This window comes from Synechococcus sp. MU1643 (assembly GCF_020514095.1).
Lineage (GTDB): Bacteria > Cyanobacteriota > Cyanobacteriia > PCC-6307 > Cyanobiaceae > Parasynechococcus.
In genome coordinates this window covers 1-52985 of the sequence record NZ_VTKY01000006.1, presented here as the reverse complement: position 1 = coordinate 52985, position 52985 = coordinate 1, and the positions used below count along the sequence as shown (strand labels likewise).

The following is a 52985-nucleotide window of genomic DNA, read 5'->3' as shown; positions in this document are numbered from 1 at the left end:
CGTACTTGCCGATGCGGGGTCCGAGCAGCATGGCCCCGACGAGGCCGGCCCAAGCGCCGACGGAGTGCACGATCGAGGAACCAGCGAAGTCGATGAATTCGACGCTGCCAACACTGTTGAGCCAGCCACCGTTCCATTCCCAGCTGCCAGCAACTGGGTAGATGAAGGCGGTGAGGACCAGGGCGAAGATCACGAATTCGCCGAACTTGATCCGCTCAGCCACAAGACCAGAAACGATCGTGGCGGCGGTTCCGGCGAAGGCCGCCTGGAACAGGAAATCAACGGTGGGAACCAGGCCAGCATCGCTGATGGTCTCAGCGGTGACGGTTGGATCGAAGAAGAAGCCTGCGAAATACAGCCAACCGTCGATGACGGAATCGCCGTACATGAAGGAGTAGCCCACGAACCAGTAGGCGGTCACCGCAAGGGCGAACACAAACAGGTTCTTGGAGAGGATATTGACGGCATTCTTTTGCCGGCACATGCCGGCTTCGACCATGGCGAAGCCGGCATTCATGAAGATCACCAGGATGGTGGCGACCAGAAGCCAGAGGTTGTTGGCCAGGAAAGCTGCGGAGAGCTCAGGCAGCTCTTCGGCTTTGGCCGACAGCGTGAAGATGCCAAGGCCCATAAGCGCCAGGGGCGCACAGGCAAGCCAGGTCATGGCGCGGTTGGAACTGAAGCCCCGGATGCTCTTTAGAAGAAGCATCGGGCCTTCCAGGAGGCTGGCCTCCTGAAGGGTTTTGCGCCGCTTTTGCGGTGGCGCGTGGAATGCAGTTGTCATGAACGAGGGTGCAGAGCTGCGTGACACGCCCAGTTGTAACTAGGCGAACAAGTCCACGCTGCATGTCAATCTCAACTTTCTATGTTCGATCTGCTACAGAAAATCAATCTAGGTTGACTAGGCGCGTCCCCTGCCAGTGCACCGCATCGGCGCTGAAGCTGAAACAGCAAGGCAGAACTTCCACCCCGCTCTTGGTCGCCTGGCGAAACAGCTCCCCGTAGCGCGGATCGGCGCTATCGCCCGGTGCAAAAGCATTCACATCCGAGCGGCTGAGGCATGGCACGAGCAACGCCCGCGCCTCCGGAACCACGCCCATCATCTCAATCAAATGCTTTTGCCCCCGTTCGGTCACCGTGTCGGGGAACAGGGCCGTTTTGCCGTCGGTCCAGGTGGTGTTCTTCACCTCCAGATAGATCGGTCGTTGATCGGGGTTCTGCTCTGCTGGCGTCAGCAGGAGATCGATCCGGCTGCGTTTGTTGGTGCCGTAGGCCACCTCAGCGCGGATCCCCGCAATGGCGCCGAGTTGGGCCTCCAGGCACCCCGCTTCAATCGTTGCGCGAATCAGGAGGTTGGGTAGGGCCGTGTTGATGCCAACCCAGCAAGGCTTGCCATCGGCGCCTGGCACTTCGGCTTGCTCCCAGGTCCAGGCCAGCTTGCGTTTGGGGGAGGGTGCGTGACGCAGACGCACCCGTTGGCCAGGGATCAAGACCCCGGTCATCGGTCCGGTGTTGGCGCAGTGGGCGGTGACGTTCTCGCCGCTGCTCAGCTCCACATCGGCCAGGAAGCGTTTGTAGCGCTTCAGCAGCACGCCCTCCGTTAAAGGTTCAAAGCGCAGCAGGGCATCGCCCGGAGAGGGAAGGCCAGTCATGGCATCAGCCGAGATTGGCCCATGGTCTCGCGTGGTGCCTCCACAATGCGCCCAATGCTGTGGGGCGAATGGCGCGTTCACTGAAGGGGATCGCACTGGTGGTGACCCTCGGAACCCTGCTGAGCAAGGTGGGTGGCCTGATTCGGCAGCTGGTGATTGCGGCGGCCTTCGGGGTTGGCGCGGCCTATGACGCCTACAACTACGCCTATGTGCTGCCTGGATTTCTGCTGATCCTGCTCGGGGGCATTAATGGCCCCTTCCACAGCGCCATGGTCAGTGTGCTGAGTCGTCGCCCACGGGCCGAAGGAGCTCGTATCCTTGCGGCGCTCAACACCAGCGTCAGCGCACTGTTGCTGGTGGTCACCATCGTTTTGGTGCTGGCGGCGGATCCCCTCATCACCTTGGTGGGTCCTGGCCTTGCCCCCGAGCTTCACGCCATCGCTCGGGTCCAGCTGCAGGTGATGGCACCGATGGCCCTGCTGGCCGGGCTGATTGGGCTGGGCTTTGGCTCCCTCAATGCTGCAGACGAATTCTGGATTCCGGCGATTTCCCCGCTGATGTCCAGCGGTGCCTTGATCGTTGGGGTGGGACTGCTCTGGTGGCAGCTCGGCGCTGACATCGCCTTGCCGTCCACGGCCATGAGCGGGGGTGTGGTGCTGGCCTTGGCCACGTTGGTTGGGGCCATGCTCCAGTGGTTGATCCAGCTGCCAGCGTTGATCCGTCAGGGGTTGGCCCGTTTTCAACTGGTCTGGGATTGGCGGCACCCGGGGGTGCGCGAGGTCTGGCGTGTGATGGGCCCGGCGACGCTGTCGTCCGGGATGCTGCAGGTCAATGTGTTCACGGATCTGTTTTTCGCCTCCGGCATCATTGGTGCGGCGGCAGGTTTGGGGTACGCCAATTTGCTGGTGCAAACGCCCCTGGGCTTGATCTCGAATGCATTGCTGGTGCCCTTGCTGCCCACCTTCGCCAGGCTCACGGCGCCGTCGGATCGTGCGCAGCTGATCGAAAGGATTCGGCAGGGGTTGATGCTCTCTGCCGCATCAATGATTCCTCTGGGGGGACTGTTCGTTGCATTGGGCGGTCCCATCGTGGCCCTTGTGTACGAGCGTGGTGCCTTCGATGCGTCCGCCGCCCAGCTGGTGACGGGCCTATTGATGGCCTACGGCCTGGGCATGCCGGCCTACCTCGGACGGGATGTGCTGGTGCGTGTCTTCTATGCCCTCGGTGATGGGACGACGCCATTTCGTCTCTCGTTGGCGGGGATTGGTCTGAACGTTTTTTTTGATTGGCTGCTGGTGGGTGGCCCGACCCCTTGGGGGAATCAGTCGCCATTCAATTTCGGTGCACCTGGGCTGGTGCTCGCGACGGTTGCGATCAACCTGTTTACCTGCCTTGCCTTGTTGTTGGCACTGCAGCAACGGATTTCAGCGCTGCCACTGCGGCGCTGGGGGATGGACCTGTTGCGGCTGGCCATCGCCGGTGTGCTGGCAGCGGGAGGCGCGGGAATTCTGGTAACCGTCGTGCCCTGGTCCGAGGGGCTGGGGGGGCTGCTGCTTCAGGTGTCTGCCCCTGGTCTGCTGGGTTTGGCGCTGTTCGCCTTGATCGGTGCACAACTCCAGGTGCCTGAGGTGCGTGAGATCACGCAGTTGGTTTTGGGTCGATTCAGGGCTCGCTGAGACGAACATCGCGCTCTTCACGAACCTGGATGGGCAGTTCAAGCTGCTCGCGACCGACGAGTTGCGGGCCTTGAACAGACACAATCCGGGCCTCGATGCCGAACTCTTTAAAAGCGGTTTCCAGTTCCTGAATCAGGGCTTTTTCAACTTGAGCCTCTGCATCCACAACCCGTCCGATTAGCCGTTCACCCAGTCGGCCGATGCGTTGGCGCACCACATCTCTCGAGTTGGTGACTTCAATGATCAGCACACCAACCCCGGCGGATGGATTGCAACTTTATCCGCAGTACTGCTCGAGGATCTCTTCAAGATCCCTCAGCTGGGCTGGGGGAATCAGCTTGGAGAGGGGGAGCTGACTGGCGCCTCCTGCAAGCGGCACCTTGACGGCGTCGAGGGCCTGTCGAGCTGCCACATCAGCGCCTTGATTGATGCGGGCACTGCATTCGATCGCCAAGGCTGAAGCCAGGTCAGCATCGCCGAGGTACAGATGCCAGCCGCTGATCTGAACGTAAAGGCGGTCAGCCAAAGCACTCTGAAGGTCCTGTAGGTCGCTGGCGGAGAGGGACATCAGCCCAGGAGGATCGCTGAAAGGATTGCATCCATGCTGGCTTTATTCCTCCGGCTTGGGGCGTTGAAGAATCACCCAAATCAATTGGCCCAGCCAAAGGGTTGCCCAGAGGCTGGTGATCCAGGTCAGGCTCCCGCCGGGGAAGGGGTGGCGCATCTCTTGCAGAAACCAGCTGCCGCTGTTCACGGCGGCGAACACGCCGCCGTGCAGGCATAGGTTCACGATGCGCTCGAAATGCCGATAAGTCGGATCCTCAGGGTTAGCGGGGCCATACCAGCGGATCGGCATTGCTCGGGCTCAGAAACACCTGAATCCTGACGCGGCCCGCCCCCAGTTGACGAGCGGACCCTCTATGGGGTCTGATAGTTCAGCGTAAGCGCTTGTAGCTCAGCGGATTAGAGCATCTGACTACGGATCAGAGGGTCGGGAGTTCGAATCTCTCCAGGCGCGTTTCAACTGCCCCCAAGGGCAGTTTTTTTTTGGGTGATCGGCCGGGCTGATCGCTGCGATTTCTTACGATTGGACAAAGCTTTACTGACATTTCATGGGCCAGGCCTCTGGACGCGCCATCGACGCTGATCTGGCTCAGTCGGATCCGGATATTTCCGCGTTCATCAATCAAGAACGGCAGCGTCAGGAAACCCACCTGGAACTCATCGCATCGGAGAACTTTGCCTCCCGTGCGGTGATGCAGGCCCAGGGTTCCGTACTCACCAACAAGTACGCCGAGGGTCTGCCCAGCAAGCGGTATTACGGCGGTTGTGAGCACGTTGACGCCATTGAGGAGTTGGCCATCGAGCGGGCCAAGCAGTTGTTCGGTGCCGCTTGGGCCAATGTGCAGCCCCACAGCGGTGCCCAGGCCAACTTCGCCGTTTTCCTGGCTCTGCTGCAGCCCGGCGACACGATCATGGGGCTCGATCTGTCCCATGGCGGGCATCTAACTCATGGTTCTCCAGTCAACGTCAGCGGAAAGTGGTTCAACGTCGTCCAGTACGGCGTCGACAAGGAGACCCAACGCTTGGACATGGAGGCGATCCGCCAGCTGGCTTTGGAGCACAAGCCGAAGCTGATTGTTTGTGGCTATTCCGCATATCCACGCACCATCGACTTCGCAGCCTTCCGCGCCATCGCTGATGAAGTGGGTGCCTATCTGCTGGCCGATATGGCCCACATCGCCGGCCTCGTTGCCGCTGGTGTGCACCCCAGCCCGGTGCCCCATTGCGATGTGGTGACCACCACCACCCACAAGACCCTGCGCGGCCCCCGCGGTGGCCTGATTCTCTGCCGCGATGCTGAGTTCGCCAAGAAATTCGACAAGGCGGTGTTCCCTGGCAGTCAGGGTGGCCCCTTGGAGCACGTGATTGCTGCCAAGGCCGTGGCCTTCGGTGAAGCGTTACAGCCTTCGTTCAAGGCCTACAGCCAACAGGTGGTTGCCAATGCGGCAGCCCTCGCCGAACAGCTGATCACCCGCGGCATCGATGTTGTCAGCGGCGGCACCGACAACCACGTGGTGCTGTTGGATCTGCGTGGCATCGGCATGACGGGGAAAGTGGCTGATCTGTTGGTGAGTGATGTGCACATCACTGCGAATAAGAACACCGTCCCCTTCGACCCCGAATCGCCCTTCGTCACCAGTGGCCTGCGGCTGGGAACAGCCGCACTCACCACCCGTGGTTTTGATGCACAGGCCTTCCGGGAGGTTGCTGATGCGATCGCCGATCGTCTTCTTAATCCTGAGGATGATGCGATTCGCCAGCGTTGCCTCGACCGGGTGGCCGCACTCTGTGAGCGCTTCCCTCTCTATGCCGATAGAAAGCAGCCGGTTCTGGCCTGAGGTTCGGCCTTGGCTCTCGAACGGGCCTTGTTGGTGCCTGGTTGAACGGTTGCAGGCTACTTAGGATTGAAACTACCCCTTCTGACCGGGGGATCGTCTCTTTTCTGGAGCCTGCGTGAATCTCTTGGCCAGCCCTATTGCGCTCGCCTCGGTCAGCTTTCTCTTGGCCGCGGTGACCACCATGGTGCTGGTGCCCCAAGTGCGCCGGCTGGGTTTGCGCTTCGGGTTGACCGATCAACCGGATGAGCGCAAGCAGCACATCACCCCAATGGTGAGGCTGGGGGGCATTGCCATGGTCTTGGGTTTTGCCCTGGCTTTGGCGGCAGTGTGGTCCGTGGGGGGGTTTGGCTTGCTGGCCCCGGCCAGGGATCAACTGATCTGGAGCACCCTGGCCGGTTCGCTCTGCTTTTTTCTGATCGGCCTGGCGGACGACCTCTTCGCGCTCTCCCCCTGGCCGCGGTTGGCTGGACAGGTCGCCGTGGCTTGTGCGGTGTGGAGCCAGGGCGTTCGGATTGGAGCGATCGATCTTCCCTGGCTCACCGCTTCAGCCGGTCCGATTGCTCTGCCCGACACCTTCAGCCTGCTGGCCACTGTTGTTTGGCTGGTGGGAATCACCAACGCCATCAACTGGCTGGATGGCCTCGATGGCCTTGCTGCTGGAGTGGCTGGCATTGCCGCTGTCGGGCTGGTGTCCGTCAGCTTTTCGCTGCATCAGGTGGCCGCTGGATTCCTCGCGGCCGCGCTGGCGGGCTGCTGCCTCGGCTTCCTGCGGCACAACTTCAACCCCGCCCGCATCTTCATGGGGGATGGGGGCTCCTACTTCCTGGGATTCACCCTCGCTGCCGTGAGCATCGTTGGACCTGCCAAGGGGCTCACGACGGTGAGCCTGCTGCTGCCGCTGCTGATTCTTTCGCTGCCTCTGGCCGACATGTCGGCTGTGATCATGGGCCGTCTGCGGGAAGGCCGTTCTCCCTTCTATCCCGATCGCCGTCACCTCCATCACCGACTGTTGCGCGCTGGCTTCAGCCATCGGCGCACGGTTCTGTTGATCTACGTCTTCACCCAGTGGCTTGCTGCCCTGGCCCTGGTGGTGGCGAATGCTGAGATGCGCTTCCTCTGGCTGGCTTTGGCTACGGCCATCCTCGTGGCCACGGTGGTGATCAGCCGTCGCCAGTTGCAGCACGAGCGAGCGCTGATGAATACCAACCCTTGCTCCACCCCTGTTGATCCCGCTGCCCTTGGCGAATCGCGTGGCTGAATCGGGTGTTGAAATCCTGTGCGTGGGCACAGAGCTGTTGTTGGGTGACATCCTCAACGGCAATGCCCGATGGATTGCAGAACAGTTGGCAGGTCTGGGGCTGCCGCATTACCGCCAAACCGTTGTTGGCGATAACAAAGACCGCTTGATCTCCGCTGTGCGCGAGGCATCGCAGCGCTGCAGGGTTCTGGTGACGACCGGAGGTTTGGGCCCGACCCCCGATGACCTCACGACAGAGGCCCTTGCCGCTGCTTTCGAGACTCCCTTGGAAGAGCGGCCCGAACTCTGGCTGGAGATTCAGCGGAAGTTATCGGCAGGTGGCCGGCCGGTTGCTCCAAGCAACCGCAGCCAGGCTTATCTGCCCCGTGGAGCGGAGGTTCTACCCAATTCAAAGGGGTCGGCACCGGGAATGATCTGGTCGCCCCGACCTGATTTCACGATCCTCACCTTCCCGGGGGTGCCTGCGGAAATGCGGGCGATGTGGACGGAAACGGCCGCCCCCTGGCTTCAAGCCAATGGTGGGACTTCCGGTGTGTATGTGAGCCGTCAGCTCCGCTTCAGCGGCATTGGTGAATCCGATTTGGCTGAGCGCGTTGACGATTTGTTGGCGTCCGCCAACCCAACGGTGGCTCCCTATGCCTCCCTCGGAGATGTGAAATTGCGCCTCACGGCCTGTGCGCCTACTGCCGATGCCGCCGCTCAGATGTTGGTGCCGTTGGAAGCTGAGCTGCGCCGTCGCACGGGGAACAACTGCTACGGCGTCGATCAGGACAGCCTGGCGTCGGTGGTGATCGACCTGCTCAAGCATCGGCAACAGACGATAGCGGTGGCGGAGTCGTGCACCGGTGGTGGATTGGCGGCAGCTCTCACGGCTGTTCCAGGCTCCTCGTCGGTGTTCCAGGGTGGCGTCGTCGCCTACAGCAATGCGGTGAAGCAGGCTTTGCTTGGGGTGTCGCAGGATCTGCTTACTGCCCATGGTGCTGTTTCCCAGCCTGTGGTTGAGGCGATGGCTCGGGCAGCCCGGGAGCGCCTGAATTGCGACTGGGCGATCGCGGTCAGTGGTATCGCCGGCCCTGGCGGTGGCAGTGCCGAGAAGCCCGTGGGCTTGGTGCATCTTGCCTTGGCTGGTCCCGATGGCTGTGAGGCCTGGGTGCAGCATTTCGGTGAGCGGCGGGGTCGGGAGGCCATTCAGAGGATGAGCGTGATCCGTGGCTTGGACCGTCTGCGTCTTCGCTTGCTCGCTCAGGTTTAGGGTCGACGGTTCTTGCGGCTGAACTGTTGAGTTCCGGCACCCTCTACGACAAGGTGTGGGACCTGCATCGGGTGGCGGACCTCCCCGGCGGATCCACCCAACTGTTTGTCGGTCTGCATCTGATCCATGAGGTCACCAGTCCTCAGGCCTTCTCGGCTTTGAAGGACAAAGGCCTGACGGTGCGCTGTCCTGAGCGCACGGTGGCCACGGTGGACCACATTGTGCCGACCACCTCGCAGCAACGGCCGTTCGCCGATCCGTTGGCGGAGGAGATGCTCAGCACCTTGGAAAGGAACTGCCAGGAGCACAGCATCCCTCTGAACAACATCGGCAGCGGCCGGCAGGGCATCGTTCACGTGATTGCCCCGGAGCTGGGCCTAACCCAGCCGGGCATGACGGTGGCTTGCGGTGATTCCCATACCTCCACCCATGGCGCTTTCGGGGCGATCGCCTTTGGCATCGGCACGAGTCAGGTGCGTGATGTGTTGGCCAGCCAGAGCCTGGCCATGAACAAGCTCAAGGTGCGCCGGATTCAGGTGAATGGCCTTCTTGCAGAGGGCGTGTCGGCGAAGGATCTAATCCTGCATGTGATTCGCCACCTTGGTGTGAAAGGCGGCGTTGGCTACGCCTACGAGTTCGCCGGCTCTGCCATCGAGGCGTTGTCGATGGAAGAGCGGATGACCCTCTGCAACATGGCGATCGAGGGGGGAGCCCGATGCGGTTACGTCAATCCCGATCAGGTCACCTTTGAGTATCTGAAAGGTCGCCCCCATGCTCCAGAGGGTGACGCCTGGAGCCGCGCTGTCGCCTGGTGGAGCTCCCTGGCGACTGATCCCGACGCAACGGTCGACGACGAGGTGGTATTTGATGCCGCTGCGATTCCACCCACGGTGACTTGGGGCATTACCCCCGGGCAGGGACTGGGGATCGATGAAACGGTGCCCAGCCTTGATCAACTGGATCCAGGCGAGCGTCCGATTGCGGAGGAGGCCTACCGCTACATGGATCTCCAGCCGGGAACGGCCATCGCTGGGGTGCCTGTGGATGTTTGTTTCATCGGCAGCTGCACCAATGGCCGTCTCAGCGATCTGCGTGCGGCTGCCGACGTGGCCCGTGGGCGCCAGGTGGCTGAAGGCATCAAGGCGTTTGTGGTTCCCGGCTCGGAGCAGGTGGCGAAGGCTGCTGAAGCTGAAGGGCTGGATGCGGTGTTCCGTGCCGCAGGCTTTGAGTGGCGGGAGCCGGGCTGCTCGATGTGTCTGGCCATGAATCCGGATCGGCTGGAGGGTCGTCAGATCAGCGCCAGCTCCAGCAACCGCAATTTCAAGGGTCGGCAGGGATCGGCCAGTGGCCGGACGTTGTTGATGAGTCCAGCAATGGTGGCCGCAGCTGCCATTAACGGTCGTGTGACCGATGTCCGTACTTTGATTTCTCCGTCCGCATCGTGATGGCTCTCTTCCCGACTGGTCCGGTTCAACAGGTGAGTGGAACGGCCATTGCTGTCCCCGGTGAAGACATCGACACGGATCGGATCATTCCGGCACGATTCCTTAAATGCGTCAGTTTCGAGGCGTTGGGCGACCAGGTGTTTGCCGATGACCGTCTCGAACTCTCCGGTGAGCATCCCTTTGATCAGGCCCGTTATCAGGGGGCCTCGGTCCTGGTGGTGAACGGCAATTTCGGCTGCGGTTCCAGTCGTGAGCATGCACCTCAGGCGTTGATGCGCTGGGGAATTCGCGCGGTGGTTGGGGTCAGTTTTGCCGAGATCTTTTACGGCAATTGCCTCGCCCTTGGCATCCCCTGTGCAACGGCAAGCCCGGAGCAGATCAAGGCGATTCAGGCGCAGGTGGATCGTGAGCCGGAACGCTCCTGGAGCCTGGACCTCGCTGGTTTGCAACTGACCTCAGCGGAGTCCAGCTGGCCTGTGTCGATCGATCCCGGTCCTCTCGACATGCTGCGCAGCGGTCGTTGGGATGCGACGTCCCAGCTTTTGGAGCATGGCCCCCAGGTTGCGGAATTGATGCAAACACTGCCCTACATCAACCAGTTCGCCTCCAAGTAACAGCCAAGTGCGACTCCTGTGTCTATGAAAGAGATAGGAGGTTGCATTCGGAGGTTGGATCTCAATGGCCCATTCGCTGTCGCGGTTGTTATTGCCCCTGTTGCCGCTTTTTGTTGTTGCCGGTGTGGTTCCTGCTGGGGCCGTTCCGCTTCAGGTGCAGCCCCATGATCCGTTGGATCGCAGCTGTCCTGGCTGTGATCTCCGCCAGGCGGATTTCCGTCAGGCCCATCTCATCGGTGCAGATTTTCGCGGCAGTGATCTGCGAGGCGCCGATCTGAGGGAGGCGAATCTGGAAGGTGCTGACCTAACGGGAGCGTTGCTGGAAGGTGCTGACCTGCGGGGAGCCAACCTCACCAATGCTGAGCTGTCTGGCGTGGACCTGCGCAATGCCGATCTGCGGGAGGCTCAGGTGATCAATGCCTATGCACCGAACGTGCGGACCTCCGGCATGCGCTACGCCGGAGCTTCACTGTTTGGCAGCGATCTGATCATCGGGGGTGCTGATTGATCAGAAGGGTCGATCAGTGTTGGTGGTTTCCATCCAGTTCGTTGGGGTGTAAGGCACAAACGGCACGCCTGTGCCCTTGAAGTCAAAGTCGTGGAGTCTGAATCGGAAACCGGCGATACCTTCGTAGGGATTGAGGTAGAGCCCGATGTCGTAGCTACGTCGTTGCCAGCTCAGTTCGATGTTGGAGTGAATTACGTCGCCGTAGTACTCGGAAGCTGGATCTACATTGACTCCGAAGCCTGCATTAAGGATTAAGGGACCAGCGATCTGTTGGGTGACGCCGATGCCAAGAGTGCCCAAGTCGATGGCCTGGTCGAAATCAAAGGGGCTGCTGCCCTGTTTGATGGTGATACCGCCGCTGATCGAAAGCTTGGTGTAGTCAAGAAAGGGTTTGCTGAAGGTTCCCAGAGTGAGAGAAGAGCCCCCCGACAAGCTGATTGTGCTTTGACTGGTGCCATTGCCGTAGGCCGAAAGGAGGGTGTTGACATTGGTGTTGAGACTGAGGCCTGGAACGATCGCTACCGGTGAGTAGCGGTATGCCTTCTCCGGGGTTAGAGGAGCAGTCTCTCCGCGCCAGATCGGATAGCTGCTGGTGAGGGAGCCATAGAAGTTGGAACGCAGGGTTTCAGTGAGATTGGTGCTGGTGAAGCTGTCCGCCTGGTAGTTACCTGCACCGATTCGCCATATATAGGAGTTGCTCAACTTGCCCAATTCGAAGGCCTGTCTCTGCTCGATGAAACCACCCAGTGCTGAGTACACATTGGTTTCTCCCAAGGAGCCATTCCAGGTCCGGTAGCGATAAGCGCCAAACAAACGGGCGGTGACGTCCCCGACCCAGGGCAGCTCGAAATCGTTTTCGATAGTGCCCCAGTAGCGGGTGCCGTTGGCAAAATTCTGCGGTTTGAAACTGCTTATGTCGCTCTTCAGGTTGATGTCCCAATCCCAGAGCTGTCCCCTGAGTTTGGCTTCAAGGCCGAACAGGTCAGCAGTCGTGGTGGGCTGGTCGACATGTTCACTGTCGGCTGATTTGCCCGGTGCTGGATAGCTACTGGTTTCGCCATTGTTGGCTCGTTGCACCATGAACTGGGGCTCTAGAGTCAGTGTGAAATCGCGATTTAGCTGAATCGGCTTGAGATTGCGTCCAACGTAGAAGCCGTCACGATCCCTGTCGTCGAACCCAAAGACCCAACGGTTTTCCACATCTTCCTCTCCTTTTATGCGTTGTCGACGCGTAACTGGGATGGGCAATCGCTCTTCGAAGATCAGGCGGTTGCGCCGCGCCGAAATCAGCACGTCGCCATTGGCTTGTTCCCTGGCGACAACACCCTCTGCATCAATCCTTGTTTGCGCCGGTGTGAAGGGGTCGTTGCTGAAACCCATTCGATCAGCTTTCCAGCCATCCTTTGTGATTAAGACCTTTGAGGCTTGAACTCTCCAGCGACTAATCGTTCCGGTAAGAAGCTGAGTTTTTCCGCGAATCTTCAGTTGAGTAGGTCGGATTGCTCCAAAGCGGTTTTCATCCTGAATTGAAGAATTTGAGCGCTTGGTTCTGATTCCTCCGCGTTGCTCGATGCTGAAGCTGCCCTTTGAAGCAATGTTCGAAATCCGCTGGTCGATCTGGGCGATCGCCTCATTGCGCATGGACTGCTGCTTTGCCGGGGGAATCGATTGTTGCTTGGTGGTCTTGTTGATCGAGACGTGGCGCTGCGGAAGACCTCCATCGCCGAAAGCAATCGAGTCGAGGCGGTCAGAGAGGGACGAGGGTTTGATGCGTTGGGCGCGATCGGGTCCTTCACATGCCGGTAGCGGGGGCATGACAGCGCTCTCACGTTTGGGCATGTCCCTTCCCCAGCGGTAGCGGAGGCCAAGCAAGTAACCATTGCTGCCCCCCGAGACTCCGTTGTAAAGACCAAAAACTCCGGAGCGGTGGTGAATCCTGCCGACTAGTGATAAGTCGGGGGATAGTGCAGCTTCAACTTCGAAGCCCAAATAGTTCAGGAGTTGGCTGTTGTTCTCGCGGAAGGTTTTTTCGTACAGGCTGACATCGGTGTTGTAGCTGACGCCTTCAATGACGCTGAAACTCAGCCAGGGCTGAACCCATAAACGTGCTCCGATTCCCAGAATCACTTCGTTAAAGCTTTGGGAAGTGAGTTCGGCGTAGGGCTGGCTTTGGTTGAATTCACCAGCCTGCTGCTGATTGGCAATGTGGTGGAAAAAGTCAGCCTCAAGTTCAATGGCAAATGGGCCTGCTTTCTTGATTCGTTTCTGTAAGCCGATGCCCAGCAGGACTTCTGGACGCATTCGACCGTCGAAAAGGAAAGCGGGGCCGAAATCTGCATCAATCATCTGACCGCCCCATGCCGTTACTGCCCAGGGCTGAGGATGCCAGTCAGGAACCGGAGCGAGCAGTGGTGGACAGGCCACGGGAGGCAAGTCTGCTCGACTTGCTGGCGTGGCTGACTCAGCAACCGCTGTGTTCGTTTGGAGGTTGTTTAGGGGATTGGAGAGGGGCTCCTCGAGGTCGATGACCCCATAAACATCATTGAGCAGACCTTCCTGTTGAACGAGGTTGTAACGGAAGCTTGACGCTTGAAAGTATTGACTGCCGCGCCTGAAGCGGACAGCGCCGCGAGCGTAGAGCGTGCGATAGGCCGCATCAAATTCGATGCGATCGGCGTGCAGTTCAGCGTTCCCGAGGAAAACAGAAACGTCGCCTTCAGCGACGTTGACTTTCGACTTGGTGTCGGAATATTGGCGGTCAGCGCGAACTTTAAGGTTCGCAGGAGCTTGAAAAATTGTCTCGGACCGTGATTCAGCGGAACGGGCCGTTGCTGGCAAGGCGGAAGCTAGCCCTGTGATCAGGGTTCCGGTCAATACAAAAAGAAGGCGGTGCGCCGCCAAGGCAATCCTGCTGGAGCCCTTGAGCTTGCCAGCTCATTTGGGAAATCACGGTCTGATCAGACCAGTGTGTGGCGCGGCCTGATTGGAAGAGTGAATCAATCTTCCAGGTCTTTGCGGCTGGGGGTGCGGCTTGGATCGCTCGCAAGAAACCCGAACACAAAGATGCCGAGGAAGAAGAAGACAACCGAGTAGACGGAGATCTTGAGGGCGAGCATGGAGACCGACCGGCGTCTGTGACAAGGGCATCATCTTATGGGGCATGACAGCGTCAGAAGGGGAATGAACCCTGATCAGGTCGGTCGATCGGAGTGGATTGAAACGTTTCGCAGTCGCTCGCGTCGTGATTTGCGCGCCGGGTGGCGCCGCTCAGGCGCCACCCAGGCTGGGTTTTTCCTCGATGACAGCTGGGGATCAACGCACCGTCCTGACTGGGCCAAACGTGGTCTGCTGATCTGGCCAAGGGGGCGACAGTGGCTGCGGCTTGAGCAGCGGTTGAGCTGGCCTGATGGATGGTGTGCCAGTGATTCCTGCCGTGCCCGGCTGGTGCTGAGCTGGTGGGCCGAGCAGATGCGGCTCTGGGTGGATGGTGTGCTGGTTCATGAGGGAGATCTGTTCGATACCGCCTGTCGTTGGCCGTTGCCTGAGGGTTGTCGTGAGGGGGCGGCGCTGGATCTTGTCCTGGAGCTCTGCAGCCCTTTGCATGACGACGGAGCTCTGATTAGCAGTCATCTCGACCTGGAGCCGCAGGCCGCTGGCCCTGATCCCGAGGGCACCTTGTTGCCTGCTGCCTTGGAACTGTATTTGGCGGCGGATGGAGACCTGCCATCGCATTGGGCGGATCTGAATCCCAGCGGTGTTGAGGCGCAGGCCGCTGTTGCAACGCACCTGGATCAGGTGGACCCTCCACGAGGGTCGTTGCATTGGCTGGGTCATGCCCATCTCGATCTGGCTTGGCTCTGGCCGGTCGCCGACACCTGGCAGGCCGCTGAACGCACCTTCCGATCAGCGTTGGCTCTGATGCGTCGCTGGCCTGAGCTGCGCTTTGCCCATTCCACGCCGGCTCTCTACGCCTGGATGGAGCAACATCGCCCGGCTCTGTTTGCGGAGATCCAGGTGGCCAGCCGCGCCGGCCGCTGGGAACCGATCAATGGCCCTTGGGTGGAGACGGACTGTGTGCTGGTCAGCACGGCGTCGTTGTGGAATCAGTTTGTGCTCGGTCAGGACGACAGCCGGCGCCGCTTCCCGGAATGGACCCATGAGCTGGCCTGGTTGCCGGACAGCTTTGGCTTCGCTGCTGGCCTGCCTGCGGTGGCGGCAGCCACTGGTGTGCGCTGGTTCTGCACCCACAAGCTGGCCTGGAATGCTGAGAACCCTTTCCCCCATCGTTTGTTCCGCTGGCGCGGACGGGGACGGTCTGAATTGCGCAGCCTGATGCTGCCGCCGATCGGGCGTCGAGCCGATCCTGTGGTGATGCTGGGAGAGCAGCGGGCATGGCATCAGGCCACGGGGCTGGAGGCGGCGCTCTGGATTCCTGGTGTTGGTGATCACGGTGGTGGTCCCACCGAGGAGTTGCTGGAGGAGATCGAGCTCTGGGAGGGCCAAGCGGCCGCCTTGCCCACCCGTGCCGGCACTGTGCGGGAGTTCCTGACAAACCTGCAGCAGGACGATCAGGCCTGGCCGGTGTGGCGCGATGAGCTCTTCCTGGAGTTGCACCGCGGTTGCGCCACCAGCCGTCCCGATCAGAAGCGCCACAACCGAACACTTGAGCGGCTTTTGCGGGAAGCCGACACTGCTTCGGCCCTGTTGGCCATGGCCGGCCGCGAAGGCGGTGTCAGCGATTGGCGCCCGCTGTTGTTTCAGCAGTTTCACGACATTCTTCCAGGAACTTCGATCCCGGAGGTTTTTGAACAGGCGGAACCGGTTTGGCGCTCGGCCCGGCGCCAGGCCCGCTGCGAGCGCGACCGGCGGCTGGCAAGGCTGCCTCGGCTGAAGGGCACAGCGGCGGAATGGAGTTGGTGGGGTCTGCAGCCCTTGGCCTCCTGGTCTCCTCTGGTTCGTCTTCCGGTGGGGTCGTGGTCAGCCAACGCAGTTTCACTGCCGCAGCAAGCGGCTGCCGGTGGTGGCACCTGGGTGCAGTTACCGCGTCAGCACGGGATTTGTTCTGTGCCGCTCCGGCGTGAACCAGGCTTGGCGTTCGGCGCTGCTCAACCCCGTCAGCCTGTGGTCATCGCGTCGCTTGGGGCGGGAGTTTGGCGCGTGGGCAATGGTCTGATCGACATTGATGTCTCCGCGGCAGGACTGCTGGCTCTGCGGGATCGCGATGGACGAAGTCAGTTGTCTTCCCCCCTGCAGTTGGAGCGATATCGGGACCGGGGCGAATTCTGGGATGCCTGGGATCTGGCGGCGGACTACCGATCCCAGCCCTTGGGTGTCCTTTCATTAGATGTCGTGGAATGGCTCGACCAGGGCCCCCTGGTGTCTCATCTGGTGCTGCGGCGCCAGCTCGGCGCCAGTTGTATGCGTCTGGACCTGCGGCTGAAGGCCGACACGCCCTGGTTGGAGCTGATCTGCAGTGTCGACTGGTGTCAGACCCATGAGCTGCTGCGCCTGGACCTGCCATTGGCGACCCCTGCTGTCCGTATCGCTGCCGACACCAGCGGAGGGGTGATCGAACGGCCCTCTGAACCGATGACGGCTCGGGAACAAGCCCGCTGGGAAGTCCCTGTGATCTCATGGCTCGCTTCGCAGTCGCCAGCTCCCGGAGGCGGGATGGCTGTGTTGATGGACGGCCCCCAGGGTGTTGATTGGTCTTCAGACCGACTCGGCATTTCGCTGCTGCGCGGTCCGACCTGGCCTGACCCAAGCGCCGATCAGGGATGGCATCGCCAGCGTTTGGCCCTTATGCCGTTCTCCGGCTCCTGGAGTGATGCCGGTGTGCCGCAGGCGGCCATTGCGTTTCGCGAGCCCGGGTGGTGTGCGGCTTTGCCTGCGGAGCTGCGTCAGTGGTTCCCATCGATGCCGCTTCAACTCGTGCCGGTGGCCTTGGAGCGCTATGTCGACGCTTGCCTGCTGAAGCTGCTCAATGCGGGGTCAGCACGCTGCTGTTGGACCCCCGGTGCGGGGTGGAGTGTCCGCAGGCAAGCAGATTCCGATGCTTCTGATGCAGTGGTGATCGCCCCGGGGGAACTCGTCTCCCTGGTGGTTGATCAGTCCTCGTGATCGTCGAACGGGTCGTCGAGTGCTTTTGATGGAGGTCCAAAGGCCTGGTACACACCAAATCCGGTGAGTCCGAACAAAACAGCGAGTACGCCAATGGCGACGGACAGGGCTGGGGACGACGTTTCCATCACATCTCTCGACAGGATCAACCCCGAACCGGAGTCGGCCCCTACAGTATCGAGACTTCAAACCACCCGAGACCCGGCGTCCCCATGGCACAACGCACCCGTCTGGGAGACCTTCTCCGCCCCCTGAACTCTGAGTACGGCAAGGTGGTTCCCGGTTGGGGCACCACTCCGGTGATGGGCATCTTCATGGTGCTGTTCCTGGTGTTTCTGCTCGTAATTCTTCAGCTGTACAACAAGTCCCTCATCCTCGACGGCATCAACGTGAACTGGAACGGCCTCGGCTGATCAGCACCCATGAACATCTTTGGCGTCGGTCTCCCCGAAATGGCGGTTATCGGCGCCGTTGCTCTTTTGGTCTTCGGGCCGAAACGCTTGCCAGAACTTGGCCGGACCCTCGGAAAAACCCTGAAGGGCTTCCAATCTGCGTCCAAAGAATTCGAGCGCGAGATCAACAAAGCCATGGCTGAACCTGAGGTGTCCGGTGACGTTGCGAAGCCGGCCGAAGAACTTCCCCCCAGCGACTGAGTTGTTCCAGCGGTATGACCACTGATTTAAAGCTGGTGGTGGGACTGGGCAATCCGGGGGCGAAATATGCAGGCACTCGCCACAACATCGGCTTCATGGCCTTAGAGCTTTTGGGTGAGCGCTCTGGATTCAGTTTTCGTCAGCAAGCCAAGTTGCATGGTCTTGCAGCAGATACAGGGGTCGGTGAGCAGAGGCTGCGCTTGCTGATGCCTCAGACCTACATGAATGACAGCGGTCGTGCAATTCGTGCTGCCCTTGATTGGCTCGGCCTGGAACCCCACCAACTGCTGGTGCTGGTGGACGACATGGATCTTCCGCTCGGTCGTTTGCGATTGCGGGCCCAGGGCAGCGCCGGTGGCCACAACGGCTTGCGCAGCACCATTCAGCATCTAGGGACTCAGGCGTTTCCCAGGCTGCGGATCGGTATTGGTGCGCCGGCTGAGAATCCTGCTGAGCGTCGCGCTCGAACGGTGTCCCATGTTCTAGGACCGTTTAGCAAGGTGGAACAACCTTGTGTAGGCGCTGTTCTTGATGCTGTTCTGGAAGGGATTCAACGTCTTCAGCGCCAGAGCTTTGATTGTGCTGGAACCTGGATCAACGGCTTTCGCTATGACCTGGAGCCGGTCGACTGATGCCGGCTCTCCCGGCGACAACGGCCCATTTGCGGGTGCTCCGCCAGTGTTTTCAGGCCAAGTGCGTGGAGGGTGAAGTCTCAGCTGGAGGCTTCGAGTGGCAGTTCTCCTGGGCCTTTGACCGCGGCGAATTGATGGTGGAGCCGTCCTTGGGACGAGCCCTTATCGAGGATGCCCTTCGGCGCTTTTTGGTGCGTTCTGATTACAGGCTGGAACCGGGGGGTGACTACACCTTCATGGTTAGGGCCAGGTTCTGAGTGAGAAAGTGGGAGCAGGCTCCGGCCATTTCAGGCGGCACTGCAGGTGCTCCTCGAGCATGACCAAAGCGGCCACAGCATCCAGATCCACCGGCGGAATGCGCAGCCCTCCCGGCAGCATCCGTCGCCAACCTCGAGCCGGCCATAAGGTCCAGTAACGCTGTCTTGCCCTCAGCGTTGTTCCATGTTCAGAAATCACGGTGAGATGGCCCAGCCGTTCCAGTCGCTTGATCCAGGCTCGGCTGCCTGTGCCGTCACCGATCAGGATGCGGTCGAGAGCTTGGTCGTGATTCCACTGCTCCAGCCAGGGTTCCACAGCGTCCGGGGCCAGCACATGCCCTTCGCGTACAAGGCCGAGCTGAAGATCAGCCAGCACGAGACCACATTTGCAGCGGCCTGGATCGAGAACGGCCACCCGTTTCATGGGGATGCCTGAATTGTGACGACGACAGGATCGGCGCTGTTGCTGACCCCTGCAGAAATCACTTCCAAGCCCATGGATTGGCTGGGTCCTTCCATAAGGTTCTGGGCCAGTCGGGAGAGGGCTGATCCATCGAACCGAAGGCCCTCGCTCAGCGATCCCCGTCGCTGCACCTCGGCATAGGCCGAGGCCAAGAGAAGGTTCAGCCGTGTGCGAATGACCTCTGGTGTGCGTTCATTCGGTTGCAGTGTGGTGGTGGCCAGCACGTCTCCGCGTTGGGCCACTGGCCGGTTGGGACGCACCTCGGGGAAGGCGTAAACCGCTGTTTCACCCCGCAGCACATTGGTGGCGGAGCGCAGCGAGATCACCCAGGTTTCCGGTTTGCGGATGATGCTTTGTAGGCGTTCCACATCGCTGCGCGGAACGCGGATCAACTGGCGTTCGGGGGCTTCGCCAGGTCGCACTTTCCCGTAGGCGTTGAGATTGGCCTCCTGCAAAAGCCTGTCTACAGCCTGTTTTGCCTGGTCCGGGGCATCGAGTCGAACCGTTGCTCTCGCCAAGGTCTGTCCGCTGCTGATCACCACCGATCCACGCCTCAGGGCGACCAGATTGCGTTCCAGTTCCTTGAGTTCCTGCTCACCGGCACGGATGCGGCTGCGAACGCTGTTGAGTTCGGCTTCTGTGCGCTGGATGTCCGCATCGCGGGTGGCGATGTCTTGGCTGAGGCGTTCACGTTCAGCTTCGAGTTGGGCCCGCTCTTTCTGGAGAGGAGCCAGTTCAAGGCGCAGGGTGTTGGCCCGTTGCTGCGCTTGCTTGAGTTCTGCGGCGATTCGCTTGGTTTCCGTTTGGGTCTTGTCCCGTTCCCGCTCGGCTGCCTCCAGCTGTTGCCGGCTGTCCTGGAGTTTCTCCTGCAGGGCATCCAGTTCAAAAAGGCCCACCCGCAACTGCCGGCTCACCAGCAGCATCAGGCCAAGCGAGAGTGCGCTGATCAGGCTGCCAGTCAGCACCGTAATTAAAACTGCGGTGCGCCTTGGGCGCATCTTGAACAAACTCAGTCGCGCTCTGCCGACGCGGCTGCCCAACCGGTCGCCCAGTGTCGACAGCACGCCCCCGAGCACAAGCAGAACCAGGATCAGTGCCCAACCGCTCATGGCTGCAACCGTCGGGCGATGGCCGGACTAGCTGAAACGTTTTGCCAGTGCGATTGGATCCAGAACGGTGATTTTCTTGCGGTCAATCTGAACCAGACCGGATTGACGCAAGTCTCCCAGCAGACGTGTGATTGTGACGCGTGTTGAGCCAATTGCTTCGGCAATGGCTTGATGAGATAGACGCAGGTCGATGGTGATGCCCAGCTCATCCGCTACTCCGAAATCCCTGCATAGCACAAGCAAGAAGCTCACCAGCCGGGACGACATGTCCCTGTGGGTCAGGGTTTCAATCATCGTTTCGGTCTGCAGAATTCGGCTGGAAAGACCCTGCAGCAAGCGCAGCCCAACGCTGGTGTCGGCTTCAATGGCGGCCTTCACGGAGGTCGCCGGCGCCGTCACCATTTCAACCCGAGTGAAGGCCACAGCATGGTAAAAACGATCGGATCTTTGTCCGGTCAGCAGCGACAGCACTCCGAATAGGCTGTTTTCGCGAAGCAAGGCCACGGTGATTTCTTCCCCCGATTCGTAGACGCGGGATAGACGCACGGCTCCCCGGCGGATCAGATACACCCGTTCTGCGGGATCTCCGGGGAAGAAGATAGTCTTGTTGCGGTCCACTAGTTCACTGCTGGCGCCATCGAGATCCCGGATGATCTCCAGGAGAGAACGGTTGGCAGGTTCTGCCCTGGTAGTTGGAGCCACCATCTGTGGGGCGTATCGGCTGAAACCTCGGCTACCTGTCATGACAACCACCTGATGAAGCGAAGCTACGAAGCTGGCGGTGGCCGCCATGTAGCGGTTATTACGTAACGCTGCTGTGATCGTTGAAGGCCTGACGTTGCGCCTGCATCAGGGACGATAATCCCGGCTCGGCTAAATCCAGCAGCTCATTGAGTTGGCTGCGGCTGAAGGGCGCTCCCTCAGCAGTTCCTTGGATTTCCAACAGACGTCCATCGCCGGCCTGCACAACATTCAGGTCCACCTCAGCTCGGCTGTCTTCGCTGTAGTCCAGATCCAGTAAGGACTGGCCACCCACCAAGCCGACGGACACGGCCGCCACCTGGTCGACCAGGGGTGATTGCTCCAGGACTCCTTGTTCCACCAGTGATCGGCAGGCCTGCTCCAGGGCGAGCCAAGCCCCGGTGATCGAGGCCGTCCGGGTGCCGGCGTCCGCTTGGATTACGTCGCAGTCGATCAGCAAGGTGCGTTCACCAAGGCGCTCCATATCGATCACGGCGCGCAGGCTCCGGCCGATCAATCGCTGAATCTCCTGGGTGCGACCCGAGAGTTTCATCAGCTCCCGTGATTGCCGTTGTGGGGTGGATCCGGGCAGCAGCCGGTATTCGGCGCTGAGCCATCCCAACCCTTCTCCCTTGCGCCAGCGGGGAACCTTGTCCTCCAAGCAGACGCTGCAGAGCACAGCGGTTCGGCCGGTGTGAACCACAAGGGAGCTCAAGGCAAACCCCATGGGATTCCAGGTCACCGAGAACGGTCGCAACTGCTGCGGGCGACGGCCATCAGCGCGGTGTTCAGGGGAGTGGCTCATCGGTGGTGTGCAGTTCGTCAAGCCTCGCAGGCGGTTGGTTCTCGTCCTGTCCAAACACCATGGGTGGTGTTAATCCTCTTGTTGAATGTGATCTCGCCGCTAGATTCAAGGTCTCGCCGGGGTCGCCCGGACAGATGCTGACGTGATGACCACAAGCCTCGCTGACCCCCAAGCCTTCCAGAACTCCCTGGAGCGGGATCAGCAGGCTTTGCAGCGGGCGGGCCTAAGGCCCTTGCCTCCTCTCTCTGATCCGCCACCCCTACATCTGGTGGCTCCAGAAGGGCAGCTGCAAGTGCATACAGCGCCCTACCGAGGCAGCTTCGCCAATGTTCTGAGTCAAGCCATGCGAGCTGCCGGCTTGGGTAGTCGTGTTCTGATCAGTCAGTTCCTCAAAGGGGGCGTTCATCAGGGACCGGCCGGACGAGTTAAGCTCTGTGGAAGGCTTGTCTGGCTGCGGCCTGAAGTGCCTCTCTGCCTTTCCTCGCCTGGCTATCCCGGTGGCGCGGAGGCTGTGGCTAACGTTTGGTGCATCTGCCGCCAGCATCTGATCCAGGGAGATCTCGACCAGCTGGTCTTGGATGAAATTGGCCTTGCAGTGGCCTTCGGATACCTTGATGAAGCGGACGTCATTTCAGCCCTTGAGCAGCGGCCCGCTTCGATGGATGTGATCATCACTGGACCTGCAATCCCCTCCGCTGTGGTGGAGATGGCAGATCAAGTCACGGAGTTGCGCCGAGGTTTCTGATGCTCAAGTGCGATCGCTGGATCACTGAACAGGCCGGGCAGGGAATGATCGAGCCATTCCAGAGTGGTTTGGTCCGTCACCTTGAGCCGGAGCAGAAGCTGCGACCGGTACTCAGTTTCGGTTGCTCGTCCTACGGCTACGACCTGCGCCTGTCTCCTCAGGAATTTCTGATCTTCCGGCATGTTCCTGGCACGGTGATGAACCCCAAGCGGTTCAACCCTGCCAACCTCGAGCCCACCCCTCTTCATGAGGATGAAGACGGGCGCTACTTCATCCTTCCGGCACATTCTTACGGCCTCGGTGTGGCGTTGGAGAAGCTGCGTGTTCCTCCCAACATCACCGTGATCTGTTTGGGCAAGAGCACCTATGCCCGCCTTGGAATCATCGTGAACACCACCCCAGCTGAAGCGAGCTGGGAGGGTCACCTCACCCTTGAATTCAGCAACAGTTCCGGCGCTGACTGCCGGATCTATGCCGATGAAGGTATCTGTCAGCTGCTGTTTTTCGAGGGTGATCCCTGCTCGACCACCTACAGCGATCGACAAGGCAAGTACCAGTATCAGCCCGAGAGAGTGACGCTAGCCAAGGTCTAGATCTCTCTTGGTTAAGGAGCTAAACGCGCCCGGTGCAGCCTGCTTTTTTCGTACCAGGCTGCGAATTCAGGGGCCCACTCCACCATGTGGGGCCACATCAGATCGCAAAGCTGGCGGATCTCCAACTGGGCATCAAGCTTGGCCCGCAGATCCATGAAGTGCAGGAACGCCCGCAGGCTGAAGCTCACCACAAAGTGCTGGCGGTAGTCGAAGGGAAGGATGCCGCGGGCATGCTCTTCGGAGAAGCCCGCCTTGAGCAGATCCCTGTAGCGAACGGCAGCGCTTCGGCACAGATCGAGGTCCTGTTGACGTAGCGCTTTGGTGTAGGCGTATTTCTTGCCCTGCCGATCGCTGTACTCGCCGGCAGGCCGCAGATAAAACACTTCTTCTAAGTCTAGGACTCCATCCGCTGCACGGCAGATGCGTTCACCGGTGTAACGCATCGATTGCACATCGAAGCTCACCCCAACCCGATGGGTGCGGGCCTGCTGCATCACCGAGTGCGGGAACCAGCCCACGTTCAGCACGATCTGCGCATGCTCCATCGGGCCGTAGTGGCCGCGCTCTCCAGACAGCAGACGTTTCACACAGATCTCTCCAGCCCGCTGCTCATCGGGCCAGTTGGCACGATCTCCTGCCACGAACCCTTCGCTGTAGTCCTGATGCATGGCGGCGTACACGCATTGCTGCGGGTTCGGCGTAGCTGCGATCAGATCGACCCGAAAGCGGTCCATGGGAGCGTCAGAGTGACGAGTTGTGGTGATCATGGCGAGGCGTGTCAACCATGGCTGCGGGGGCCGGCCGTGGATTGGCTCGACGCTCCAGCCAATGTGTTGTCAGCGGAGCTGGAGGTTTGCAGCTGACTGACGTTGCCGACGCCTGGCAGAGCCGGAAGCGGCTGATCCTCAAGCAGTGCTGTGGTGATCAGCTGGAGTTCCTCAGGGCTGCGCAAACCAAGGGATCGCCCCTTCGGCTCTCCTTCAGCGTTAAATAGATTCAGCTGAGGGATGCCGTTGACGTTGTAGCGATCAACGAGATCTTGCCAACGTGGGTTGTCGACGTTCACCAGAACAACATCAAGTCGATCCCGCGATTTCTTCTCCAACTCCAGCATCGAGGGAGCCATCTCCCTGCAGACCTGGCACCAATCGGCGTAGAACTCGATCAGCGTTGGGCGTCCATTGGTTAACGCCGTTTGCGGGTCGAGGGACCGTCTCGCCAGCTGCTCCATCGGGCTTTCGCTCTGAATGCCGCCGCGCAGAATGACCAAGCCAAATGCCAGAGCCACCGCGATCAGCACCAGCACCCATCGCTGTGCCGTGCCAAGGGGCGAAGACTCCGGGGTGCCTGTCATCGCACTTCAACCGCTGCGATCACTCTGGCAGCTCCTTCGAAAGGCCGCCGCTAACTTGAATTCATGCCAATTCTGCGACTGCTGAGCCTTCCGGTTCGGGCGCCGTTGCTGACGGTGCTGTTTTTCGTTGCGGTTTTGCTCGGCAACCATTGGCAGATTGTTCAGCCCACCTTCACGTCTCTCTACGGCGTGAGTGCGGTCTGGTTCTGGTGTTTCGTGCTGCTGCAGACCCAGGTGGTTGTCGTTTTCTGCACGATGCCGAATCTGCTGTTGCGACAGGTGTCGTTGCTCATGGCATCAAGCCGGGTGATGACGTTGGTGGTGACGCTGCTAGTGGTGATCACCGGTGGCATCTACCTGTTAAAGCTCAATGTGCTCACCGACGTGCTCATCCTGGCTTCAGCCTTGTTGTTGGCCCGGCTTGATCTCATTCGCATCGGGGTTCTTCCCGCTGCTGGACTCTGCCTGGTTTTGATGAGTTTGATCGTGATGGCTGGCATCGTCGCCGGCACGCTGCTGCCGCACCCCAGCGTCAGCATCTCCGCAGAAGGATTGATTGCCGCCTAGGTAACCAAGCAGATTATCGAGCACTTTCTTGGCGTAAAAGCGCGTTTCCGGGTAGGGGATACGTTCCACCCAAAGCGCGGCGTCGTTCGCATCCGTGGGTTGCGTCCAAGCCGCCACAGCACCTGGCCCGGCGTTGTAGCTGGCAATGCTGCGAAAGGGGTCGTTCTCCCATTGCTTCAGCAATTGGTTGACGTAGCGCGCGCCCAGTTTGAAGTTGTTGGCGGGATCCTTCAGCATCGGCGGGCTGGTGGGTGCGCCAGCCATCTCTGTGGCCGTGGAAGGCAGCAATTGCATCACGCCAACGGCCCCGGCAGGGGAGACGACTCCGGGTGCGAAGCGAGACTCCTGTTTGGCGATCGCTCGCAGCAGATTGGCTTGAAGGTTTTCTTGCTTGGCCGCTGTCTGTATCTCGGCTTCGAAGAGGCGAGGGAATTGGCTGCGATGGAGAAGACTGCGTTGGTGGCAGCTCGGATCACGCCAGCGGAGGCTGAGCCACCAGAGCTGATTCAGTCCCATCCAGGTGTCCCCGACGGCCAGGCGCAGCCTGCCCTCGACGAGACGTTCCTCGGGTGGCGGCGGGATTGCAGGATCTCCAAGGGCCTGCCAGGCCTCCCAGGCGGCGTGCACTTGGCTCAGTCGCCAGAGCTCGTTCACCAGGCTGTGATGGCTGTTGAGCGGTTGCCAGGTTGGTGACTCTTGTTGCGGGTCTGGGGATCGCAAATCCAGGGGTTTGGCTATGCCCAGCTGCTCCATGGCGCGCCATCGGTAGTAGCCCCCTGGGAAGGCCCTGATAAGGCGGCGCCAGGTGCGTCCCGCCTCTGCCACATCACCGAGTTCCTTATGGCTGCGCCCCAGCCAGAACAGCCGCCGCGCCTCCATCGGAGGAGGCAGAGGCCCAACCTCGTGGCGGCGTTCCAGCAGGTCGCGGGCACGATTCCAATCCCCAGCGAGAAACGCCTCACGGGCTAGGTCCCATTGGAGTTGCCAGATGTCGGGGTCGTTGGGCCAGCGTCTCAGGGCGGTATCCGCCCCATCGCCGCCGGCGAGTCTTACGCGGGCCGCGGCAACAGCGGCTGAGCGCTCCTCAAGGGCAGCCGGTAGACGATCGATAACACCAGGGTCGGGATCGAGCGGTTCGCTCAAGATCCGAGCCGCTTCAAGGCTGGCGGGGTGGTTTGGATGGGTCTGCGCCAGCGTCAGCAGTTGAGCAGTGCCCGCGTCAGGGTCGCCATTCAGCAGCCGTGAACGACCGATGGCCAACTGGGTCTCGGGGGCAGCATTGAGCTCTTGAAGGCAGGTCAGTGCAATTTCGGCATGGCCTCGTTTTGCCAGTGCCTGCGCCAAGGTTTGGCGTTGTTCGGGCTGCGGTGCCTGCGACCCTTTCGCTTGGCAGGCGTCAAGCATCAGCTCAAGTGCGCCGGCTCGGCGTGGATTCCAACGGGCCAGGTGCAGGGCGCCTTGATGGCTTGCCAGCGCTTCGGAGCCATCCCGAGCCGCCAAGGTCAGGGCTGCTGGGTGGGCGGGTTGCTGCTGGAGCAGCTGCTGATGAAGCACTGGGTTGTTGTTGCCAAGCGCCAAACGAGCCCAGGCGGAGCCGGGTGCTTTGGGAAAGCGATCCAACAGGAGCTGCCAGGTCTGGGTGGCTTCCGATGTCTTCCCCTGGGCGTCTGCGGTGAGGGCTGCCCGTTCGAGCACCACGGCTGCCATCGGATCGCGCCCCCAGCCCTGGCCATGGAGCAGTTCCTGTGCCCCATCCCTGGCCACCATCAACAAGGCGGCTTCGCGACGGGTCTGAGGATCGATGGCCCAGCGGTAGTGCTGCCACAGCTTTGTCTGTGAGAGCTCAGGTGTGAGGCGCTGCTGCTGCCCCTTCAGCAGTTGCTGCCCGCCCCATGCAGCCAAGCCACTCAGGCCAGCAACCGACAGCAGAAGCAGCGTTCCGATTCGCGGCCCTGCCTGCACACCCAACCTGGAGCTGGTCGCATTCTGATGCTCTAAAGACAGTTGGCGAGCCTTTGATCAGCTGAGGGCCGTGGAGGGCAGAGTTGCACCTGTCACGTCCCTGGGAATCAGCGTCAGAGGTGCTTCCTATGGTGCTGTCCACGATTGAGACCCATGATTCAAAAGGCGTGTTCTCCGATCGGCCCCGCTCTCGGTGACGCTGCGCCAGGTTTTGGAACCGATGGGATCCGTGGGCTCGCCGGCACCGTTCTCACCCCTGCCTTGTGTCTTCAGGTGGGCTATTGGGTTGGCCGGGTTCTGCAGGCGGATGGCCCTGTTCTGATCGGGATGGACTCCCGGACCAGTGGCAGCATGGCGGTGTCTGCCCTGACGGCCGGTTTGACGGCGGCCGGTCGCGATGTGTGGACCCTTGGTCTTTGTCCGACACCCGCGGTTCCGTTGTTGATCCGTCAGCTGGGGGCTGCTGGTGGCCTGATGGTGTCTGCGAGCCACAACCCTCCTGCCGACAACGGCATCAAAGTCTTTGGGGCCGACGGAGCCAAACTCAGCGCCCCACGTCAGGCCCAAGTGGAAGCCGGTCTGAAGGGGCAGACGTCCATGGTTGAGCAAGGAGCCTTCCGCTGCGGTGTGGCGCGCTCCAGCGCCGATCTTCTTGATGGCTACAGGGAGGTGTTGCAGCAGTCGGTGGCTGAACGGCGACTGGATGGCGTCCCCATCGTTTTGGACCTCTGCTGGGGATCAGCGACAGCCTGTGGTGCGGATGCCTTCCGTGCCTTGGGGGCTGATCTCATCGTGCTCCATGGGGAACCCGATGGCTCCCGCATCAACGTGGCTTGCGGGTCAACCCATCTGGAACCGCTGCAGCGGGCTGTGATCGAGCGCGGCGCGGCGATGGGCTTTGCCTTTGACGGTGATGCTGACCGGATGCTGGCGGTGGATGGCCGCGGTCGCATCATCGATGGGGACCATGTGCTTTTCCTGTGGGGATCCGTGCTGCAGGAGCAGCAGGCCCTCCCCGAGCAGCGTCTCGTGGCCACCGTGATGTCGAATCTCGGCTTTGAGCGGGCTTGGCAGCAGAGGGACGGCATCCTTGATCGCACCCCGGTGGGAGATCAGCATGTTCATGCCGCGATGGTGGCCAGTGGCGCGGCCCTCGGTGGAGAACAATCCGGCCACATCCTTGCGGCCTCCCATGGGCTATGCGGCGATGGTGTTCTGACCGCCCTCCAGTTGGCCACCTTGTGCCATGCCCAAGGCATCAGCCTCAGCGATTGGTTGGACCGCAGTTTTCAGGCTTACCCGCAGAAATTGGTCAATGTTCGGGTGATGGACCGTTCGCGTCGCAAGAACTGGACCGCGTGCACTGCTCTCACCGACGCCATTGCTTCAGCAGAGCAGTTGATGGGCGAGACCGGTCGCATTTTGGTGCGAGCCAGTGGTACGGAGCCCGTGCTGCGGGTGATGGTGGAAGCAGAGCAGTCGGCAGCTGTGGAGCATTGGACGGGGCACTTAGCTGCCGTTGCCAAGGAACATCTCAACGTGGCCTGACGGTTAAGGCCTCGGCCATCAGGAGCGCTCCATCACAGGCATCTCCCTTGGCCTTGCCCCATCGGGCCTCAGGTATCGACTGACGGATGGCCTGTTGCACGGCTGTTCGGAACCCCGGGAGATGGGTAACAGTTCCCCCATGGCAGACCACTACGGGGGAAAGCATTGATAGCTGCTGGGCCACGGTGCTGATGCAGTTGGAGAGGGCTGCTGCTGATCGCTGAACGATTTCCTCTGCGCCCGAGCAGCCCTGGGCTGCTGCCTCCACCACCAGCGGAGCCAAGGCTGCGAAGTTTGCCGTGCCGAAGTTGTGCTGCACCACCCGGGCTTTCACCGCTGCGTAGCTGTCGCATCCCATCTGATGCCAGATCTGCAGGCGCAGAGGATGGTCGGCCATGCGCCCATCGGCCATGCGCAGGGTCATTTGCAATCCCTGGTGGCCGAGGTCAAAGGCCGAGCCGGCTCCATCGAGCAGCCATCCCCAGCCGCCACAGCGGTGTTCATGGCCGTTCTCGTCTCGGCCCAGCACGATCATTCCTGTACCGCTGATTGCCAGGATTCCTGCACCTTCAGGGATCGCACCTCGCAAGGCCGTGCGTTCGTCTCCGGTGACCATCACCTTGGTCAACTTTGTGTCATCACCGATGGCCAGGGCTTGACCCACCAAACGTTCAGCACGCTCTTGCAACGCTGTCCCGTGTTCGATGCCGCTGGCTCCGACAACGACTGCCTGGAGCACGCCAGCGGGGTGATCTTTGAGGGCGTGCTGTGCACTGGTGCGGATCGCCTCGATGAAACTTCGTTCACCCTGGGGGGCATCCAGGTGACTGACGCCGGGTCCCTCACCTTCGCCAACAGTCTGGTGCAAGCCCTTTTGGACCACGCTGAGGCGGCAGCGGGTGTGCGTCTGTCCAGCATCGAATCCAGCGAGCAGCCTCATGATTGCCTGGGTCGACTCACCAGGCTGGCCAGGGCAAACCAGCCGATCAGTTGAACTTCGGGGCGGAAGAAGATCGTGTCGGTGCTGCCCTGCATCAGCAGGCCAGCGATGGCAGCAAGGCTGGCGATGGCTGGTAAGGCGCTTGGACCATCGGCATGGAGCTGCGACAGGCCCTGCCTCAGGCTGCTGGCCAGTAATCCCAGGCAGGCCAGTAGCCCAGGAATGCCGGTTTCCACCAGGATTTCCAAGGGAACGGAGTAGGAACTGAGGGCGTTGAACTTCGGTTGCTGATACAGGGGATAGATGCTGTTGAACGCCGCATTGCCTGGGCCGATGCCCAGCCAGGGACGGTCTTGCACCATCTGAATGGCCGCTATCCAGACGTTGATGCGGAAATTGTTGGAACTATCCCCCCGTCCCGCCAGCAGGCTGGTGATGCGCGTGCGGATGGGATCGATCTGGGTGGCCGCCACCACCAGGCAAGCGGCTCCAAACAGCAGCACGGCGAGGGGTACCAGACGTCTCCAGAGCGGGGGCCAGCTGCGTGTCCAGCGCAGCAGTAGCAACAGCAGGAGTACGGCGCCGGCAGCAACCATCCCCAGCCAGCCGCCACGGCTGTAGGTGAACAGCGTGGCTGTTCCAGCCAACACCAGTGTGGTGCCGGCAAACAGCTGGGCTCCCACGCCTCTCCAGCGCACCAGTGCAATAGCTGCAATGGGAATCAGCGGCAGCAAGTAACCCGCCAGAAGGTTGGGGTTCCCCAGAGGGCCATAGATCCGAATGGTGCCGGCGCTGATGGAATTCGGATCAGCCCAGCCGGCCAGTTCCTCGCCGGAGGCATAGAGCTGTCGCAAAGCCAGAACACTGCTGAGCAGGCCGCCACTCAGCAGTCCGGCGACCAGCCGGTCCCACCATCGTTCGTTGCTCAGCAGCAGCTTGCAGAGCAAGGCATAAACGCCCAGGTAGCTGAGCAGTTTGATGAGGCCTTTGCTGGCGGAGATTGGAACTGGAGAACATCCCGTGGCCACAATCGAGATGGCCAGAAAAAGCATCAGCCAGCGCGAGACGCTTCCGATGCGCTGTGGTGGTGGACTGCAGAGGCACCAAAGCAGCCAAAGGGCCCCGCAGGCTGCAATCACCAGAGCCAGGCCTGTGCGTGTGAACAGGGGAAGCCCCGTGAGCAAGACCAGTAGGAGCAGTCCCGCCAGCCTTTCAAGGCGTTTCAGCACTGCCTGATCCGGAGCTATCAGCCCCTGCCAGCGTGCCAATAGTGGACCACCGCGTGCCGTCTGGGTTGCATCCGCAGAGGCCATCTTGGGGCTTCAGGTGGTAAGTGCTTCCGCCGGATTATCGATCTCCTGCAAGCGCTGTTCCAGATCTGACACGGAAGGAAGTGGATTCTGGTTCCGGCGGTAGAGCACCCGGTAGACGGGGAGGTTTTGCTCGAGCACGTAGCGCTCCCGTTCCGTGGGAACTGAAAGCGGGTTGCTGGCGCGCCAGGGCCGTTGATCCTCTGCGGGGCGGTCAAAACAGGCGCTGAGTTCGGTGAGAGCCACCATCGGCTCAATCACGTCGAGAACATCGCTCTGCAGAAACAGCTCGCGGCCGGGCTGGAGGGCCGTTGCGATGGCCAAGAGCAACGCGGGTTGCAGGACCCTGCGCTTGCGGTGCCTTCGTTTGAACCAGGGATCGGGAAACTGGATGGAGACCCGTTGCAGCCGGTCTTGCTCTAGGGCCTTCATCCAGCCTTCCAGGCTGATATTGGCGTTGCAGAACAGGATCCGAACATTGCCGTACTCCGAGCCGAGCGCCTCTCGATCGGCGGAGGTCACCAAGGGCCGGCGGATTTCTACGCCGAGATGGTTCCAGTAGGGATCACGCTCGGCCAGGCCCAGCAGGCAACGTCCACGGGCACAGCCGATATCCAAGTGGATCGGATGATCAGGAACGCGAAACAGCTCCTTGGGTGGAGGGAGTTCCAGCGGCAACTGGAAGAAGCTGCTGAGGGGATTGACGTGCTGACGCAAGGTTCCGAGGCAGTGAGATGCGGTTCAACCGAGATTGTCAGAGCCACTGTCAGAGGAGCTGTTGGGGTCCTGGCGCAGCAAGCCCCAGCAGGCGGTGTAGCCATGCAGATGCGTCGTCCCGCCGACGGGTCCGATCTCACCGTTGCAGAACGCTCCCGCTACAGGCAGGTCAGGCATCAGTTGGCGCGCCAGGCTGATGTCACCATCGGCACGACCGAAAAGCCCCTGGCCCCGTCCCAGGCAGGCCATTAGCAGGCCGAAATGGACCATCTCTCCTGAATCAGCCGTCGCTGCTTTGAGCAGGGCAGAGGCTTCGTCCTGGGAGGCGGCGGCTTCGCGCAGGTGAAATTGCACGTTTTGGCCGGCACGCACCCGCTCAGCTACGGCCACAGCGCCATTGTTGGGATCGACTCCGATCAGGTTGCGGATCAGGAAGGCACTCGCTTCTGATGCTGCTCCGTTGGCGTTCAGCCGCAGACTGCTGCGTTCGACGCCGAGGAACAACGAGTGACGCACCAGCTTTCGCTCCCGTTCGCTGAGGTCGGCCAGAACCCGTTGCAGGCAATTGATGGGATTGGCCTTGCTGCTGCCATCACTCAGTTCCAGCAGCACGTTGCGCTGCACCTGCTCGATCGAGAAGACCGGGCCGATGGGGCGACAGCCCTGTGCCACCACCGTTTCGAGTCGCCAGCTTCCCCCGATGGAACAGATCACCGCGCCGGTGACGACGTGGTCATCCAGCAGCAGCGATCCGTGCGGACTGTTATGGGGTGCTGCGATGCCCCCAATTTTTTCTGCACCCGGATAGGCGTAGTCCAGCCCGCTAATGAGGTCATTGATTCCACTGCTGGTGGGGTCGATCAGCAGGATTTGGCTGCGGGCAGTCTCGGGGGTGATGCCAACCCAATCTTGCCATTGCTGGGCGGCTCCATCCAGATCAGGCAGCTCCTCTGTGCTCAGGTGTTGGGTGGCGATCGAGGCTCCCGGCAGGGAGAGCACCGTCACGCTCAATGCAGGCGTCTGCTCAAGTTCCGAGGCGGTGCCGTCGCCGCGGGTGCCCACCACACCTCCCCCGGTGCATCCGATCCAATGCTGCGCGTTGATCTGGGCGCGCAGCATCGGCAGCAGCCGTGGTAGGTCGGTGGCGTAACCCGTTGAGGTGAAGACGAGGGCGAGATCGGCTTCGCCCCTAGATCGGGATAGTTGCTCGACCACATCCCGAACGGCTTCGTCCAGGGACGCTTTCGTGGATAGTCCTGTACGGCACCTGGCCTCAGCGCCCCCGGAACGGAACCAGCTGAACGGTGAGAACGATGCCATGATGCGGACCCTATCAACCCTGGAGGTCAGCTCGGGACGTTGATAATGGCTGCACTGTGACAGTCCCCAGTGAACGAGCTCACGTACCGCGCTCTGGTGTGGCTGACCTATCGCTTGGCCGCCACCTTTGCCGTTGGTGTGCCTTTGGTCCTATTGATCTGGTCGGCCTGGCGTCGCGAGCCGTTGGTGCTGCGGCTCCTCGGCATCTACTGGAAGGTGGCCAGCCTGATGGCGATCAGCCTCCTGCTGCTGATGGACCAGCGCCCCCTGGGCTATGCCATGGCGTTTGTCGCACCGGTGTTGATGGTGATCAGCCTGTGGTTCTGGGTCGACATCAATGAAGAGCTGGCCGACCAGCCATCTTGGCGTCCGCTGCCCCTAGCGGTGAAGGTTTGGCGTTGGGCGTTTAGTGGTTTTGGTCTCCTCAGCCTTGGCATGAGCGTTAGTGGTTTGGGCTGCATGCAACAGCTGGAGTCCCCGGCCTGCCTCACCTGGCTGGAGGCCCCTCAGGGCATTCATGGTCTGGCGGCAACGGTGTTCAATTTTCTCTTCGGTGGTCTGTGGACCGAAGCCGTTGCCGCCTTTGTGGGCTATGTCGTCCTGGTGGCTTATCTGGCCGGCCTGTTGCAGTGGCTGTTGGTGCGTCTGCCCCGTTATGGACGCGTGGCCGGCGATTTCTGATGAACGATCAGGCGGTGGTTCAGGCACTGGAGGAGCGAACGCGTGTTCAGCCTCAGCGGGTTGTTCGTCTGCGGGGACAGGTGGGTGATGTGCCGTTTGAACTGCTGATCTTCCGCGGGTTCAGCAGCAGTACCACCCATCCAACCGCGTTTGACCCCGATGCCTCTGTTCTCCCGGAGGGAACGACTCTGTATCAGGCTGAGCTGCTGCAGGGGCCCTTGTTGCCCGCCCAGGAGGTTGTGCTGGCTGGACCGATGCCACCGAACGACCTCCTGGCTCAGGCCAACTGGTGAGTCCGGCGTTCCAGAACGCCAACACAGCGTCCGCAGATGTGGGGATGCTCCGGGTGCTGACCCACATCCCCCTCGTAGTGCCAGCAGCGCTCGCATTTAGTTCCCCGCGCTCGGCTCACCTCGATCGATGCGAGTTCGTCGTCCTGGCTGGCCAGCACTTCGGCCCAGGGCTCGCCGCCAATCTGCAGTTGTGAGACCAGCAGCCAGTCCCGCAGACCGTCCACCTCGACATTCCCCCTCTCACTCAGGAAAGAGAGAGCGGTCTGGAGTTCCGGACGGCGGGCGTCAATTCGCACGGCTGCCTCCAGCGATGCGCCAAGTTCCTGACGGCCGCGGCAGTCTTCCAGCACTTTGTTGACGGCGGCGCGGAGCTCCCGCAGCTCTTGAACCGGAGCGCTGAGAGCAGCATCACGCCACTCGGCTGGAACCGTCGGCCAGCCGCGTTGGAAGACAGAGGTCTCCTCCACGGGGTAGGGGAGGTTCTGCCAGATGTCTTCGGCCATGTGGCACAACACCGGAGCGATCAGTCCGGCCAGGCGTTGGATGATCAGGGCCATCACGGTCTGGCAGCTGCGCCGGCGCTGGTCCTGGGGGGCGCTCACGTAGAGCCTGTCCTTGGCTATGTCGAGGTAGAAGTTCGACAGATCTGTGACGCAGAAGTTTTGCAGCAGCTGGAAGAAGCGGAAGAACTCGAAGCTTTCGAAGGCTTCTGTGATGTCGTCCATCACCTCGGCAGTGCGCTGCAGCATCCAGCGGTCCAGCAATGGCAGTTCCGCAACGGGGATCGCGTCGGTTGCCGGATTGAAGTCGTGCAGGTTGCCCAGCAGATAGCGGCTGGTGTTGCGCACCTTGCGGTACACATCAGCCAGCTGGCGCAGAATCCCGGCTCCGATCGGCACATCGGCGGAGTAATCCACCGAGCTCACCCAGAGCCGCAGCACATCGGCGCCGTAGGGCGGTTCCTGTTTCTGGTTCTTGCCCCCCTCGATAATCACCATCGGGTCGACCACATTGCCGAGGGATTTGCTCATCTTTCGGCCCTTCTCATCCAAGGCGAAGCCATGGGTGAGCACCCGCTTATAGGGGGCTTGGCCATTCACGGCGACCGAGGTGAGCAGTGAACTCTGGAACCAGCCGCGGTGTTGGTCAGACCCTTCCAAGTACAGGTCGGCGGGATAGCTCAGGTTGTCCCGCTGACTGGCGACGGCAGCCCAGCTTGAGCCGGAGTCGAACCACACATCCATGGTGTCGGTGCCCTTGCGCCACTGGTCGGCCTGGTCGGCGTATGCGGGCGGCAGTAGATCCGCTTCGTCTTTCTCCCACCAGACGTCGGCACCGTGCTCGGTGATCAACGCTTGGATGTGATCGAGGGTGTCGGCGTTCAGCAGCACCTCGCCGTTGCTGCGGTGATAAAAGACGGGGATCGGCACCCCCCAGGTGCGCTGACGGGAGATGCACCAGTCGCCCCGCTCCTTGACCATCGATTCGATCCTGTTACGACCGGAGGCAGGGGTCCACTCCACTGCGGCGATCGCATCAAGGGCCTGTTGACGGAACCCTTCCACGGAGGCGAACCACTGTTCAGTGGCCCGGAAGATGGTGGGTTTCTTGGTGCGCCAGTCGTAGGGGTAGCGGTGGCCGTAGGTTTCTTGCTTGAGCAGGGCCCCGGCGGACTCCAGCGCCTCGATGATCTTGGGGTTGGCATCCTTGAGCACATTCAGGCCCGCGAACGGCCCGGCTTCGTTGGTGAGGTTGCCGGCTTCGTCCACAGGGCAGAGCACCGGCAGCCCGTTCTTCTGGCCGGTGTGGAAGTCGTCGACACCGTGACCAGGCGCGGTGTGCACAAGGCCTGTGCCCGATTCGGTGGTGATGTAATCGCCACCGATCACCATCGGACTGGTGCGGTCCAGGAGCGGGTGGCGGTACGTCAGACCGGCGAGCAGGGCGCCTTTCACCGTGGCGCGACGGCTCAGCGGGAGCTCCAGGGTGCCGCTCAGCGTCTCGATCAGATCGGCAGCAACAAGCAGCAGTCGGCCTTCGCCGTCGTCGACCAGGGAGTAGTCGAGCCGTTCATTGACCGACACCGCCAGGTTGGCTGGCAACGTCCAGGGGGTGGTTGTCCAGATCGCCACCTGCAGGGCCTGCCCCAGGGCGTCCGTCTCGGTGGGTAGGTCCAGGCCTTCTGCCTTGAGTGCATCCTGCAGTGCTGCCGGCAGCTTCACGGCTGGGAAGGCGGCGTAGACGCTGGGACTGGTGTGGCCGTCGGGGTACTCCAGTTCGGCTTCGGCCAAAGCTGTGCGTGAGCTCGGGCTCCAGTGCACCGGTTTCAGACCCCGGTAGATGTGCCCCTTGAGCACCATCTGGCCAAACACCCGAATCTGAGCCGATTCGTACTCCTTTTGCAGGGTCAGATAGGGCTGCTCCCAGTCCGCCCAGATGCCCCAGCGCTGAAAGCCTTTCATCTGGCCATCCATCTGTTTGCGGGCGTAGGCGGCAGCTTTTTTACGCAGCTTGATTGGTGTCAGCGCCTTGCGCTGCTCCTGATCCATCGACTGCAGCACCTTGAGCTCGATCGGCAGGCCGTGGCAGTCCCAGCCCGGCACGTAGTGCACCCGCCGCCCGTTCAATACCTGATATTTGTTGATGACGTCCTTCAACACCTTGTTGAGGGCGTGCCCCATGTGAAGAGCGCCGTTGGCATAAGGCGGGCCGTCATGGAGGGTGAAGGTTGGTCCGCTGTTGTTCAGGCCCAGCTCGCCGTCGATGCCATGGTTCTTCCAGAAGGCCTGCAATTCAGGTTCCCGTTGGACGGCATTGGCGCGCATGCCGAATCCCGTCTGCAGCAGGTTGAGCGTGGGTTTGTAGGAGGGACGTTCCTCAGCGGCGGCGTCGCGCGTCTCCTTGCTCACGGGGTCCCTTCTCTGGCCTCGGGATTATCAGTCTTCGCCCTCTGGAGATGTGACCTCATCTGCTTTGGCTGATGCGGTGTCGCTTGCGTCAGTGGTTTCAGGGGACTCGGGACGCACCCATTTTTTGCCCGTAACCCCTGATTTCCCAGCCGGTTTGAGTTGTTTGGCGATGCCGCCAATGCCCTCGCCTACCCGGCCTGTGGTGATCAAAAGTTGTTGAAGGCTTGTGCGCCAATGATCGAGTGAGGTGAACCGCTGCTGCTCGGTTTCGCTGAGGCTGTTCCAGCGGGCCTGTCCGACCTCGGAGCCCAAGCGTGCAATCAACAGACCGGCGCAGAGAACAGCAAGCATCGGCGCTCCCCGCAGCCGGTCCGTGCTGGTGACCAGAACGAGGCCCAGCAGCAACACCACCGCGCCCCAGACGCCATCGCGGGGGCGGCTGAGTTCAACGGCTAGAAGGGGAAGCAGCAGGAGTGCCAGGCCGAGCAGGAGGCACAGATCGCCGCTGAGGGTTGCAAGCATCCGTGGTGTGGCGGTCTGCTTCCATTCTGGTGCGATCTATAAAGTCGGTGTGTTGCCCACCTGGCGGAATTGGTAGACGCGCTGGTTTTAGGTACCAGTGGCTTTGGTCGTGGGGGTTCAAGTCCCCCGGTGGGCATTCATTTCTCTACCGTGGTTCGGGATCCTTACAGACTTGTTGCCTGACCTCCGGATGCACCAGAGCACTGCTCAACAACAGCAGCCTCGTCCGGTTGGAGTGGGCTACCGATCGGTTCCGCGCGAATTCGTTGATCCACCGGCCGTCTGGAACCCCACTGTTGGGCTCTTTCTTGGGGGTTATGCCCTGGCGGCTCTGACCATCTGGGGCTGGTTTGTGGCGGCTTTGCCCCTGCCTGTGCTGCTGTGCACAGGCTTTTTGGCGCTGCACTTGGAAGGGACGGTGATTCATGACGCCTGCCACAACGCGGCCCATCCCAATCGATGGATCAATCAGGCCATGGGCCATGGCTCTGCGCTGTTGCTTGGGTTTAGCTTTCCCGTCTTCACGCGGGTGCATCTTGAGCATCACGCCCATGTGAATGACCCGAAGAACGACCCGGATCACATCGTCAGCACGTTCGGGCCGCTCTGGCTGATCGCTCCGAGATTTTTTTATCACGAGTGGTTTTTCTTTCAGCGTCGTCTCTGGCGCCGCTGGGAGTTGATGCAGTGGGGGCTGGAGCGCAGCATTTTTGTGGTGATCGTTCTGGCGGCGGCACGCTTTGACTTCCTGCCGTTCATTTTCAATTGCTGGTTTGCACCTGCCCTGATGGTCGGCGTGACGCTGGGTTTGTTCTTCGACTACCTCCCGCATCGGCCGTTCACCTCCCGCAATCGCTGGACGAATGCCCGGATCTACCCCGGCAGGTTGATGAACTGGCTGATCATGGGTCAGAACTACCACCTAGTTCATCACCTCTGGCCATCCATTCCTTGGTTCGAATACAAACCGGCCTACGAGGCCACCAAGCCTCTGCTTGATTCCAAGGGATCTCCCCAGCGGTTGGGCATTTTTGAGACCCGCCGGGATGGGTACAACTTCCTCTACGACATCCTTGTTGGTGTGCGCAGCCACAAGCGCCGCAGCGGAAAGATGAGGCGAGCAGCCCGTTTCGTGCCAGGACGGGGGCTGCGCCGCCACTGGCTCGGTTTTGTTGACCGCATCGCGATTAAAACCGAGCCCAAGCGTTGGGTGTCCCGTTGAGTCGCGTTTAGTCAGCCAGGATTTTCGGAACCCGGAAGAAGTCACCCTCCCTTTGCGGTGCCTGATTGAGGATGTCCTCCCGAACGGGGGTCGGTTGCACTCCATCGGCCCGGGTGACGTTGGTCACCTCAACGGCTCGGGTGGTTTCCGGAACGCCTTCGGTGTCCACCTCCTGGAGCTGACCCACGTATTCGAGGATGGACTCGAGCTGACCGGTGTAGGTCGCGATCTTGTCATCGGGCAGATCGAGACGGGCGAGATGGGCCACTTTGCGGACGTCGTCGCTGGAAATCTGGCTCATGACTCGCCGAGGAACGTGCGCAGATCCTCGCTCAACGCGGTGGCGGCTGTCTCCAGCAAGGCGTCACCATGCTGGGCGGTGGCCAAGGAGGGGTGGGACCCCATGCGTCCATCGGGATGACGACGACGGAAGTCGTCCGGTCCATGAATGGGACCTGCCGGTGCGGGGTCGGGCAGCGGTCGTTGCTTGCTCTGCAGGCTCGGCTCCACTGCGAGAGTCACAGCGATTTCGCTAGGCGTAGCGTGATGACCTTCTTTGTCGCCATACAGATCGCGCGCCTGGCGCATCACGGGGCCGGCCATGAACCAGTTGGCCAGCCGACAACGCAGCTGCGGAGCAACCGGGAGATTGCGGGTGGTGGCGGTGCCGTGGGCCTGGGCAAAGGCGGCTTTGGCCGTCGCAATGTTGCCGCCGTGGCCATTGATCACGAACACCCGTTCGAAGCCATGCCGGCCCAGGGACAACACCAGGTCGTGCAGAACGGCCAAAAGAGTTGCCGGCTGCAGGCTCATCGTTCCCGCGAAACCAAGGTGGTGTTCCGCCATGCCGAAGGCCTGGGCTGGGGTGACCAAAACGCCGGTGCGACGTCCCACCTCAAGGGCCACCGCTTCGGCGGTGAGGGCGTCGGTGCCGATGGCGCCAGTGGGGCCATGCTGCTCGGTGGATCCCAAGGGAATGATCACTCCCTTGCACCCTTGGAGGTAGCTCTCCACCTCAGGCCAACTGCGCAGGGCGAGGCGAATGGCGTCCGTGCTGTCGACAGGGCCGGGCGTTGCAGCGGTCATTCAGGCTGAACCAATGCCCTGATGATCGCTCAACTTCAGCCGATCAGTGGGCGGTGCCGTTGCCGTCGTACTGATCGGTGTTGTAGTAGCCGCCGCGGGTTCCGAAGAATAGGCAGGCCAAGGGGAACAGCACAACGCTGGCGAGAAGCACCGTGCCGAGGTTGAAGCTGGAGGTGGTTGCGTCCATCACCTGGCCTGAACTGGACATAGCTTGGCGTCTATGCACCGCTAATGCATCGGTGATGTGGGTTCTGTTGTGAGTTCGCGTCCTTCTCCGGGAATCTCCAGCCACTCCCTCAGCCATCTTGTGAGCCAGATGAAGGGAAGTGTGTCGGTCAGCGCTGCCAGCACTTTGAATAGGTAGCCGCTGCCGATGAAGCTGAGCAGCTGCGGCAGCACGGACCGTTCCGGCTGTAAAGGAAGCACATGGGCGCCGTAATGGCTGATTAGCACCACTGCACTGGTGTCCACCAGCTGGCTCACCAGGGTGGAGCCGTTGTTGCGCAGCCAGAGCGCTTTCCCTTTCGTGAGCCGTTTCCAGAAATGAAACAGCCGCACATCCACAAATTGCGCTGTGAGATAGGCCACCATCGAGGCGCCAATCGAACCGAAGCTGAGCTGTTGAATCGTGCGAAAGGTGCTGTCGTCACTGCCGTCCATTGCGGGCAGCACGCCCCCAAGCCAAAGGATCAGCAGCACCCAGCCGTTGAGCAGCAGCCCGACCCACACCACTTGATTGGCTTTCTGTTCTCCCCAGATCTCACTGATCAAGTCAGTGCAGAGAAATGTGATTGGGTAGGGCAGTGCGCCAACAGCCACCACGATCGGCCAGCCGCCAATGCTGCCCAATTGAAGGAAGCGCGTCAGGCCCAGGATGTTGAGCATGCCCAGGGTCCCGAGGAAGAGGCCCGCCAGCACCAGAAACACCCCATCACGCCGTGCCTGGAGGTTGCTGTCCACAGCCTGCAAAGTTCAAGCTGGAACAAGCGTGGCCGCCAGTCGGCAGCCTGTCATCGGTTCGTTTCGCTTCCGCTCAATTTTTTTGCTCGTCCGGCTCAGATCGTGGGTCCTGATCTGGTGGGTTGCAGGTTGGTGAAACGCCAAGACAACGGCAGCCTGCTTTGGGGCGTGATCGTGGAAACCGAGGCCTATTCCCAGGACGACCCCGCCTGCCACGGTTATCGGCGCAGGACACCCCAGAACGAAACCCTGTTTGGTGAGCCAGGGCGGTTTTATGTGTATGTGAGTTATGGCATCCACCACTGCGTGAACGTGGTCACCGATCGGGGCGATTGGGCCAATGGTGTGTTGCTGCGTGCCGTGGCTTTGCCCGATGAACCCGAGAGGATTGCGGCAGGGCCCGGCTTGCTGGCTCGTCGTTTCGGGCTTGATCGCTTTGATGACAGCCGTCCGGTGACGGGCGAACATGAGGTGTGGATGGCCCCAAGGTCAGACACGTTTGCGAGCCAGGATCTTGTGACAACCACGCGGATCGGCATCACCCAGGGCGCTGCAACCCCATGGCGCTGGTATCTGCGGAGCAGTCGCAGTGTCAGCAGGCGAGCTTGTGGTGATCGCATGCCGCCCAAGTCACAGTGCTGGACGCCATCGCAGGAGCCGTCGTCATGAGTGGCTGGCCGCATCGCCACGTTCTTGATCTCGCGTCGTTTTCGCGAGAAGACTTTGCGGCGGTGCTTGATCTGGCCCAGCGGTTCCGCTCGCTTCCGATCACAGGTGCCCGGAAACTTCCCGCCTTGCAGGGACGTTTGGTGGCAACGCTGTTCTTTGAGCCCAGCACCCGAACCCGCAGCAGTTTTGAGTTGGCGGCAAAGCGTCTGTCGGCAGACGTGATGAGCTTTTCACCCTCCAGCAGCTCACTCAGCAAAGGGGAAAGCGTTCTAGACACGGCGCGCACTTACGTGGCCATGGGGGCCGACGTGTTGGTGGTGCGGCACCGTTCCACCGGTGTGCCACAGCAGCTGGCGCTGGATCTGCAGCAGATGGGTGAGCGCACCGTAGTGCTCAATGGGGGCGATGGACTTCATAGCCATCCCAGTCAGGGACTGCTGGATCTGCTCACCCTTGCCCGCTTTTTCTCTCCTCAGCACCCCATGCCGGAGGCCCTGCAAGGACGCCGGATTGTGATTGTTGGAGACATCCTTCACTCTCGGGTGGCCCGTTCAAATCTCTGGGCTTTGACGGCCTGTGGAGCGGATGTGGTGTTGTGCGGTCCTCCCAGCCTGGTTCCGGAGGATTTTGCGGCCTTCGTGGATGCGCCGCCCCCAGGTCTGCTGAAGGACCCGGTCCCGCAACGGGGCAAGGTCAGCGTGGTGCGACGCCTGGAGCATGCACTGCCGGGCGCCGATGCCGTGATGACCCTGCGGCTTCAGAAGGAACGGATGGGCCAGCAGTTGCTGACCAGCCTGGAGCGCTACCACCGCGATTTCGGATTAAGCCATGAGCGCATGCAGCTCTGCGGTGAGGAGGTTCCCGTTCTGCATCCCGGCCCGGTCAATCGCGGCGTCGAATTGAGTGGGTCGCTCTTGGATGACCCGCGCGTCAGCCTGGTGGAAGAGCAGGTCAGGAATGGTGTTCCCACTCGGATGGCTTTGCTCTATTTGATGGCAGCTTCTGAATCCGCGACTGAGGCCTCCTTGGTGTCGAGCAGCTCCTGAGTTTGAGGGAGGCCACTGAGTTGATGGGCGTAGTAATCCATCGCTGCCTTGAGGGCGGCATCGGGTTCGGCGATGGAGGGACATATGCCGCTGGCCATCGGGAAGTTGGCATCCTCAGCATCAAAGGCCAGATGCTGGCTTGCCATCTGCACCCCACCAGATTCTTTCCGAAGGGTATGAATGGCATTCTTGGCTGTCTGTTTTGGACGGTTCTGCTTCAGATCAGCTTGAACCCTTCGAGAAAGAGGCCGTAGAGAAAGCCGATGCGGCCGAGATCCAACAGTTGTTGGGGCAATTTCAGGGATGGTTCGGAACTGCGTCGTCGCCGAATCGTGAATTCAGTGCCAAGCACCACCAGCAGTGCAGCGACGGGGTCCATCTGCCCGAGTACGCCTGCAACCGAGGTGATGGCGCTGCCGACCAAAAAGCCAATCAACCCGGCAAGGGCCAGTAAGGACAATCGCCGCCAGGGATTGCGCGCCCAGTGATCCAGCCTCTCAAGTGCTGCACCAACGTTGGTTTGCAGCCGGGTTGATTGAAGCCGTCGCACGGCACAGGTTTCAGAGGGGAAGAGGCAGGGTCGAAACCAGTGATCCCCATCACCCGGCCATACCCCTGCCATCACCTGTTTACACCACCCCTGGACAATCTGCAGGCATCAGACACTACGGATAGGAGATTTCAATAAAAAACCCGGGGCAAGCCCGGGCCAGGTGATGGGGATTGGCGCAGCAAAGCCAGAGTTGCGGGCTTTGACAACGGCTTGCGCCGAAAGTTATTTGGACTCAGCTTTCGCTTTTCTGGACGCTTTGCCTTCGAGGAGCTCGAGCAGCGCTTCCATTTGTGCCATTACACCTCGAACTTCGCCTGCCTCGGGAAGCAGGCCGTCTTCCATCACTCCCTGGTGCATCTCACGCAGCTCTTGGCGGATGTAGCGCAGGTGGCTCACGACCTGCTCGCGCTTCGATTGCGACATCGGCTACGGGGGAGTTCAATAATCCTCTTTTACCTCATGGTGGGTCAGGTGCGGCGTGATGGTGCGCGACTTATCGCACCGGCTGCAGCGAGCAACGTGAAGGTGAGCAGGGCTGATGGTCGCGCCACGGTGCTGAACACCACAAGGGCAAATAAGCCAATCAGTGGCAGGCGACCACGCAAAAGCGCAATGGAGAATAGGGGATTCGAACCCCTGACCTCTGCGGTGCGATCGCAGCGCTCTACCAACTGAGCTAATTCCCCGGGAAGCCAACGCTAGCCGGCACGGCCTGCGTCAAACTGCAAGCAATGGCGTCTGAGGACGGCTCGATGCTCACGCAGGAACGGCTTGAGGCTTTTGACGAAGCGTCGACGGCTGAGCTCGCCCGCCGGCTGGAAGAGGACGACTACCCCTCTCCCTTCGACAGCCTTTCGGATTGGCACCTGCTTCGGGCGCTGGCCATCCACAGACCCGAACTGATCCTTCCGTACCACCATTTGGTGGACCAAGAACCTTTTGATGAAGACTGAGCAGGCGTCGCCACTCCGAGGGCGGCGTGTGCTGGTGGCCGTCAGCGGCAGCATTGCTGCTGTTAAGACTCCTTTGCTCGTCAGTGCGCTGATCAAGGCCGGCGCTGAGGTGCGCTGTCTTGTGACCACAAGTGGTGCTGCCTTGGTGAGTTCCGTCGCGCTTGCCAGCCTTAGTCGTCATCGCTGTTACCTCGAAGCAGACCAGTGGAACCCGGTTGCGTCGAGGCCGCTGCACATCGAGTTGGCGGAGTGGGCGCAGTTGACCATCGTCGCGCCCCTCAGTGCCAGCAGCCTGTCCCGCTGGAGCCATGGTTCAGCGGACGGGCTGCTCGCCAGCGTTCTGTTGGCAACGGAAGCTCCGGTCATTGCGGCTCCGGCGATGAACACGGCCATGTGGCGCCACCCTGCGGTGCAACACAACTGGCTGCAGATCCAATCCTTCCCTGGGGTGGTCCCCCTGTTGCCGGCGTCCGGTCTGTTGGCCTGCGATCGCGTCGGCGATGGGCGCATGGCCGACCCGCTGTTGATTGAGTTGGCGGCAGCGTCCGTGTTCAGCCGCGGCTTGGGCACTCTCGATGTGACCCTTGATTGGTCGGGGATGTCTGTTCTTGTTTCGGCTGGACCGACCCAAGAGTCCATTGATCCGGCCCGTTTCCTGAGCAACCGAAGCAGCGGTCGAATGGGGGTGCTTCTGGCACAAGCGGCACGCTTCCGGGGTGCCGCCGTTCATTTGGTGCATGGCCCATTGGATCTCCCCGACGCCTGGCTTGAGGGCCTGCAGTGCACTGCGGTGGAGAGTGCTGCTGAACTGGGTACAGCTCTGCAGTTGGCTCAGCCCCGATCGGATGTGCTCGTGATGGCTGCTGCCGTCGCTGACCTGCGGCGGGATGCTGCTCCTCCAAGCAAACTGGCCAAGCTGGAGCTTCAGCAGGCACTGACCTCCGGTTGGGCCGAGGTGCCTGACCTGCTGTCGAACTTGACCCGCCAACGGCGTCCTGGACAGTTGGTTCTAGGCTTTTCAGCGCTCACAGGTAGTGACGCCGATTTGCTGGAGCGGGCTGAAAGCAAGCGGCTAGCGAAGGGCTGCGATCTAATGATGGTGAATCCCGTGGACCGTGACGGTCAGGGTTTTGGGGATCAACCCAATGGGGGCTGGTTACTGGGAGACGGCTGGATACGGGAGCTGCCTGTGACTGCCAAGCTCTCTCTGGCCCATCAGTTGCTTGATGCTTTGGTGAAGGCTCGGGATCAGGCCGCGGCGTCGATGGAGTCCTGACCGAGCAGGTCGATGAAGGTGCGCAGCTGAAGCCTGGGGATGTACGGCCAACCGCCGTTTTTCTCCATCCCCTGCAGAAGTGTGAACAATTTCTGGCGGTTTTCAGGAAGGCTTTGGCGGAACGGACCGTCTTGAACGTCCCGATGCAGGGCTTCAAGCTCACGCAGCAGGGTTAGGAGTGCTTCTGGATTTCCCCTCAACTCCTCTGCTATCTCGCCCAGGGCGGCCAGTGCAGGAGCCATCCGCGCCTGGGTCGAATCGGGATCGTTGGGTATCAAGCGCTTTCGAAAAGTTGTTGAGAGCTGCAAAAGGCTAGCCCTGACGTCATTTTTCGCCCTGTAGGATCCGAATCTGACGGCATTCCGTCACCATTAGCGTTCAGCCGATTGGCTCCTTCCATGCGCATTCGTCCTCTGCTGGCCGTCGTGCTGGCGCTCTGCCTCGCGTTCTTCACCACGGCCTGTAGTGGCGACAGTGAAGCCGTTCAGCGTGGTGGATCCAATGTCACCTACGACGACATCCACAACACCGGCAAAGCCAACGATTGCCCCACGATTGGGGACTCAGCTCGTGGCTCGATTCCTTTGACAACCGGTGGCAGCTACGAGCTGCGTGAGATCTGCATGCACCCTGTGCAGGTTTATGCGAAGGAAGAGCCCAAGAACATTCGTCAGCAGGCGGAGTTTGTTGAGGGCAAGATCCTGACCCGTTACACCTCCAGCCTCGATTCAGTCTTTGGGGATCTGAAGGTGACGGAATCTGGACTGCAATTCCAAGAGAAAGGCGGCATCGACTTCCAGCCGATCACCGTTTTGGTGCCCGGTGGCGAGGAGTTCCCCTTCACCTTCTCCAGCAAGTCTCTTAATGCAACTGCTGATGGCTCGGCGTTGACCACCAGCACCGACTTTGAAGGCACTTATCGCACCCCCAGCTACCGCACCAGCAACTTCATCGATCCCAAGGGTCGGGCTCTGACCACCGGTGTTCAGTACGCCCAAGGCCTTGTGGCACTTGGCGGTGATGACGAGCAACTCGAGAAGGACAACAACAAGCGCTACATCGATGGCGTGGGAACCATGAGTCTCTCCATCACCAAGGTGGATCCTGAAACCGGTGAATTCGCTGGTGTGTTCAGCGCTATCCAACCTTCCGACTCCGACATGGGTGGTCGTGAAGTGGTCGACATCAAGATCACTGGTGATCTCTACGGCCGCCTTGAAGAGGCCTGATCAGGCTCACCACAACAGGTTGAAAGGGGGCTCAGGCCCCCTTTTTTGTGGTCCATTGCAATCTTTCGGCGATCTGGGAGAATCTCCCGATCTTTCCCCGAAGTCATGACCGCCAGTGCTTCCGCTCCCGCCGAGCGATCCGGTGTGATTGCTCCCTATGGCGGAACGCTGGTCGATCTGATGGTGGCCGATGCGGATCGTGCCGCTGTGAAAGCCACCGCGACCAAAACGATCGAGTGTTCCGATCGCAACGCCTGTGATGTGGAGCTGCTGTGCGTTGGTGGCTTCTCTCCTCTGCGTGGCTTCATGCACCAGGAGGACTACGACGCTGTGGTCAGTGGTCATCGTCTGGCTGCGGGGCAGCTGTTCGGTCTGCCGATCGTGATGGACACCGACCGCGATGACGTGGTGGTGGGTGACAAGCTGCTGCTGACTTACAAGGGCCAGGATCTGGCGGTCCTCGAGGTGGAGGACAAGTGGGAACCCAACAAAGTGGCTGAAGCCAAGGGCTGCTATGGCACCACCTCCATCGAGCACCCTGCGGTTCGGATGATCACGATGGAGCGCAAGTGCTTCTACTTGGGTGGAAGTCTCAAGGGTCTTGCTCTGCCCGAGCGGGTGTTCCCTTGCAAGACCCCGGCTGAGGTGCGTGCAGGCCTGCCCGAAGGCGAGGACGTGGTGGCGTTCCAGTGCCGCAACCCCATTCACCGTGCTCACTACGAACTGTTCACCCGTGCCCTGCATGCACAGAATGTGAGTGATAACGCCGTGGTGCTCGTTCATCCCACCTGTGGTCCCACCCAGCAGGACGACATTCCTGGTGCTGTTCGCTTCCAGACCTATGAGCGTCTGGCGGCTGAAGTGAACAACGACAGCATTCGCTGGGCCTACCTGCCCTACGCCATGCACATGGCTGGTCCGCGTGAAGCGCTCCAGCACATGATCATCCGCCGCAACTACGGATGCACCCACTTCATCATCGGACGCGATATGGCCGGCTGCAAATCGTCTCTGACTGGTGACGACTTCTACGGCCCTTACGACGCGCAGAACTTCGCTAAGGAGTGCGCTCCCGAGCTCACGATGGAAACGGTTCCTTCCTTGAACCTTGTCTACACCCAGGAAGAGGGCTACGTGACGGCGGAGCATGCCGAAGCCCGCGGCCTGCACGTGAAGAAGCTCAGCGGCACTCAGTTCCGCAAGATGCTTCGTGGTGGTGAGGAAATTCCCGAATGGTTCGCCTTCAAGAGCGTGGTTGAGGTGCTCCGCGCCTCCTGAAGGCAGAGAACCGGTTTAACATTCCTTCATCTGCTAGGCGACCTGTGAACAAGCGTTGGCGAAATATCGGGCTCGGGGCCCTTTTGGTTTTGGCGATCGTCGTGCTTGCACCAGCGTTCGTTGGTGGCGGCGGTGGTAGCCAGCCCCAGGTGAACACCATCCGCTACAGCGAGTTCGTTGAGGCGGTGAAGGATGACCAAATCAGTCGTGTGCTGATTTCTCCTGATCAGGGCACCGCTCAGGTGGTTGAAAACGACGGGCGTCGTGCCCAGGTCAACCTTGCTCCCGATCGTGAGCTGCTTGGTTTGCTGACCGAACACAGCGTCGATATCGCTGTGCAGCCCTCCCGTCAGACCCCTGGCTGGCAGCAGGCCGCTGGAAGTCTGATCTTCCCGATCCTTCTGTTGGGCGGACTGTTCTTCCTGTTCCGGCGTGCCCAAGGCGGCGGCGGTGGTAATCCCGCGATGCAGTTCGGCAAAAGCAAGGCACGGGTTCAGATGGAGCCTTCCACTCAGGTGACTTTCACCGATGTGGCCGGCATTGAAGGAGCAAAGCTTGAGCTGACCGAGGTGGTCGACTTCCTAAAGAACCCTGATCGCTTCACGGCCGTCGGCGCCAAGATCCCCAAAGGGGTTCTGCTTGTGGGGCCTCCCGGCACCGGCAAGACCCTGCTCGCTAAGGCCGTGGCTGGTGAAGCAGGTGTTCCCTTCTTCTCCATCTCTGGCTCAGAATTCGTCGAGATGTTTGTTGGCGTTGGTGCCAGCCGTGTTCGCGACCTGTTCGAGCAAGCCAAGAAAAATGCTCCCTGCATCGTCTTCATCGATGAGATTGACGCCGTTGGTCGTCAGCGTGGTGCAGGCCTTGGCGGTGGCAACGACGAGCGCGAGCAAACGCTGAACCAGCTCCTGACGGAGATGGATGGTTTCGAGGGCAACACTGGAATCATCATCGTGGCGGCCACCAACCGCCCGGACGTGCTGGACGCAGCCCTAATGCGCCCCGGTCGTTTTGATCGTCAGGTCACCGTTGATCGCCCTGACTATTCCGGACGCCTACAGATCCTCGGAGTTCACGCTCGCGGCAAGACCCTCGCTAAAGACGTCGATCTCGACAAGGTTGCCCGTCGGACACCGGGTTACACCGGCGCTGATTTGGCCAACCTTCTCAACGAAGCCGCCATCCTTGCGGCCCGTCGCGAACTCACCGAAGTGAGTAACGACGAGATCAGTGATGCCATTGAACGGGTGATGGCGGGTCCTGAGAAGAAGGACCGAGTGATGAGCGAGCGTCGCGCCCGCTTGGTTGCTTTTCACGAGGCTGGTCATGCCCTCGTGGGAGCTCTGATGCCGGATTACGACCCTGTTCAGAAGATCTCCATCATTCCCCGCGGTAACGCTGGCGGTCTGACCTTCTTCACCCCCAGTGAAGAGCGGATGGAATCGGGCCTGTATTCACGGGCCTACCTTCAGAACCAGATGGCCGTTGCTCTTGGCGGCCGGGTGGCTGAAGAGATTGTTTATGGCGAAGACGAGGTCACCACAGGTGCCTCCAACGACCTTCAGCAGGTTGCTTCAACGGCGCGTCAGATGATCACCCGCTTCGGAATGAGCGACGAACTGGGTCCTGTTGCCCTTGGGCGTGCGCAAGGTGGGATGTTCCTTGGACGCGACATCGCTGCGGAGCGTGACTTTTCTGAGGAAACCGCCGCGATGATCGACAAAGAGGTGTCTGAGCTGGTGGATGTTGCCTACAAGCGCGCCACCAAGGTTCTTGTCGACAACCGAGCCGTTCTGGATGAATTGGCTGAAATGCTCGTTGAGCAAGAGACTGTTGATGCTGAAGAGCTTCAGGAGCTGCTGATCAAACGTGACGTCCGGGTCGCCGAATACGTCTGATTTCGATTCGTCTTCCAACCCTTGGCTGGTGCGGCAGGAGCTCTTCGTGGCATCCCTGCAGCATCAGCCTCTTTTGTTGGTGATTCGTCCTGAGCCAGACGACCTCGAGGCTTCAGGCTCGGGGTCTGGCTTGTTGGAGCAAGTGCAGCAGCTTCATGCTGCAGGACTGCGACATCTCGAGGTGGCCTGGCTTGACCAGCCAGGCTGGATGGGGTTTATGCAACGGGTGCAGGACCATTGCCCTGAATTGAATCTGGGAGCGGCCTCTGTGACGGTTGCCAAGGCGCTCAGCGATCTATCGCGGCTTGATCTCAGCTATGCGATGGCGCCTTGTTGGTGCCCGGAGCTTGTTGAGCGGGCCCGAGGGCTTGGGGTCTTGCTGGTGCCTGGTGTCTTCAGCCCCACGGAGGTCCATCAAGCCATGCGGTTCGGCTGTCGTGTTGTCAAGCTGTTTCCTGCCGTCAACCTCGGGCCGGGGTATTGGGGCCGCTTGCAGGCACCCCTCGGCCCCCTGCCCTTTGTGATTGCAGCTGGTGGTCTTGAGGTGGGCGATCTCCCTGTATGGCTGGAGGCTGGGCATGGCGCTGTGGCTTTGGGCCGCAGGGTGGTGGGTTCGCCGCCCGCCTTCCAGGCACTTCTCGACTGGTTGCATCAATCGACAAGCCAGTGTTGATGCCAACGACTGGTCGACGTGCGTCCAAGATGCTACAGATGAGATAGCTATCTAACTGCGTCATGTCGCAGCTCACGATCAAGCTCAGCGACAAGGCCGATGCCCTGATCGCTCAGCTTCAGAAAGAGATTTTCAATCGCCGGCGCAAGAAGGTTTCGGCCGCAGGGGTTGTGGAGACTCTGGTGGAAAGCGGTGCGAAATCGCAGTCCGACAAGCGTTTTGCCACGTCCTGGACCAATCTGATCAAGGACATCGAGAAGGCGGCCAAGCTGTCCTATGCCCACGGCAGCAAACCATCCACCCTCAGTGACGAGGAGTGGGCCTTGGTGTTGAGTCATCGCAGCCGTGGGGCGACCGGTCGTGCTCGCCGGACGGTGAAGAAAACGATGGCTGCCAAGAAACCAGCCTCAGCAAAGGCTCAGGCCAGCAAAAAGCCCGCTCGACGCACCCGGACCCGCAGCGCGGCAAAGACGAAAGCGGCCGCAGCGGCGATGAGCTCAAACGCCAGCACAGCGGTGGGTTCCGTTTGATCTGACTTGAGGGTGGTGCTCACCAAAGGCTGCATTGCCCCTGCTGCCTCAGCAGGTGATCAGCCAGAACGAGTGCCACCATCGCTTCAACCATCGGCACGGCCCGAGGCAGAACGCATGGGTCGTGCCGTCCTTTCCCTGCGAGTGTGGTGGCCTTGCCATCGGAATCGATGGTCTGCTGCTCTTTGCGGATCGTGGCCGTTGGCTTGAAGGCCACCCGGATCACAATCGGCTCACCATTGCTGATCCCCCCCTGGATGCCACCGGAGTTGTTGGTGGCGGTCTTCAGCCGGCCATCGTCGCTCGGCATAAAGGCATCGTTGTGTTCGCTGCCCCTTAACAGCGTTCCATCGAAACCGGAACCAATTTCAAATCCCTTGGTGGCCGGCAGCGACATCACAGCTTTGGCGAGGTCGGCTTCGAGTTTGTCGAACACCGGCATGCCCAGACCAATCGAGGGATGGCGCACCACGCACTCGATCACCCCGCCGCAGGAATCACCCTCGCGGCCAATGGCTTCGATGCGCTCAATCATCCGCTCAGCGATCGCTTGCTCCGGACACCGAACGATGTTGGCCTCCACATCGCCCAGCTGAACCTGCTGCGGGTCGATGCCTGAGGCTTCGATTGTGTGGATCCGCCTCACCCAGGCCAGGATTTCAGTTCCTGCTGCTTGTTTCAGCAGCTGCTTGGCAATCGCACCAGCAGCGACACGGCCGATGGTTTCCCGCGCTGACGCACGTCCTCCACCGCTGCGTGCCTGGATCCCATACTTCGCCTGGTAAGTGGCATCGGCATGGGATGGGCGGAAAGCGACCGCCATGTCCTTGTAATCCCCTGGTCGTTGGTCCTTGTTCCGAACGACCATGGCGATCGGGGTGCCAAGTGTGGTTTCGCCATCCAGCAGGCCACTGAGAATCTCCACCTGGTCCGCTTCCTTGCGCGGCGTGGTGATGTGGCTTTGGCCTGGCTTGCGTCGATCCAGTTCGGCCTGAATCGACTCGACGCTGAGGTTGAGCCGTGGTGGACAGCCCTCAACAATCACACCCACCCCTCCCCCGTGGGATTCACCGAAGGTGCTGATCCGGAAGAGGTCGCCGAAGCTGCTGCCCATGGCCATTGATCGATGTGGTGAGGCTACGAAGCCATTGGTTCAGATCAACTCCGGATGGGGCAATTTCGGGCGTTCTGTCGTGGGTTGCTGCCGCGCCATCTCGAAATCACAGAAGTCAAACCCCGGCCCCACACAACAGCTCACCAGGGAGTAGTCACCCAGACTCCTTGCCGCCTGCCAGGCGTTGGCGGGAACCACTTTGACGGGGTTGGATGCATGCAAAGCATCACGTTGCAGCCCTGTGCCGTCGGCCTGGCACTGAAAGAGCTCCAGCATTGCCCCATCAATATGTGTCCAGACTTCGTCTCCACCGATCACCCGATGCCAGCAACTGATGGCATCGCCGGGCAGCAAAAACAGAATGGCCGTCAGGGCAGATCGCTCGGCACCGTCCTGTCGTTGAACTTGGTCTGGGCTGCGATGTAACTCCCGGTACCAGCCCCCCTCCGGATGGGGCATCAAGCCGAGGTGCTGGATCAGTGTTTGCGTCTGATTCATTGAAGCCCTGCACGCCCGCGCATGTTCTGCACGTGTTGCCAGATCTGGGCCACCCAAAGAAAGATCGAGCTCATGCCCATCAGCCAAAACGGTTGGTCTTTGCGAAAGACGTCGAACAGCAACACCACCCTTGGCTGGCTGGAGCGATTGATGGCGGAGTGCATGAAGGTGTCCTCCCAGAGAAATCCTTCACCTTCCTGCAGGTGATAGCTCTGGCCATCAATCGTCAGTTCGCAGGAACTGCGATCGTCGCCAAAATCCTCTACGTACAACGGCAGCTGAAACAACGTCAGGGTGATGCTTGAGAAAGCTACGCAGGGACGGGCTCCGCGCCTGATTGGCGGGGTAGTTGTAGCCATAGCCCCGTAAGGGCAGCATCCCCCAGATCTTGCGGTCGAATTCATACAGCGTGAGCTGTTGCTGCATGATGTCGTGGTCGGCGGGCAAGCGTCCCGAGAGGGCTACTTCCAGAGTTTCCTTACGGATCTGCTGGTACGACTCCAACAGTTGCCGATGGGCTGGGAAGCCGACGTTCGCTGGAACGACAGCAGGGTTGTGCAGCGATTGCTCGTAGCACCAGCGTGCGACCTCACGCCAGAAGCGGTAGTGCCATGGCCCCCAGCGGACCACGCGTTGGATGGGGGTGCGTTGTTTCCGCTTCGCCTTTGGGCTGCTCACGCTGTGCCGGCTTTCTTGATCGAGGAGCTTTGCATGCTGATCTCGATACGGAGGGGTTGGGTGGACCTGTGTGGCGGTGATTGGAATAGTCGTTCCAGGCAGTGTTGGCGATACCTGATCGCGGTTGATCGGACTCAACAAATTGCATGCCCAACAAAAAGCCCCCTCCGAGGAGGGGGCTTTCCGATTCAGTTGATCTGAATCGTTTGTTGATTCCAGATCAACCGATGGCGGGAGCCTGCAGAGCCACAGGAGTGGACTCAGCAGCAGCCAGGTC

61 protein-coding genes, 3 tRNA genes and 1 pseudogene (1 of these 65 running past the window's edge) are annotated in these 52985 nt (G+C 60.8%); 30 read left to right on the top strand and 35 right to left on the bottom strand.

Features of this window, described 5'->3' with window-relative positions:
• Both FZX09_RS09730 and sfsA read right to left on the bottom strand, forming a co-directional pair.
• Positions 1-784 carry the 5' portion of an ammonium transporter gene (locus tag FZX09_RS09730; RefSeq protein ID WP_226402334.1) on the bottom strand. Its footprint begins 689 nt before the window's first position, so 784 of the gene's 1473 nt are visible here — the first part of the coding sequence; its start codon is at positions 782-784; its stop codon lies off the left edge, out of view.
• Between the two features lie 103 nt (positions 785-887).
• Entirely contained in the window at positions 888-1652 is a 765-nt protein-coding gene (sfsA, locus tag FZX09_RS09725) for a DNA/RNA nuclease SfsA (RefSeq protein ID WP_226402332.1), read from the bottom strand.
• A gap of 68 nt (positions 1653-1720) precedes the next feature.
• Between sfsA and murJ the strand changes: the two genes are divergently transcribed.
• Positions 1721-3328 carry a murein biosynthesis integral membrane protein MurJ gene (gene murJ / locus FZX09_RS09720; protein WP_226402330.1) on the top strand — a complete coding sequence of 536 codons (1608 nt, stop codon included), beginning with the start codon at positions 1721-1723 and terminating at the stop codon, positions 3326-3328.
• Here murJ and FZX09_RS09715 read toward each other — a convergent pair.
• From FZX09_RS09715 to FZX09_RS09705, 3 genes are read right to left on the bottom strand one after another with little or no spacing between them, the layout of a single operon-like run.
• The gene (locus FZX09_RS09715) at positions 3315-3578 is read right to left on the bottom strand and encodes a cytochrome-c oxidase (RefSeq protein WP_226402328.1); all 264 of its coding nucleotides are present in this window, start codon (positions 3576-3578) and stop codon (positions 3315-3317) included. The genes murJ and FZX09_RS09715 overlap by 14 nt on opposite strands.
• A gap of 27 nt (positions 3579-3605) precedes the next feature.
• Positions 3606-3896, bottom strand: coding sequence for a DUF3181 family protein (locus FZX09_RS09710; RefSeq protein WP_226402326.1), 291 nt, complete (start codon positions 3894-3896; stop codon positions 3606-3608).
• Between the two features lie 42 nt (positions 3897-3938).
• Positions 3939-4184, bottom strand: a complete 246-nt coding sequence (locus FZX09_RS09705; RefSeq protein WP_226402324.1) for a hypothetical protein — start codon at positions 4182-4184, stop codon at positions 3939-3941.
• An 88-nt stretch (positions 4185-4272) separates the two neighbouring features.
• Here FZX09_RS09705 and FZX09_RS09700 point away from each other — a divergent pair.
• The 7 genes from FZX09_RS09700 to FZX09_RS09670 all read left to right on the top strand — a co-directional run bounded on the left by FZX09_RS09700 (position 4273) and on the right by FZX09_RS09670 (position 10807).
• Positions 4273-4346, top strand: a tRNA-Arg gene (locus FZX09_RS09700).
• Positions 4347-4440: 94 nt separating this feature from the next.
• Positions 4441-5730 carry a serine hydroxymethyltransferase gene (gene glyA / locus FZX09_RS09695; protein WP_226402322.1) on the top strand — a complete coding sequence of 430 codons (1290 nt, stop codon included), beginning with the start codon at positions 4441-4443 and terminating at the stop codon, positions 5728-5730.
• 115 nt (positions 5731-5845) lie between these two features.
• Positions 5846-6988 (top strand): MraY family glycosyltransferase, encoded by a 1143-nt coding sequence (locus FZX09_RS09690; protein WP_226402320.1) that lies wholly within the window; start codon positions 5846-5848, stop codon positions 6986-6988.
• The gene (locus FZX09_RS09685; RefSeq protein WP_226402447.1) at positions 6981-8240 is read left to right on the top strand and encodes a competence/damage-inducible protein A; all 1260 of its coding nucleotides are present in this window, start codon (positions 6981-6983) and stop codon (positions 8238-8240) included. The genes FZX09_RS09690 and FZX09_RS09685 overlap by 8 nt, the downstream gene beginning before the upstream one ends.
• Before the next feature lie 26 nt (positions 8241-8266).
• Positions 8267-9685 (top strand): 3-isopropylmalate dehydratase large subunit, encoded by a 1419-nt coding sequence (gene leuC / locus FZX09_RS09680; RefSeq protein ID WP_226402318.1) that lies wholly within the window; start codon positions 8267-8269, stop codon positions 9683-9685.
• Complete coding sequence (leuD, locus tag FZX09_RS09675) at positions 9685-10299, top strand: 3-isopropylmalate dehydratase small subunit (RefSeq protein WP_226402316.1); 615 nt, start codon at positions 9685-9687, stop codon at positions 10297-10299. The genes leuC and leuD overlap by 1 nt, the downstream gene beginning before the upstream one ends.
• Before the next feature lie 64 nt (positions 10300-10363).
• Positions 10364-10807, top strand: a complete 444-nt coding sequence (locus tag FZX09_RS09670; protein ID WP_226402314.1) for a pentapeptide repeat-containing protein — start codon at positions 10364-10366, stop codon at positions 10805-10807.
• On the opposite strand, the gene FZX09_RS09665 is transcribed toward FZX09_RS09670, so the two are convergent.
• Both FZX09_RS09665 and FZX09_RS09660 read right to left on the bottom strand, forming a co-directional pair.
• Positions 10808-13708 carry a DUF3769 domain-containing protein gene (locus FZX09_RS09665; RefSeq protein WP_226402312.1) on the bottom strand — a complete coding sequence of 967 codons (2901 nt, stop codon included), beginning with the start codon at positions 13706-13708 and terminating at the stop codon, positions 10808-10810.
• A gap of 95 nt (positions 13709-13803) precedes the next feature.
• Positions 13804-13923 carry a photosystem II reaction center protein I gene (locus tag FZX09_RS09660; protein WP_006042333.1) on the bottom strand — a complete coding sequence of 40 codons (120 nt, stop codon included), beginning with the start codon at positions 13921-13923 and terminating at the stop codon, positions 13804-13806.
• A 64-nt stretch (positions 13924-13987) separates the two neighbouring features.
• On the opposite strand from FZX09_RS09660, the gene FZX09_RS09655 reads away from it, so the two are divergent.
• Positions 13988-16927, top strand: a complete 2940-nt coding sequence (locus tag FZX09_RS09655) for a glycoside hydrolase family 38 C-terminal domain-containing protein (protein WP_226402310.1) — start codon at positions 13988-13990, stop codon at positions 16925-16927.
• Here the strand turns inward: FZX09_RS09655 and psbN are convergent.
• The gene (gene psbN, locus FZX09_RS09650) at positions 16915-17055 is read right to left on the bottom strand and encodes a photosystem II reaction center protein PsbN (RefSeq protein WP_011363291.1); all 141 of its coding nucleotides are present in this window, start codon (positions 17053-17055) and stop codon (positions 16915-16917) included. The genes FZX09_RS09655 and psbN overlap by 13 nt on opposite strands.
• 84 nt (positions 17056-17139) lie before the next feature.
• Between psbN and psbH the strand changes: the two genes are divergently transcribed.
• Genes psbH through FZX09_RS09630 form a run of 4 tightly spaced genes read left to right on the top strand, consistent with a single transcriptional unit; the run spans position 17140 to position 18469 of the window.
• Positions 17140-17340, top strand: coding sequence for a photosystem II reaction center phosphoprotein PsbH (gene psbH / locus FZX09_RS09645; RefSeq protein WP_226402308.1), 201 nt, complete (start codon positions 17140-17142; stop codon positions 17338-17340).
• Between the two features lie 9 nt (positions 17341-17349).
• Positions 17350-17580: a TatA/E family twin arginine-targeting protein translocase gene (locus FZX09_RS09640; protein ID WP_226402306.1), complete on the top strand. Its 231-nt coding sequence runs from the start codon at positions 17350-17352 to the stop codon at positions 17578-17580.
• Positions 17581-17594: 14 nt separating this feature from the next.
• Positions 17595-18212 carry an aminoacyl-tRNA hydrolase gene (pth, locus tag FZX09_RS09635; RefSeq protein WP_226402304.1) on the top strand — a complete coding sequence of 206 codons (618 nt, stop codon included), beginning with the start codon at positions 17595-17597 and terminating at the stop codon, positions 18210-18212.
• Positions 18212-18469 carry a DUF3146 family protein gene (locus FZX09_RS09630; protein WP_226402302.1) on the top strand — a complete coding sequence of 86 codons (258 nt, stop codon included), beginning with the start codon at positions 18212-18214 and terminating at the stop codon, positions 18467-18469. Before pth ends, FZX09_RS09630 begins: the two co-directional genes overlap by 1 nt.
• Here the strand turns inward: FZX09_RS09630 and FZX09_RS09625 are convergent.
• From FZX09_RS09625 to rph, 4 genes are read right to left on the bottom strand one after another with little or no spacing between them, the layout of a single operon-like run.
• A complete protein-coding gene (locus tag FZX09_RS09625; RefSeq protein ID WP_226402299.1) occupies positions 18453-18893 on the bottom strand; it encodes a resolvase in 441 nt (146 codons plus the stop codon). The two genes, FZX09_RS09630 and FZX09_RS09625, sit on opposite strands and share 17 nt — an antisense overlap.
• The gene (locus tag FZX09_RS09620) at positions 18890-20041 is read right to left on the bottom strand and encodes a DUF3084 domain-containing protein (RefSeq protein ID WP_226402297.1); all 1152 of its coding nucleotides are present in this window, start codon (positions 20039-20041) and stop codon (positions 18890-18892) included. Before FZX09_RS09620 ends, FZX09_RS09625 begins: the two co-directional genes overlap by 4 nt.
• Positions 20042-20068: 27 nt before the next feature.
• On the bottom strand, positions 20069-20785 hold the full coding sequence (ntcA, locus tag FZX09_RS09615; protein ID WP_226402295.1) for a global nitrogen regulator NtcA: 717 nt from the start codon (positions 20783-20785) through the stop codon (positions 20069-20071).
• Between the two features lie 58 nt (positions 20786-20843).
• A complete protein-coding gene (rph, locus tag FZX09_RS09610; protein WP_226402293.1) occupies positions 20844-21587 on the bottom strand; it encodes a ribonuclease PH in 744 nt (247 codons plus the stop codon).
• A 145-nt stretch (positions 21588-21732) separates the two neighbouring features.
• Between rph and FZX09_RS09605 the strand changes: the two genes are divergently transcribed.
• Both FZX09_RS09605 and dcd read left to right on the top strand, forming a co-directional pair.
• Complete coding sequence (locus tag FZX09_RS09605; protein ID WP_226402291.1) at positions 21733-22332, top strand: cob(I)yrinic acid a,c-diamide adenosyltransferase; 600 nt, start codon at positions 21733-21735, stop codon at positions 22330-22332.
• On the top strand, positions 22332-22925 hold the full coding sequence (gene dcd / locus FZX09_RS09600; RefSeq protein WP_226402289.1) for a dCTP deaminase: 594 nt from the start codon (positions 22332-22334) through the stop codon (positions 22923-22925). The genes FZX09_RS09605 and dcd overlap by 1 nt, the downstream gene beginning before the upstream one ends.
• A gap of 11 nt (positions 22926-22936) precedes the next feature.
• Here the strand turns inward: dcd and thyX are convergent, their stop codons facing one another.
• Together thyX and FZX09_RS09590 are read right to left on the bottom strand one after the other, a co-directional pair.
• Positions 22937-23659: an FAD-dependent thymidylate synthase gene (thyX, locus tag FZX09_RS09595; RefSeq protein ID WP_226402287.1), complete on the bottom strand. Its 723-nt coding sequence runs from the start codon at positions 23657-23659 to the stop codon at positions 22937-22939.
• A 44-nt stretch (positions 23660-23703) separates the two neighbouring features.
• Positions 23704-24279: a thioredoxin domain-containing protein gene (locus tag FZX09_RS09590; RefSeq protein WP_226402285.1), complete on the bottom strand. Its 576-nt coding sequence runs from the start codon at positions 24277-24279 to the stop codon at positions 23704-23706.
• A 63-nt stretch (positions 24280-24342) separates the two neighbouring features.
• Here FZX09_RS09590 and FZX09_RS09585 point away from each other — a divergent pair, with 63 nt between their 5' ends.
• Positions 24343-24846, top strand: coding sequence for a hypothetical protein (locus tag FZX09_RS09585; RefSeq protein WP_226402283.1), 504 nt, complete (start codon positions 24343-24345; stop codon positions 24844-24846).
• Between the two features lie 87 nt (positions 24847-24933).
• Here the strand turns inward: FZX09_RS09585 and FZX09_RS09580 are convergent.
• Positions 24934-25725 (bottom strand): annotated as a pseudogene (locus tag FZX09_RS09580) (transglycosylase SLT domain-containing protein); the annotation flags it as partial.
• 1236 nt (positions 25726-26961) lie between these two features.
• Here FZX09_RS09580 and glmM point away from each other — a divergent pair.
• The gene (gene glmM / locus FZX09_RS09575) at positions 26962-28356 is read left to right on the top strand and encodes a phosphoglucosamine mutase (RefSeq protein ID WP_226402281.1); all 1395 of its coding nucleotides are present in this window, start codon (positions 26962-26964) and stop codon (positions 28354-28356) included.
• Here glmM and FZX09_RS09570 read toward each other — a convergent pair.
• From FZX09_RS09570 to FZX09_RS09555, 4 genes are read right to left on the bottom strand one after another with little or no spacing between them, the layout of a single operon-like run.
• Positions 28343-29296 carry a BadF/BadG/BcrA/BcrD ATPase family protein gene (locus FZX09_RS09570; protein ID WP_226402279.1) on the bottom strand — a complete coding sequence of 318 codons (954 nt, stop codon included), beginning with the start codon at positions 29294-29296 and terminating at the stop codon, positions 28343-28345. The genes glmM and FZX09_RS09570 overlap by 14 nt on opposite strands.
• Complete coding sequence (locus tag FZX09_RS09565; protein ID WP_226402277.1) at positions 29293-30609, bottom strand: IctB family putative bicarbonate transporter; 1317 nt, start codon at positions 30607-30609, stop codon at positions 29293-29295. Before FZX09_RS09565 ends, FZX09_RS09570 begins: the two co-directional genes overlap by 4 nt.
• A 9-nt stretch (positions 30610-30618) precedes the next feature.
• Complete coding sequence (gene trmB / locus FZX09_RS09560) at positions 30619-31323, bottom strand: tRNA (guanosine(46)-N7)-methyltransferase TrmB (protein WP_226402275.1); 705 nt, start codon at positions 31321-31323, stop codon at positions 30619-30621.
• A gap of 24 nt (positions 31324-31347) precedes the next feature.
• Positions 31348-32643, bottom strand: coding sequence for an FIST N-terminal domain-containing protein (locus tag FZX09_RS09555; RefSeq protein WP_226402274.1), 1296 nt, complete (start codon positions 32641-32643; stop codon positions 31348-31350).
• A gap of 69 nt (positions 32644-32712) precedes the next feature.
• Here FZX09_RS09555 and FZX09_RS09550 point away from each other — a divergent pair, with 69 nt between their 5' ends.
• Positions 32713-33324, top strand: coding sequence for a DUF3177 family protein (locus FZX09_RS09550; protein ID WP_226402272.1), 612 nt, complete (start codon positions 32713-32715; stop codon positions 33322-33324).
• Positions 33324-33617 carry a hypothetical protein gene (locus tag FZX09_RS09545; RefSeq protein WP_226402270.1) on the top strand — a complete coding sequence of 98 codons (294 nt, stop codon included), beginning with the start codon at positions 33324-33326 and terminating at the stop codon, positions 33615-33617. The genes FZX09_RS09550 and FZX09_RS09545 overlap by 1 nt, the downstream gene beginning before the upstream one ends.
• On the opposite strand, the gene ileS is transcribed toward FZX09_RS09545, so the two are convergent.
• Positions 33602-36526 carry an isoleucine--tRNA ligase gene (gene ileS / locus FZX09_RS09540; protein ID WP_226402268.1) on the bottom strand — a complete coding sequence of 975 codons (2925 nt, stop codon included), beginning with the start codon at positions 36524-36526 and terminating at the stop codon, positions 33602-33604. The genes FZX09_RS09545 and ileS overlap by 16 nt on opposite strands.
• A 27-nt stretch (positions 36527-36553) precedes the next feature.
• On the bottom strand, positions 36554-37048 hold the full coding sequence (locus tag FZX09_RS09535) for a Ycf66 family protein (protein WP_226402266.1): 495 nt from the start codon (positions 37046-37048) through the stop codon (positions 36554-36556).
• Positions 37049-37102: 54 nt separating this feature from the next.
• Between FZX09_RS09535 and FZX09_RS09530 the strand changes: the two genes are divergently transcribed.
• Positions 37103-37184, top strand: a tRNA-Leu gene (locus FZX09_RS09530).
• A 54-nt stretch (positions 37185-37238) separates the two neighbouring features.
• On the top strand, positions 37239-38270 hold the full coding sequence (crtR, locus tag FZX09_RS09525) for a beta-carotene hydroxylase (RefSeq protein ID WP_226402445.1): 1032 nt from the start codon (positions 37239-37241) through the stop codon (positions 38268-38270).
• A 7-nt stretch (positions 38271-38277) separates the two neighbouring features.
• Here the strand turns inward: crtR and gatC are convergent, their stop codons facing one another.
• The 4 genes from gatC to FZX09_RS09505 are packed head-to-tail and all read right to left on the bottom strand — an operon-like array spanning position 38278 to position 40316.
• A complete protein-coding gene (gene gatC, locus FZX09_RS09520; RefSeq protein ID WP_226402264.1) occupies positions 38278-38571 on the bottom strand; it encodes an Asp-tRNA(Asn)/Glu-tRNA(Gln) amidotransferase subunit GatC in 294 nt (97 codons plus the stop codon).
• Positions 38568-39356, bottom strand: a complete 789-nt coding sequence (locus FZX09_RS09515) for a creatininase family protein (RefSeq protein ID WP_011363316.1) — start codon at positions 39354-39356, stop codon at positions 38568-38570. Before FZX09_RS09515 ends, gatC begins: the two co-directional genes overlap by 4 nt.
• A gap of 43 nt (positions 39357-39399) precedes the next feature.
• On the bottom strand, positions 39400-39543 hold the full coding sequence (locus FZX09_RS09510) for a hypothetical protein (protein ID WP_226402262.1): 144 nt from the start codon (positions 39541-39543) through the stop codon (positions 39400-39402).
• Positions 39544-39584: 41 nt separating this feature from the next.
• On the bottom strand, positions 39585-40316 hold the full coding sequence (locus tag FZX09_RS09505) for a queuosine precursor transporter (protein WP_226402260.1): 732 nt from the start codon (positions 40314-40316) through the stop codon (positions 39585-39587).
• 3 nt (positions 40317-40319) lie between these two features.
• Between FZX09_RS09505 and FZX09_RS09500 the strand changes: the two genes are divergently transcribed.
• Complete coding sequence (locus tag FZX09_RS09500) at positions 40320-40985, top strand: DNA-3-methyladenine glycosylase (RefSeq protein WP_226402443.1); 666 nt, start codon at positions 40320-40322, stop codon at positions 40983-40985.
• Positions 40982-42031 (top strand): aspartate carbamoyltransferase catalytic subunit, encoded by a 1050-nt coding sequence (locus tag FZX09_RS09495; RefSeq protein ID WP_226402258.1) that lies wholly within the window; start codon positions 40982-40984, stop codon positions 42029-42031. The genes FZX09_RS09500 and FZX09_RS09495 overlap by 4 nt, the downstream gene beginning before the upstream one ends.
• On the opposite strand, the gene FZX09_RS09490 is transcribed toward FZX09_RS09495, so the two are convergent.
• From FZX09_RS09490 to FZX09_RS09470, 5 genes are all read right to left on the bottom strand, one after another.
• Complete coding sequence (locus tag FZX09_RS09490; protein ID WP_370624229.1) at positions 41971-42177, bottom strand: hypothetical protein; 207 nt, start codon at positions 42175-42177, stop codon at positions 41971-41973. The genes FZX09_RS09495 and FZX09_RS09490 overlap by 61 nt on opposite strands.
• 71 nt (positions 42178-42248) lie before the next feature.
• Entirely contained in the window at positions 42249-42653 is a 405-nt protein-coding gene (locus tag FZX09_RS09485; RefSeq protein WP_255599814.1) for a DUF565 domain-containing protein, read from the bottom strand.
• A 153-nt stretch (positions 42654-42806) separates the two neighbouring features.
• Positions 42807-43007 carry a hypothetical protein gene (locus FZX09_RS09480; protein WP_011363323.1) on the bottom strand — a complete coding sequence of 67 codons (201 nt, stop codon included), beginning with the start codon at positions 43005-43007 and terminating at the stop codon, positions 42807-42809.
• A gap of 44 nt (positions 43008-43051) precedes the next feature.
• Positions 43052-43189 carry a hypothetical protein gene (locus tag FZX09_RS09475; protein ID WP_226402256.1) on the bottom strand — a complete coding sequence of 46 codons (138 nt, stop codon included), beginning with the start codon at positions 43187-43189 and terminating at the stop codon, positions 43052-43054.
• 8 nt (positions 43190-43197) lie between these two features.
• A tRNA-Ala gene (locus FZX09_RS09470) sits at positions 43198-43270 on the bottom strand.
• Positions 43271-43315: 45 nt separating this feature from the next.
• Here FZX09_RS09470 and FZX09_RS09465 point away from each other — a divergent pair.
• Positions 43316-43537, top strand: a complete 222-nt coding sequence (locus tag FZX09_RS09465) for a DUF2555 domain-containing protein (RefSeq protein ID WP_038551345.1) — start codon at positions 43316-43318, stop codon at positions 43535-43537.
• Complete coding sequence (coaBC, locus tag FZX09_RS09460) at positions 43527-44813, top strand: bifunctional phosphopantothenoylcysteine decarboxylase/phosphopantothenate--cysteine ligase CoaBC (protein ID WP_226402254.1); 1287 nt, start codon at positions 43527-43529, stop codon at positions 44811-44813. Before FZX09_RS09465 ends, coaBC begins: the two co-directional genes overlap by 11 nt.
• Here the strand turns inward: coaBC and FZX09_RS09455 are convergent.
• Positions 44786-45055 carry a hypothetical protein gene (locus tag FZX09_RS09455; protein ID WP_226402252.1) on the bottom strand — a complete coding sequence of 90 codons (270 nt, stop codon included), beginning with the start codon at positions 45053-45055 and terminating at the stop codon, positions 44786-44788. The genes coaBC and FZX09_RS09455 overlap by 28 nt on opposite strands.
• 156 nt (positions 45056-45211) lie before the next feature.
• On the opposite strand from FZX09_RS09455, the gene FZX09_RS09450 reads away from it, so the two are divergent.
• The 5 genes from FZX09_RS09450 to FZX09_RS09430 all read left to right on the top strand — a co-directional run bounded on the left by FZX09_RS09450 (position 45212) and on the right by FZX09_RS09430 (position 50418).
• Positions 45212-46042, top strand: a complete 831-nt coding sequence (locus FZX09_RS09450) for a photosystem II manganese-stabilizing polypeptide (protein WP_226402250.1) — start codon at positions 45212-45214, stop codon at positions 46040-46042.
• A 105-nt stretch (positions 46043-46147) separates the two neighbouring features.
• Positions 46148-47320 (top strand): sulfate adenylyltransferase, encoded by a 1173-nt coding sequence (gene sat, locus FZX09_RS09445; RefSeq protein ID WP_226402248.1) that lies wholly within the window; start codon positions 46148-46150, stop codon positions 47318-47320.
• Positions 47321-47364: 44 nt separating this feature from the next.
• The gene (ftsH, locus tag FZX09_RS09440) at positions 47365-49215 is read left to right on the top strand and encodes an ATP-dependent zinc metalloprotease FtsH (RefSeq protein ID WP_226402246.1); all 1851 of its coding nucleotides are present in this window, start codon (positions 47365-47367) and stop codon (positions 49213-49215) included.
• The gene (locus FZX09_RS09435) at positions 49187-49888 is read left to right on the top strand and encodes a bifunctional 4-hydroxy-2-oxoglutarate aldolase/2-dehydro-3-deoxy-phosphogluconate aldolase (RefSeq protein ID WP_226402244.1); all 702 of its coding nucleotides are present in this window, start codon (positions 49187-49189) and stop codon (positions 49886-49888) included. Before ftsH ends, FZX09_RS09435 begins: the two co-directional genes overlap by 29 nt.
• Before the next feature lie 62 nt (positions 49889-49950).
• Positions 49951-50418, top strand: coding sequence for a hypothetical protein (locus FZX09_RS09430; protein WP_226402242.1), 468 nt, complete (start codon positions 49951-49953; stop codon positions 50416-50418).
• A 19-nt stretch (positions 50419-50437) separates the two neighbouring features.
• Here FZX09_RS09430 and aroC read toward each other — a convergent pair whose 3' ends face one another.
• The 4 genes from aroC to FZX09_RS09410 are packed head-to-tail and all read right to left on the bottom strand — an operon-like array spanning position 50438 to position 52708.
• The gene (aroC, locus tag FZX09_RS09425) at positions 50438-51532 is read right to left on the bottom strand and encodes a chorismate synthase (protein WP_226402240.1); all 1095 of its coding nucleotides are present in this window, start codon (positions 51530-51532) and stop codon (positions 50438-50440) included.
• Positions 51533-51571: 39 nt separating this feature from the next.
• Positions 51572-52030, bottom strand: coding sequence for a cupin domain-containing protein (locus FZX09_RS09420; protein ID WP_226402238.1), 459 nt, complete (start codon positions 52028-52030; stop codon positions 51572-51574).
• Positions 52027-52302 (bottom strand): aspartyl/asparaginyl beta-hydroxylase domain-containing protein, encoded by a 276-nt coding sequence (locus FZX09_RS09415; protein ID WP_226402236.1) that lies wholly within the window; start codon positions 52300-52302, stop codon positions 52027-52029. The genes FZX09_RS09420 and FZX09_RS09415 overlap by 4 nt, the downstream gene beginning before the upstream one ends.
• Positions 52250-52708, bottom strand: a complete 459-nt coding sequence (locus FZX09_RS09410) for a hypothetical protein (protein WP_226402234.1) — start codon at positions 52706-52708, stop codon at positions 52250-52252. Before FZX09_RS09410 ends, FZX09_RS09415 begins: the two co-directional genes overlap by 53 nt.
• Positions 52709-52985: the final 277 nt, after the last annotated feature.

What these genes read in the sequence shown, in the direction of transcription:
- sfsA (WP_226402332.1), bottom strand. Translation starts at nt 1,652, where the DNA reads ATGACTGGCCTTCCCTCTCCGGGCGATGCCCTGCTGCGCTTTGAACCT.
- murJ (WP_226402330.1), top strand. Translation starts at nt 1,721, where the DNA reads ATGGCGCGTTCACTGAAGGGGATCGCACTGGTGGTGACCCTCGGAACC.
- FZX09_RS09710 (WP_226402326.1), bottom strand. Translation starts at nt 3,896, where the DNA reads ATGTCCCTCTCCGCCAGCGACCTACAGGACCTTCAGAGTGCTTTGGCT.
- FZX09_RS09705 (WP_226402324.1), bottom strand. Translation starts at nt 4,184, where the DNA reads ATGCCGATCCGCTGGTATGGCCCCGCTAACCCTGAGGATCCGACTTAT.
- glyA (WP_226402322.1), top strand. Translation starts at nt 4,441, where the DNA reads ATGGGCCAGGCCTCTGGACGCGCCATCGACGCTGATCTGGCTCAGTCG.
- leuD (WP_226402316.1), top strand. Translation starts at nt 9,685, where the DNA reads ATGGCTCTCTTCCCGACTGGTCCGGTTCAACAGGTGAGTGGAACGGCC.
- FZX09_RS09670 (WP_226402314.1), top strand. Translation starts at nt 10,364, where the DNA reads ATGGCCCATTCGCTGTCGCGGTTGTTATTGCCCCTGTTGCCGCTTTTT.
- FZX09_RS09660 (WP_006042333.1), bottom strand. Translation starts at nt 13,923, where the DNA reads ATGCTCGCCCTCAAGATCTCCGTCTACTCGGTTGTCTTCTTCTTCCTC.
- FZX09_RS09655 (WP_226402310.1), top strand. Translation starts at nt 13,988, where the DNA reads ATGAACCCTGATCAGGTCGGTCGATCGGAGTGGATTGAAACGTTTCGC.
- psbN (WP_011363291.1), bottom strand. Translation starts at nt 17,055, where the DNA reads ATGGAAACGTCGTCCCCAGCCCTGTCCGTCGCCATTGGCGTACTCGCT.
- psbH (WP_226402308.1), top strand. Translation starts at nt 17,140, where the DNA reads ATGGCACAACGCACCCGTCTGGGAGACCTTCTCCGCCCCCTGAACTCT.
- FZX09_RS09640 (WP_226402306.1), top strand. Translation starts at nt 17,350, where the DNA reads ATGAACATCTTTGGCGTCGGTCTCCCCGAAATGGCGGTTATCGGCGCC.
- pth (WP_226402304.1), top strand. Translation starts at nt 17,595, where the DNA reads ATGACCACTGATTTAAAGCTGGTGGTGGGACTGGGCAATCCGGGGGCG.
- FZX09_RS09630 (WP_226402302.1), top strand. Translation starts at nt 18,212, where the DNA reads ATGCCGGCTCTCCCGGCGACAACGGCCCATTTGCGGGTGCTCCGCCAG.
- FZX09_RS09625 (WP_226402299.1), bottom strand. Translation starts at nt 18,893, where the DNA reads ATGAAACGGGTGGCCGTTCTCGATCCAGGCCGCTGCAAATGTGGTCTC.
- FZX09_RS09620 (WP_226402297.1), bottom strand. Translation starts at nt 20,041, where the DNA reads ATGAGCGGTTGGGCACTGATCCTGGTTCTGCTTGTGCTCGGGGGCGTG.
- ntcA (WP_226402295.1), bottom strand. Translation starts at nt 20,785, where the DNA reads ATGACAGGTAGCCGAGGTTTCAGCCGATACGCCCCACAGATGGTGGCT.
- rph (WP_226402293.1), bottom strand. Translation starts at nt 21,587, where the DNA reads ATGAGCCACTCCCCTGAACACCGCGCTGATGGCCGTCGCCCGCAGCAG.
- FZX09_RS09605 (WP_226402291.1), top strand. Translation starts at nt 21,733, where the DNA reads ATGACCACAAGCCTCGCTGACCCCCAAGCCTTCCAGAACTCCCTGGAG.
- dcd (WP_226402289.1), top strand. Translation starts at nt 22,332, where the DNA reads ATGCTCAAGTGCGATCGCTGGATCACTGAACAGGCCGGGCAGGGAATG.
- thyX (WP_226402287.1), bottom strand. Translation starts at nt 23,659, where the DNA reads ATGGACCGCTTTCGGGTCGATCTGATCGCAGCTACGCCGAACCCGCAG.
- FZX09_RS09590 (WP_226402285.1), bottom strand. Translation starts at nt 24,279, where the DNA reads ATGACAGGCACCCCGGAGTCTTCGCCCCTTGGCACGGCACAGCGATGG.
- FZX09_RS09585 (WP_226402283.1), top strand. Translation starts at nt 24,343, where the DNA reads ATGCCAATTCTGCGACTGCTGAGCCTTCCGGTTCGGGCGCCGTTGCTG.
- glmM (WP_226402281.1), top strand. Translation starts at nt 26,962, where the DNA reads ATGATTCAAAAGGCGTGTTCTCCGATCGGCCCCGCTCTCGGTGACGCT.
- FZX09_RS09570 (WP_226402279.1), bottom strand. Translation starts at nt 29,296, where the DNA reads ATGAGGCTGCTCGCTGGATTCGATGCTGGACAGACGCACACCCGCTGC.
- FZX09_RS09565 (WP_226402277.1), bottom strand. Translation starts at nt 30,609, where the DNA reads ATGGCCTCTGCGGATGCAACCCAGACGGCACGCGGTGGTCCACTATTG.
- FZX09_RS09555 (WP_226402274.1), bottom strand. Translation starts at nt 32,643, where the DNA reads ATGGCATCGTTCTCACCGTTCAGCTGGTTCCGTTCCGGGGGCGCTGAG.
- FZX09_RS09545 (WP_226402270.1), top strand. Translation starts at nt 33,324, where the DNA reads ATGAACGATCAGGCGGTGGTTCAGGCACTGGAGGAGCGAACGCGTGTT.
- FZX09_RS09535 (WP_226402266.1), bottom strand. Translation starts at nt 37,048, where the DNA reads ATGCTTGCAACCCTCAGCGGCGATCTGTGCCTCCTGCTCGGCCTGGCA.
- crtR (WP_226402445.1), top strand. Translation starts at nt 37,239, where the DNA reads ATGCACCAGAGCACTGCTCAACAACAGCAGCCTCGTCCGGTTGGAGTG.
- gatC (WP_226402264.1), bottom strand. Translation starts at nt 38,571, where the DNA reads ATGAGCCAGATTTCCAGCGACGACGTCCGCAAAGTGGCCCATCTCGCC.
- FZX09_RS09515 (WP_011363316.1), bottom strand. Translation starts at nt 39,356, where the DNA reads ATGACCGCTGCAACGCCCGGCCCTGTCGACAGCACGGACGCCATTCGC.
- FZX09_RS09510 (WP_226402262.1), bottom strand. Translation starts at nt 39,543, where the DNA reads ATGGACGCAACCACCTCCAGCTTCAACCTCGGCACGGTGCTTCTCGCC.
- FZX09_RS09495 (WP_226402258.1), top strand. Translation starts at nt 40,982, where the DNA reads ATGAGTGGCTGGCCGCATCGCCACGTTCTTGATCTCGCGTCGTTTTCG.
- FZX09_RS09490 (WP_370624229.1), bottom strand. Translation starts at nt 42,177, where the DNA reads ATGGCAAGCCAGCATCTGGCCTTTGATGCTGAGGATGCCAACTTCCCG.
- FZX09_RS09485 (WP_255599814.1), bottom strand. Translation starts at nt 42,653, where the DNA reads ATGGCAGGGGTATGGCCGGGTGATGGGGATCACTGGTTTCGACCCTGC.
- FZX09_RS09480 (WP_011363323.1), bottom strand. Translation starts at nt 43,007, where the DNA reads ATGTCGCAATCGAAGCGCGAGCAGGTCGTGAGCCACCTGCGCTACATC.
- FZX09_RS09465 (WP_038551345.1), top strand. Translation starts at nt 43,316, where the DNA reads ATGGCGTCTGAGGACGGCTCGATGCTCACGCAGGAACGGCTTGAGGCT.
- coaBC (WP_226402254.1), top strand. Translation starts at nt 43,527, where the DNA reads ATGAAGACTGAGCAGGCGTCGCCACTCCGAGGGCGGCGTGTGCTGGTG.
- FZX09_RS09455 (WP_226402252.1), bottom strand. Translation starts at nt 45,055, where the DNA reads ATGGCTCCTGCACTGGCCGCCCTGGGCGAGATAGCAGAGGAGTTGAGG.
- FZX09_RS09450 (WP_226402250.1), top strand. Translation starts at nt 45,212, where the DNA reads ATGCGCATTCGTCCTCTGCTGGCCGTCGTGCTGGCGCTCTGCCTCGCG.
- sat (WP_226402248.1), top strand. Translation starts at nt 46,148, where the DNA reads ATGACCGCCAGTGCTTCCGCTCCCGCCGAGCGATCCGGTGTGATTGCT.
- FZX09_RS09430 (WP_226402242.1), top strand. Translation starts at nt 49,951, where the DNA reads ATGTCGCAGCTCACGATCAAGCTCAGCGACAAGGCCGATGCCCTGATC.
- aroC (WP_226402240.1), bottom strand. Translation starts at nt 51,532, where the DNA reads ATGGGCAGCAGCTTCGGCGACCTCTTCCGGATCAGCACCTTCGGTGAA.
- FZX09_RS09420 (WP_226402238.1), bottom strand. Translation starts at nt 52,030, where the DNA reads ATGAATCAGACGCAAACACTGATCCAGCACCTCGGCTTGATGCCCCAT.